The organism is Pantoea sp. K16, assembly GCF_048452805.1.
Classification (GTDB): domain Bacteria; phylum Pseudomonadota; class Gammaproteobacteria; order Enterobacterales; family Enterobacteriaceae; genus Pantoea; species Pantoea agglomerans.
This window is the reverse complement of record NZ_JBLWNV010000011.1, coordinates 114,694-171,258: the sequence shown is the minus strand read 5'-3', so window position 1 is coordinate 171,258 and position 56,565 is coordinate 114,694. Positions and strand designations below refer to the sequence as shown.

Sequence of the window (56,565 nt, the reverse complement as noted above, 5' to 3'; positions counted from 1 at the left end):
TGTGGGCTGGTTCTTTATTCGTCGTCAGTTAAACATGGCGGTGCCGCTGCTGCCGGTTGATCTGCTGCGTATCCCGATTTTCAGCCTGTCGATGGGAACGTCGGTCTGTTCGTTCTGCGCGCAGATGCTGGCGATGGTGTCGCTGCCCTTCTTTCTGCAAAACGTCCTGCAGCGTGATGAGGTGGCAACCGGTTTACTGCTGACGCCCTGGCCGCTGGCAACCATGGTGTTTGCGCCGATTGCCGGCCGGCTGATTGAACGGGTGCATGCCGGGCTGCTGGGCGGCATCGGGCTGGCTATGTTCGCCCTGGGGCTGTTTCTGCTCGCCTGGCTTCCGGCCAACCCGGGTGATGGCGATATTATCTGGCGCATGATGCTGTGCGGTGCCGGTTTTGGGCTGTTTCAGTCACCCAACAACCACACTATTGTCACTTCCGCTCCGCGTCATCGCAGCGGCGGCGCCAGCGGCATGCTGGGCACCGCGCGCCTGCTGGGCCAGAGTATGGGTGCTGCACTGGTCGCGCTGATGTTTAATCTGTTTGATGATCGCGGGACGCACGCTTCGCTGCTGCTGGCGGGCAGCTTTGCCGCCGTGGCCGCGCTGGTCAGTGTGTCGCGGATGACGCAGACCCGCGCCTGATGGCAGAAACAGAAAAGGCGACCACCTGACAGAGTGTGACCCGATTCGCTGTAAGGCCGAGCCTTCACAGGGAACCCGGTCAGATCGGAAAGACTTCTGTCATCCATGACGGTCGGCCCGCACCATCCATGGCGCGGGACGCTTTCCTCCTCTGCCCGGGTTCCCTGCATGTTGGGCTAAGATATTGCTGTCAGATTCAGTCTGATTATGGTTTCTAAACAGAAAAGGCGACCCAGGGTCGCCTTTTTTGCTCTGCTTAACGCTACTTCAGATACTGACCGCTGCGCAGTGCTTCAATACGCTTATCTAACGGCGGATGCGACATAAACAGCTCGCTGAACGATTTGCCCTTACCGTTGATACAGAACGCCATCATGCTGCTCGGCTCCTGCGGTTCATAGCTGGTTTTCAGGCGCTGTAACGCCGCAATCATCTTCTCACGACCTACCAGCTTCGCTGAACCGGCATCGGCATGGAACTCACGGTGACGCGAGAACCACATGGTGATGATGCTGGCGAGAATACCAAACACCAGTTCCAGCACCATCGACACCGCAAAGTAGACCAGCGGGTTGCCGTTGCTGCTCTCCTCACCATCGCGGTTGCCGGACATAAAGCCCGCCGCGATCTGCGCCAGAATACGTGAAACGAAAATCACAAAGGTGTTCACCACACCCTGGATCAGCGTCATGGTGATCATGTCGCCGTTGGCGATGTGTGACACTTCGTGTGCCAGCACCGCTTCCGCTTCATCACGGCTCATGTTCTGCAGCAGACCGGTTGAGACGGCAACCAGTGAGGCGTTACGCCGTGCGCCAGTTGCGAAGGCGTTGATGTCAGGTGCGTGATAGATCGCCACCTGCGGCATCGCAATACCCGCCTGCTGTGCCTGACGGCCAATTGTATCCACCAGCCAGCGCTCGGTTTCGTTGCGTGGCTGTTCAATCACTTCACCGCCAACCGATCGCAGTGCCATCCACTTCGACATCAGCAGTGAAACAAACGCACCGCCGAAGCCAAACAGGCCTGCCATGATCATCAGGCCCTGAACACTGCTTGACTGGATCCCTGTCAGGCTGAGAATCAGCCCGAATACCAACATCACAGCCAGGTTGGTCATCAGGAAAAGAGCAATACGCATCATTTTTGTTAATCTTCCTCAGTAGTTCACGCGCCTATACGCGGATCCATATCCTATGGGCATTGGGCTGCTTTTCAAGCAACCTTAACGTTTAAGTGCCTAAAAAGACATAACTTTACATTCTGACACGCCTGATGAGGAGCCCAGCCTTCAGGCACCTTCACCAGCGCTAATCATTGCTTACTGGAAACTTTTCTGAGTACAAAAAAAAGCACCGCTGAGCGGTGCTTTTTCTGGCAACAGCGGATTATTTAGCCGCTGGCGCCTCTGGCTGGGATTTCTCCAGCTGCGCAAGATCGTTAGCGATCTTCACCGTCTCATCAAGATACGGATCCGGCTCTTTATAATCTTTCGGCAACTCATCCAGATTTTTCAGCGGTTTTTTGCCTTCGGCCTGATAGCGCGCGTTGATCCGCTCCAGACGAGACGCATCATCTTCGTGATTCTCTTTCTCGCGCTGGGCAAGATTAAGCGACACGATGTTGCGCTTATCTTTCAGGGCATTGTAACGGGCAATGTCCTTCATGATGTACTGGAACTCGCGATCCTGAGCGATGCGGTCAGCATGCTGCTTAGTCAGTTGCACTACCAGCGGTTTCACATCACCGGTTTTGACATAGGTCGCCGCTTTGATGCTGTCCCACGGCAGTGCGTTATCTTCAAATTTCTCACCGGTTTCAGCCGCTTCAACGCCGGTTGGCATCAGCAGATCCGGCGTGACGCCTTTACGCTGTGTACTGCCGCCGTTAATGCGATAGAACTTCTGAATGGTGTAAGAAACGGAGCCTAACGCAGGCCACTCCGGACGCAGCATCTGATCGTAGATGCGGTTCAGAGAGCGATACTGCTGAACGGTGCCTTTACCAAAGGTTGGCTCGCCGACAATCACCGCACGACCGTAATCCTGCATCGCGGCAGCGAAGATCTCAGAGGCTGAGGCGCTGAAACGATCGACCAGCACCACCAGCGGTCCTTTGTAGTAGACAACGCCGTCGTTATCGCTGTCTTCACGAACCCGACCATTGTTGTCGCGTACCTGAACTACCGGACCACTCGGAATAAACAGACCAGAAAGCGAGACTGCTTCGGTCAGCGCGCCGCCGCCGTTGGTACGCAGATCGATCACCACACTGTCGACGTTCTGTTTCTGCAGTTTCTGCAGCTGTACTTTTACGTCGTCGGTGAGGCCGACATAGAAACCAGGAATATCGAGCACGCCCACTTTCTGCTTGCCGACATTTTTGATGGTCAATTTAACCGCGCGATCTTCCAGACGGATTTTCTCACGCGTCAGCGTCACAGTACGGGTTTTAGTACCCTTACCGGCTGGCAGAACTTCCAGGCGCACTTTGCTGCCCTTAGGTCCTTTAATTTTTGCCACGACATCATCCAGACGCCAGCCGATCACATCTTCCATCGGCTTGCCTGGCTGACCCACACCGACGATGCGATCGCCAACGGTAATGGCTTTGCTCTTCGCGGCCGGGCCGCCTGCGACCATCGAGTTGATCACCGTATAGTCGTCATCCATCTGCAGAACCGCACCGATGCCTTCCAGTGACAGGCTCATTTCGGTGTTGAACTGCTCGGTGTTACGCGGCGACAGATAGCTGGTGTGCGGATCGATTTCGCGGGCAAAAGCGTTCATCACCAGCTGGAAAACATCTTCACCGTTGCTCTGGGCCAGACGACGGATAGCGAAGTTATAACGCTTGGTCAGAACGTCGCGGATCTCGTTATCATCTTTGCCCGCCAGCTTCAGACTCAGCTGATCATATTTGACCTTGGCATCCCACAGCGCATTCAGTTCAGACTGATCTTTCGGCCAGGGTGCTTTCGCGCGGTCAATGTCGATAGTGTCATTGCCGCTGAAATTCATCGGACGAGCCAGCACCGTCAGCGCATATTGATAGCGCTCAAAACGGCGTTTCTGCGCCAGATTATAAATATCGTAAAAGAGATCCAGCTTGCCACTGCGCAGCTCATCGCCGACGGTGGTTTTTTTGCTGGCAAACTGCGCCACATCTGACGCCAGCAGCACATTGTGGCTGTAGTCGAGCATGTTCAGATAGCGATCAAAAATTTTCGCTGAAAAGTTCTGATCCAGGTCGAACTGGCGATAGTGGGAACGGGTAAAGCGCGAGGTTACGCGCTCACTGACCGTCGGATCCTGCGGATCTTCGTGAAGCTGGGGAATCTGATCGGCGCGGGTAATGTTCTCCGCGCCGAAGGTTGGGCCTGCTAATAGCAGGCCCGCAATAAGTCCAACTTTAAAAAGGGTGTTCATGCCGGGGTTAGCCTCCGTTTCAGAACTGCAAGTGTTCTGCGCGCACAATCATTGCCATGCCGGAAGCGAGCTGGACCCGAACGCCGTCTTTTGATACTTCAAGAACGGTAGCGTCCATCGCACTTTTGCCTGCTTTAACTTTAATACTCTGGCCGGGTTGCAAAGTTGAGGTATCAGTGATGGGTCGGGCTTCATGCTCCGGACGTGGGGCTGGCTTGCGATGCTGTGAGGCGGTCGCACGCGGTGCAGTGGTCTGCGGACGCGGTTTACGCGCGGCTTCGCCTTCTGCAGGCTTACGTGCCGCGGGCTTGCGTGGACGACGCGGTGCCGCGCCCTCTTCGCTTTCGCCTGCTTCACGACGCGCGGCGCGCTGCTGGTCACGCTGCGCCTGGACGCGTGCTTTCGCTTCTTCCAGCTGCTTGCGTGCATGCTCAACGTGTTGCTCATCCAGCACGCCACAGGCGTTACCGTCGAGATCGACACGGATAGCACCAGCTTTGATGCCGTACAGATAACGCCAGCTTGACGTATAGAGACGCAGCGCGGAACGCAGCTGTGTTTTGCTCAGACCCATTTCGCCCTGAACACGCTCGACCAGATCCTGAAAGATACCGATTTTGAGCGGACGCGCTTCACCTTCAGCGCTAAAGCAGTGCGGAAAGCGCTCCGCCAGAAAAGTGATGACTTCTTTACTGCTATTCAACTTAGGTTGATTTTCCATGAAATTTCCTGATTACAACGGGTTTGCCGACCAGCGCAGGCATGAACAGGCGACATTATAATGACAACATCGCTAAATGCCATGTGATCCAGTCGATTAGCTGCGCGTCAGCTGCAGATATTTTTCTAAGTCGCTGTTCGCAAGCACTTCACAAAGCCCATCAGTCAGTGTGACCAGCCCCGATTCGTCGTCGCTGTCAAAGCGATTGTACGCCACGCTGTCGATGTCCAGCACCCCAACCACAGTGCCATTCACTTTCAGAGGAATCACAATCTCAGCATTGCTGGCAGCGTCACAGGCGATGTGGCCCGGGAAGGCATGCACATCATCTACGCGTTGCACTTTTTCTTCTGCCAGCGCCGTGCCACACACACCTTTACCGACCGGAATGCGCACACAGGCGATTTTTCCCTGGAACGGGCCCAGCACCAGCGTATCCGCTTCCGTCAGCAGGTAGAAACCAGCCCAGTTCACGCCATCGAGACGTTCGTACAGCAGCGCGCTAAAGTTTCCCATCGCGGCGAGGAACGCCGTTTCTCCCGCCAGTAAGGCGCGCATATCGCGATTCAAATCGGCGTAAAAGGCAGTTTTGTTCATTATTTAACCGTTACCAATGACATCTGAACGGGGCATTAAAGACCGTTCGTTAAAAATAAGTTTTAAATATCCAGAGCCACAAGGTGAATCATAGCGTTAGTTGCTATACCCTTAGCATTCTGTGGATCGAAGCGTGATGCCCGAGACAGGCACACAGACAATGTCTTTATGACCGATATCTGTTACTTCTGAAGAGCGAAGATTGCATCACCCTATGAAAATTCACGCTATCAGCCAGACATTGCCTCACGCACGTTATCAGCGTTGCCCGCAATGCGATACCCTTTTTTCCTTACCGGATGTGAAATCGCATCAGTCGGCACATTGCCCACGCTGTAACGCCGAAATTCTCAGTGGTCGTGACTGGCCGATGACCCGTCTTATGGCGATGGCCGCCACCATGATTGTGTTAATGCCCTTTGCTTTCTCCCTGCCGCTGGTAGATATCCGGCTGCTTGGCATGCGCATCAATGCCAGCGTACTGGAAGGCATCATCCAGATGACCCAGCAGGGTGATGTACTGACGGCCTCAATGGTGGCGTTCTGCACCATCGGCGCGCCGGTGACGCTGGTGGCGGGTATCTGTTATCTCGGTATCGGCCACCGGCTGGGCATGAACCTGCGTCCCGTGCTGCTGATGCTGGAGAAGCTGAAAGAGTGGGTGATGCTCGATATCTATCTGATCGGCATCGCCGTGGCGTCAATTAAAGTGCAGGACTATGCTTCGCTGGAGATTGGCTACGGGCTGGCGGCTTACATCGCCCTGACGGTGCTGAGCGTGCTGACACTGATCCATCTGAATATGGAGCAGCTGTGGGAGCATTTCTACCCGCAGACGCCTGGCAATATGGCCCGTGACGATATGCAGGTCTGCCTGAACTGTCACAACACCAGCATACCCGATGAACGGGGCCGCTGCCCGCGCTGCCACACGCCGCTCGACTTCCGACGCCGCCACAGCCTGCAGAAATCCTGGGCCGCGCTCATCGCATCGATTGTGCTGTTAATCCCCGCGAATCTGATGCCGATCTCCGTGGTCTACCTTAATGGCTCACGGCGTGAGGACACCATCTTCTCCGGCATCCTGGGGCTGGGCGAAGGCAATATTCCGGTGGCGGCGATTGTTTTTATCGCCAGTATTCTGGTGCCGTTTATCAAGGTGCTGGTGATGCTGACGCTGCTGCTCAGCATTCATTTTCGCTGTGAACAGGGGCTGAGAACCCGCATCCGCTTGCTGCGGTTTGTCACCTGGGTTGGCCGCTGGTCAATGCTCGATCTGTTTGTCATTTCGTTAACCATGTCGCTGGTCAACCGTGATCAGCTGCTGGCTTTTACCATGGGACCGGCGGCGCTGTTTTTTGGCGCGGCCGTCATCCTGACCATTATGTCTGTTGAGTGGCTGGACAGCCGCCTGCTCTGGGATGCACATGCAACAGGAAACGCCGACTACACCGACTAACGCAACGCTGCGCAATAAGCGCAAAATTTCGCCCTTCTGGCTGCTGCCGATTATTGCGATGCTGATCGCCTGCTGGCTGCTCTGGACCAATTATCAGGAGCGCGGCACCACCATCACCATCAATTTCCAGACGGCGGATGGTATCGTGCCGGGTCGCACCCCGATCCGCTATCAGGGCGTGGAAGTGGGCACCGTGCAGGGCATTAATCTCAGTGATGATTATCGCAGCATTCAGATTAAAGCCAGCATCAAAAGCGACATGCGCGATGCGCTGCGTGAAGATACGCAGTTCTGGCTGGTGACGCCTAAAGCCTCGCTGGCGGGTGTGTCGGGGCTGGATGCGCTGGTCGGCGGCAACTACATCGGGATGATGCCGGGTAAAGGTAAACCCAGCGAGTCGTTCACCGCGCTGGATACGCAGCCCAAGTATCGGGTGAATACCGGCGAATTGATGATCCATCTGCATGCGCCCGATCTCGGCTCGCTCAACACCGGCTCGCTGGTCTATTACCGCAAAATTCCGGTTGGCCGGGTCTATGACTACAGCATTAACAGCAAATCCGATGGCGTGTCGATTGATGTGCTGATTGACCGTCGCTTTATCAATCTGGTGAAAACCAACAGCCGTTTCTGGAATGTGTCAGGCATGAATGCTGACGTCAGCCTGAGCGGGGCTAAAGTGCAGCTGGAGAGTCTGGCGGCGCTGGTCAATGGCGCGATCGCGTTTGACTCGCCACAGGGTGCGGAAACGGCCAAAGCTGAGCAGAATTACCGGCTCTACCCCGATCTGGCACATAGTCAGCGCGGCGTGCAGATCACACTGGATCTGCCTAACGGCAACAATCTCAAGGCGGGCAGCACCCCGCTGATGTATCAGGGACTGGAAGTCGGCACGCTGACCAAACTGAACCTGCAGGATGGCGGCAAGGTCACCGGCGAGCTGACGATTGATCCCTCTGTTGTCGGTCTGATGCGCAGCGGCACCCGCATTGAGATGCACAGTCCGAAAATCAGCCTGACGGATACCAGCCTCAGCGCGCTACTGACCGGCAACACGCTGGAACTGGTGCCGGGTGAAGGCGAGCCGCAGCAGCACTACACCGTGCTGGCGTCCAATGAGACTCTGCTGCAGAAGCCCAATGTACTGACGGTAAAACTCAGCGCGCCAGAGAGCTATGGTATCGATCAGGGCCAGCCGCTGATGCTGCACGGCATGCAGATTGGTCAGGTGATGTCGCGTACGCTGGATGAAAATGGCGTGAATTTCGTGGTGGCGGTCAATCCTGAAAATCGCAATCTGGTGCATGGCGACAGCAAATTTATCGTCAACAGTCGGCTGGATGTGAAGTTCGGTCTTGATGGCATGCAGGTATTAGGTGCCAGCGCCCGTGAATGGGTGGATGGCGGTATCCGGCTGGATCCGGGCAAAAAGGGTGAGCCAAAAAGTGCTTACCCGCTGTTTGCGGATGCTGAAAAAGCGGAAGAAGGCATTACCGGCGATGGCCCTTCTACCACGCTGATGCTGACCGCCAACAGTCTGCCTGACGTGCAGGCCGGCTCTGTCGTGCTTTACCGCAAATTTCAGGTGGGTGAGATTGTCAAAGTCACGCCACGCGCTGACGCGTTTGATATTGCGGTACATATTCAGCCGGAGTATCGCAAGCTGCTGACCAGCGAAAGCGTGTTCTGGGCTGAGGGTGGCGCACGCGTCAGCCTTAACGGCAGCGGCCTGACGGTGCAGGCATCGCCGCTTAACCGCGCGCTGAAAGGCGCGATCAGTTTCGACAATATGAGTGGTGCGCAGTCGGCCAAAGGGGCCAAACGCGTCCTCTATCCGTCTGAAACCGCCGCCCGCGCGGTGGGTAGCCAGATTACGCTGCACACCTATGACGCCAGCAAGCTCTCTGCCGGGATGCCGATTCGTTACCTGGGTATTAATGTCGGCCAGGTGGAGTCACTGTCGTTAAGCAAAGATAACAATCAGGTGGTGGCGAAAGCGGTACTCTATCCGGAGTATGTCAACGATTTCGCCCGTCTCGGCAGCCGTTTCTCGGTGGTCTCACCGGAGATTTCCGCTACCGGCGTGAATCATCTGGAAACCCTGTTGCAGCCTTACGTCAACGTGGATCCCGGTAAAGGTGGCGCCGCGCGCACGTTTGAGCTGCAGGAGAGCACCATTACCGATTCCCGCTACCTTAATGGCCTGAACATTTATGTTGATGCCACTGAGGCCGGCTCACTGTCGCTGGGTACGCCGGTGCTGTTCCGTGGTGTGGAAGTGGGTACCGTGACCGGCACCTCACTGGGTAATATGGCGGATCGTGTGCAGATCGCCCTGCGCATCAGTAAGAAGTACCAGCATCTGGTGCGTAATAACTCGGTGTTCTGGCTGGCATCTGGCTATAACCTGGACTTCGGTCTGGTGGGTGGCGTAGTGAAAACCGGGACCTTCCAGCAGTTTATTCGCGGTGGCATTCAGTTTGCGACGCCGCCGACGGTGCCGCTGGCGCCGCAGGCCAACCCGGATAAACACTTCCTGCTGCAGGATGAAGCGCCGAAAGATTGGCGTAACTGGGGAACGGCGATCCCGTCTCCGCGCTAAAGGCTATCTCAAACGGGCAGACTGTTCTGCCCTTTTAGGCGTTTAAAGTCAGCACCGGCTCAGGGAGCATACGCCTTATTCACTCCCTCAAACGGGCAGCCTGGCTGCCCGTTTCCTTTCCTCATGATACACTGCCGCCTTTGCCTTAACTGGAATGTGCCCGTGTCAGATGCTTCTTCGCTTTTCCCCGCCGATTTTCTCTCGTTAATGCGCCAGAGCCTGCCCGATGAGGCGAGCCTCGCGCAATTTATTGCCTACAGTCAGCAACCCCTGCGCCGCAGTATTCGCGTCAATACCCTGAAGATCAGCGTGGCTGACTTTCTGAGTCAGACCGCGGGTTATGACTGGCAGCTGACGCCGGTGCCGTGGTGCGAAGAGGGATTCTGGATCAGCCGGGAAGATGAGAGCCTGCCGCTGGGCAGCGTAGCTGAGCATCTCAGCGGCCTGTTCTACATTCAGGAGGCCAGCTCCATGCTGCCGGTCACTGCCCTGTTTGATGCTCAGCCAGAGGTCAGCGCCGTGATGGATATGGCGGCGGCACCGGGTTCTAAAACGACCCAGATTGCTGCGCGGATGGGCAATCAGGGCGCTATCCTGGCTAACGAATTCTCCTCCAGCCGGGTAAAAGTATTGCACGCCAATATCAGCCGCTGTGGCGTCAGCAACAGTGCCTTAACGCACTTTGACGCGCGGGTCTTCGGGCCAGCCCTGCCGGAACAGTTCGACGCCATCCTGCTCGACGCTCCCTGCTCCGGCGAAGGGGTGATTCGCAAAGATGCTGATGCGCTGAAAAACTGGTCGCTGGCAAGTACGCACGAGATCGCCGCGACCCAGCGCGATCTGCTCGACAGTGCCTTTCATGCACTCAAACCCGGCGGCACGCTGGTCTACTCCACTTGCACCCTGAATCAGATTGAGAATCAGCAGGTCATTGCCTGGCTGCTGGCGCGCTATCCCGACGCTGTTGAGGTTGTAGCGCTCGATGGGCTGTTTGAGGGTGCCGGACAGGCCGCGACGCCCGAGGGCTATCTGCATGTCTTCCCGCAGATGTTCGACAGCGAAGGCTTTTTCGTTGCCCGGCTGCGTAAAACCGCGTCGGTCGAACCCTTACCGCTGCCGGGCTACAAAGTGGGTAAACTGCCCTTCTCCCACCTCAGCCGCAAGCTGGAAAGTGAGATAGCCCAGGCCGCCGCCGCAGTCTCTCTTAAATGGGATGCGTCGCTGGAACTGTGGCAGCGTGATAAAGAGATCTGGCTGTTCCCGAAGGCCGTTACTCCGCTGCTGGGCAAAGTGCGGTTCTCGCGCATCGGCCTGAAGCTGGCAGAAACCTTTGCTAAAGGCTATCGCTGGCAGCATGAAGCGGTGATTGCGCTGGCAAAACCGGATGCGGCGCAGACTTTTGAGCTCACCGCAGCAGAGGCGGAAGAGTGGTATCGCGGGCGGGATATCTACCCGGAAACGGAACCCACCCGTAATGAGATGATTGTCACTTATCAGCAGCAGCCGCTGGGGCTGGCTAAAAAAGTCGGCAGCCGTATCAAGAACAGCTATCCGCGGGAGCTGGTGCGCGACGGACGCCTGTTCCGCTAAGTCACTTTATTTGCACCATCGTCAGATGATTGCCAAACACTGCGCCGGTATCGATGTAATGCAGATTGGCAATCGTCAGCGGCTGTTTCAGCGGCGTGTGTCCGAAGTAAAAGGCGTCTGCGCCACGGATACCCGCCCGTTCGCCTGACTCCATCGCCTCCAGCCGATGACGGCTCCAGACCACCTGCTGCCAGTCGAGTGGCTTATTCAACGCATATTCCCGGGCCGGATAATCAGCATGAGCAATCACAATAATTCGCTCATCAAGCTGCAGATGGAGAATCAGCGGCAGCTCACGGCAACGCTGCAACGCGTGACGCGCCGCAATCAACGCTGCACCTCGCAGCTTAAAGAACCAGTCGCCACCGTTCATCTGCCAGAGCGCCATTTCCTGCCCCTGTAATGCTGAAAGCGCCATCTCCTCATGATTCCCCCGTACGCAGCGAAACCAGGGCTCCTCCAGCAGCGCCAGACAACCCAGGCTGTCGGGACCGCGATCGATGATGTCACCCACCGAAATCAGTAAGTCCTGCTGGGGGTCAAACTGATGCTGCTGCAACAGCGCATCCAGTTCGCGGCGGCAACCATGCAGATCGCCGACCACCCAGATCCGTCGCCACGCTGCGCCATTCAGGGATTGGTAATACATCGCTGCACCCGGCCTTTGTCTGCTGAAACCATCTTCAGAGTATAGTCAGGGTCGACACTGTACTGGCGTGACGCGCTGGAAAGCAGAATGCAAAGGAGGCTGGGTGAAAGGGTGCAAGGGAACAAGGGAACAAGGGAGCAAGGGAGCAATGAGGTCGGGCCAGGCGATTAAAGAGAGGTGAAAGGTGCGTCCCTCCCGGCGCTTATCTCCGCCACTCAGTTAAGGTGGTAGCTCTGTCAGGGACGAAATACATCATAAAGCGATCAGGCGCGCCAGGCTATTCTGCCCCCATCATATCTGTAGTCATTTGGGATCAGCTACGCATTTTAGCCGGATATTTCTGCAGTTTCTCTGCCGGACGCACCGGGCGGCGCACCAGCTCACCGCCGCAGTTAGGGCAAAGATGAGTGAGATGCTCAGCACAGTCAGCGCAGAACGTGCATTCAAACGAGCAGATGCGTGCCGCCAGCGAAGATGGCGGCAGATCAACGTCGCAGCGTTCACAATTGGGGCGAAGTTCCAGCATGGTGTGACTCCTTAAAAAAGCGGTATGCGCCAGCTTCGCGGTTGCTGACCCGAATGTCGAGCCAGCAACCGGACAAGAGTGTGTCAGATCCGGACATCCTGCTTTAACGGTGCAGTCAGCGGCGAACGGCATCCTGCTTTGCCGCTGCTATTTGTGCCGCTGATCCTCAGGAAGGTCATCGGGCAAATCCTCTTCGTCAGCTGTGCCATCGAATTCAGCACTCTCCTCTTCCGGCTCCTGACCGCCCATCGACGCATGAATCACCTCCTCTTCCAGCGTCGGGATCAGCGCGGCACCCAGTGGCGAGGTCGCCAGACTGTCAGGCATCACCACATGCGGTAACGGCACTTCGGTCGTCGGAAGCGGACCCGGCGCACGCACATAACTCAGTCCGCCAATCACCAGCGCACAGAGCATAAAGAAGAGATAGAGCATATTGCTACCCAGCGGCTGCATCAGCGCACCGACCACCAGCGGGCCGATACTGGCGCCAATACCAAACGCCATCAGCAGACAGGCGGTTAACGAGACACGGCGATCGGCGGCGACCTGATCGTTGGCCAGCGCCACCTGCAACGGATAGAGCGCAAACTGCATCATGCTGGCGGCAAAGGCGATACCAATCATCCAGTGGAAGGTGAGATGCGGCAGCACCACCAGCGGCACGCAGGCCACGGCAAAGAGCATGGCAATGATGAATAACAGCCGCTGGCGGTCATAGCGATCAGAGAGCCAGCTCAGCGGAAACTGCGACACCAGCCCGGCAAAAATCGTGAGACTCATAAAATAACCGGTCTGGCTGGTGGTGAAGCCTTTGCTGCTGCCATAAACCGGTGCCAGGCCATAGAACGCGCCAATCGCCATGCCGGTCACCAGGGTGGTGCCGAGCAGTTTGGGAATAGTGCGGATAAAATAGCCCAGCTCCATCGGCGCCGGTGTCATGGGCCGGACGTGAGTGCGAGTGGTCAGTGCAATCGGCACCAGACAGAGCGCGAAACAGAGCGCCACAATCAGCAGCGTGCTCACCCCAAACCCCGATTGCAGGCTCAGTATCACCTGTCCGCCACTGAGTCCAAGGTAGGTGGCGACCATATAGAGGCCGAAAATCATGCCGCGCTGGGAAGATTCCGCCTGATCGTTGAGCCAGCTCTCCAGCACCATGTACTGGCACATCATGCAGAGCCCGATAATCAGACGCAGAAAGACCCACAGCGGAATAAAGTCCGTCAGCCCGTGACCTACCACCGAGGCGGTAATGATCCCGGCACAGGCCACGTAGGCACGGATATGGCCGACGCGGGCAATCAGGTTGTGCCCCACCTTGCCGCCAATCACCAGCCCGATATAGTTGGCCGCAATAATCGCGCCGATCAGCGCACCATTAACCTGCTCACTGGCCAGCCGTAACGAGACGTAGGTAGTCAGTAAACCGGAACCCAGCAGCATCAGAAGCGTAGTGGTATAGAGCGGCAGAAACGTACTGAATATTTTTCCCATATGACTCCCTGTCTACGCTTTTCAGGCATCAGGCCAGCAAAGCCCTAAAGATAGTCGATTTCGGCAGGTGAAGCGGTATTGTTCATGACGACGGTAGCGAAAAAAAAGCCCGCCAGCAATTGCTCACTGACGGGCCCTGATTTAAGCGCTTGGGAAGCTGATGTTGCTGCCCGGCGCTTCACGGTTGAGATGGATGAAGTTCAGGTGTCGCTCATACTGATCCAGTATGTCGATGATCACCTGCTCTTTGCTGTAATCCATTAAGTCGTTACCCTGGCTGCCTTCCATCAGGAAGGTTTCCAGCCGGTAGTAGGTCGACTTACCGCTGCGGGCGCGATAGGTAAAGCCCGGAATCGAATATTGCTGCGGCCAGACCTGATAGATAAAGTCCTGCTCCTCGCCCAGATGGACGCGCAGATCCAGATAGCCAATCGGGTTGCTTTCATCCGCCTCAACACTCTCCAGCGTGACCCGGCCATCCCGCAGCTCCAGCTCTTTCGCCACTTCCTGCATCGCCGGATAGATGGTTTTTTCCATCATCTGCTGGGTATAACGCGAGCCTGGGTAGTTCATCAGGCGCGACAGACGCTTCTTCCAGGTCAGGCGATCGGTCGCATGAGCCAGATAGGGCGCGGTGTCGCGCGTGGCGCTGGCCCGACGGTGATCTTCAATCTTCAGGGATTTAAACAGCCCCGCCATGACAAAGAAGATAACAAAGCTGAACGGCAGCCCCATGATCACCGTGGTGTTCTGCAAGGCAGTGATACCGTTGGTCATCAGCATGCTCAGGGTCAGTACCCCAATCGCCACAGACCAGAAGATACGCAGCCAGTTCGGTGCATCACTGTTGATATCTTTCAGTCGCGAGGTGAAGTTACCCAGCACCAGCGAGCCGGAATCCGCCGAGGTGACGTAGAACAGCATACCGGTGATCGTCGCGACCGAGGCGCTGAGTTTAAACGCCGGATACTGCGCCAGCAGGCTGTAGAAGCCGCGCTCCGCATGGTTCATCACTTCCTGCGCAAACTCCGTATTACCGTGGATGATCTGATACAGCGCGGCATTACCGAACACTGACAGCCACAACAGCGTAAAAGTGAACGGAATAATCAGCGTGCCCAGCACGAACTCACGGATGGTACGACCGCGTGAGATACGCGCCAGGAACAGGCCGACGAATGGCGACCAGGCCACCCACCACGCCCAGAAGAAGAGCGTCCAGCTGTTCATCCACTGGGTCGGACGATCAAAGGCAAAGGTATTGAGCGTCATGCCCATGAAGCGGTTGATGTAATCCCCGACGTTCAGCACCAGCGCATTCAGCAGGAACTCGGTGTTGCCGAAGAACAGCACAAACAGAATCAGTCCCAGCGCCATCACCACGTTCAGCTCAGAGAGAATACGGATCCCTTTATCGACGCCCGACGTGACAGAAATGGTGGCGATCACCACGGAGAGGACAATCAGCGCGGCCTGCGCGGTCAGGCCTTCCGGGATATCAAACAGCACTTTGAGGCCATAGTTAAGCTGCACGACCCCGATGCCGAGCGTGGTGGCGATACCAAAGATGGTGCCGACCACGGCGGCGATATCTACGGTGTGGCCAATCGGGCCATAGATGCGTTTACCAAAGATGGGATAGAGCGCGGAACGGATGGTCAGCGGCAGGTTATAGCGATAGCTGAAGTAGCCCAGCGCGATGCCCATCAACGCATACATTGACCAGCCGGTCAGTCCGTAGTGGAACAGCGTCCAGACCATCGCCTGGCGAGCCGCTTCCAACGTCTGCCCTGCCCCCTCCGGCGGCTGCATATATTGCGTCACGGGTTCGGCGACCGAGAAGAACATCAGGTCGATGCCGATCCCGGCGGCGAACAGCATGGCGGACCAGCTAAGGACGCTGAACTCGGGTTTGGAGTGCTCTGGCCCGAGCTTAATCGAACCAAAGCGCGAGCAGGCCATATAGAGCACAAAAACAATATAGAGCGTGGCAGCCAGCATGTAGTACCAGCCGAAGGTGGCGGAAACCCAGTTTACCGCCTTGAGGATCCAGCTCGCGGCCAGTTCACTATAGAGAATCGTCACGAGTGAAAACGTCAGAATCAATCCGGCAGAGGTATAAAATACAACGGGATTGAGTCTGTCTTTTTCACCGGCAGGTGGATTATTCATCGGTTACCTCTGGTTAATGTCCTGAAAATACGCAATGGATAAGTCTTGCCGTCCACGGCTTTCCGGCCGTGCGGCCCTGTTTCGTTCTGTCACTTCCTGTTAATCGCTCAGGCAAACCAGCCTATTTTAGCACTCATTGCCGTTTCGCTTTCGCTACATTTAAAGAACAGCATCCTAACAAATTTTCTTTTTATATTGAACGTGCAATCAAAAAAAGTTTAAATAGGGGCTCGATTTGAGGGTGGAGCTGGAGCTATGCCAAAGGTAGGGATGCAGCCGATACGTCGTCGGCAACTGATTGATGCGACCCTGAGCACGATTAATGAAGTGGGGATTAATGATGCCACTATCGCCCAGATCGCCCGTCGGGCGGGGGTATCCACCGGCATCATCAGTCACTATTTCAAGGACAAGAATGGCTTACTGGAAGCCACGATGCGTGATGTGACGCGTCAACTGCGGGAGGCGGTACTGTCGCGGTTAGAACCGCTGGCCGGTGCCTCTGCAGAACAGCGGTTGTGTGCCATCGTTGAGGGTAATTTTGATGATACCCAGGTGCACACGGCAGTGATGAAAGCCTGGCTCGACTTCTGGTCGAGCAGCATGCATCAGCCCCAGCTTAATCGCCTGGAGCGGGTCAGCAGCCGGCGGCTCTACTCAACGCTGGTGGTCGAATTCCGGCGTGAACTGCCGCTCGAGAAGGCACGTCTGGCCGCACACGGGCTGGCTGCGCTGATAGATGGTCTGTGGCTGCGCGCCGCGCTGAGCGGTAAGCCATTTAACCCGGTCATCGCCCTCACACTGACCACCCAATTCATCCGTCAGCAACTGGCTGGCGAGCACGAATAACGGAAGGAGAAAACATGTCCCGATTCACCGAGCAGAAACTCTACATCGATGGCGCTTATGTTGCCGCAACGTCTGGCGAAACGTTCCAGACGATTAACCCGGTCAACGGCGAAGTGCTGGCAGAGGTTCATGCCGCCGGCCAGGAAGATGTCAATCGCGCCGTTGCTGCCGCCAGAAAAGGCCAGAAAGTCTGGGCCGCGATGACCGCCATGGAGCGCTCGCGCATCCTGCGTCGCGCCGTCGATATTCTGCGTGAGCGTAATGATGAGCTGGCAGAGCTGGAAATGCTCGATACCGGTAAGCCTTACAGCGAAACCTCAGCGGTCGATATCGTCACCGGCGCAGACGTACTGGAGTATTACGCCGGTCTGGTTCCGGCGCTGGAAGGTCAGCAGATCCCACTGCGTGAAACCTCCTTTGTTTACACCCGTCGCGAACCGCTGGGCGTGGTAGCTGGTATCGGTGCCTGGAACTACCCGATTCAGATCGCCCTGTGGAAATCCGCGCCCGCGCTGGCAGCGGGTAACGCGATGATTTTCAAACCGAGTGAAATGACCCCGCTTACTGCCCTGAAGCTGGCGGAAATTTACACCGAAGCGGGCCTGCCGGATGGCGTGTTCAACGTGCTGCCGGGCATCGGTTCAGTCACCGGTCAGTTGCTCACTGAGCATCCTGGCATCGACAAAGTCTCCTTCACTGGTGGCGTCGTCAGCGGCAAAAAAGTGATGGCCAATGCAGCAGGTTCAACGCTGAAAGAGGTCACCATGGAACTGGGCGGTAAATCACCGCTGATCATCTTTGACGATGCCGATCTCGATCTGGCCGCCGACATCGCCATGATGGCGAACTTCTACAGCTCCGGTCAGGTCTGCACCAACGGCACCCGCGTCTTTATTCCTGCAAAACTGCAGGCCGCATTCGAGGCGAAAATCAGCGAACGCGTTGCCCGCATTCAGGCAGGCGATCTGCGTGACCCGGCGACCAACTTTGGTCCGCTGGTCAGCTTCAGCCATCGCGACAATGTGATGCGTTATATCGAATCCGGCATCGCTGAAGGCGCACGCGTACTGTGCGGCGGCAAACGTCTGACCGGTGGCGATTTCGACCAGGGTGCCTGGGTTGCACCAACCGTGTTCACCGACTGCCGTGATGAGATGAAGATTGTGCGTGAAGAGATCTTCGGACCGGTCATGTCGATCCTGAGCTACGAAAGTGAAGAAGAAGTGATCCGCCGCGCCAACGACACCGAATTTGGTCTGGCCGCCGGGCTGGTGACGCAGGATCTCAATAAGGCGCACCGCGTGATTCATCAGATCGAAGCAGGAATCTGCTGGATTAATACCTGGGGCGAATCAGCCGCAGAGATGCCAGTGGGGGGTTACAAGCACTCCGGCATTGGCCGTGAGAATGGCCTGATGACGCTGCAGAGCTACACCCAGGTGAAGTCAGTGCAGGTTGAGCTGACGCGTTTTCAGTCAGTCTTTTAATCACTTAACCTGAGGAACGATGAATGGAATTTGATTACATTATTATTGGAGCCGGATCCGCAGGAAACGTTCTGGCTACCCGTCTGACCGAAGAGAGCAACGTGAGCGTCCTGTTGCTGGAAGCGGGCGGCCCGGATTACCGCTTTGATTTTCGCACCCAGATGCCTGCGGCCCTCGCCTTCCCGTTACAGGGCAAACGCTATAACTGGGCTTATGAAACCGAGCCAGAGCCTTACATGAACAATCGCCGCATGGAGTGTGGTCGCGGTAAAGGTCTGGGCGGTTCATCACTGATTAACGGCATGTGTTATATCCGCGGCAATGCGATGGATCTCGATAACTGGGCCAGCGAACCTGGGCTGGAGAACTGGAGCTATCTGGACTGCCTGCCCTACTACCGTAAAGCGGAAACCCGCGATATCGGCCCGAACGATTTCCACGGCGGCGACGGCCCGGTGTGTGTTGCGACGCCTAAAGCGGGCAATAACGTGCTGTTTGAAGCGATGATTGAGGCGGGCGTGCAGGCAGGTTATCCGCGCACTGACGACCTTAATGGCTATCAGCAGGAAGGTTTCGGTCCGATGGATCGTACCGTCACACCAAATGGTCGTCGCTCCAGCACCGCGCGTGGCTATCTCGATATGGCCAAAGGCCGGGCTAACCTGAAGATCATCACGCATGCCACCACCGATCGCATCATCTTCGATGGCAAGCGTGCGGTCGGCGTGGAGTACCTGCAGGGCGACAGCAACACCATCAACAAAGTGACCGCGCGCCGTGAAGTGCTGCTGTGTGCCGGCGCTATCGCTTCGCCGCAGATCCTGCAGCGTTCTGGCGTGGGTTCTCCTGAGCTGCTTAAGCAGTTCGACATCCCGCTGGTTCACGACCTGCCGGGCGTGGGTGAAAACCTGCAGGACCATCTGGAGATGTATCTTCAGTATGAGTGTAAAGAACCGGTCTCAATCTATCCGGCTCTGAAGTGGTGGAATCAGCCGAAAATCGGTGCAGAGTGGATGTTTAACGGCACCGGTATTGGTGCCAGCAACCAGTTTGAAGCGGGTGGCTTTATCCGCAGCCGCGAAGAGTTCAGCTGGCCGAACATTCAGTATCACTTCCTGCCGGTGGCGATTAACTACAACGGTTCCAACGCGGTTGATGCCCACGGCTTCCAGTGTCACGTTGGCTCGATGCGTTCTCCAAGCCGCGGTCATGTACGCCTGAAGTCACGCGATCCGCGTCGTCATCCGGCCATTCTGTTTAACTACATGTCGCATGAGCAGGACTGGCATGAGTTCCGCGATGCGATTCGCATCACGCGCCAGATCATTAATCAGCCGGCGCTGGACAAGTACCGTGGCCGTGAAATCAGTCCGGGACTGGATTGCCAGACAGATGAGCAACTGGATGAGTTCGTGCGTAACCACGGCGAAACCGCTTATCACCCGTGCGGCACCTGTAAGATGGGTAACGACCCGATGTCCGTCGTTGATGGCGAAGGTCGTGTGCATGGACTGGAAGGCTTACGCGTAGTGGATGCGTCGATTATGCCGCTGATCATCACCGGTAACCTGAACGCCACCACTATCATGATTGGCGAGAAGATTGCCGATAAAATTCGTGGTCGCGATCCATTGCCGCGCAGCACCGCCGCTTACTATGTCGCGGGTGATGCACCCGTTCGCACGGTTCCGCAGCGCGCTGAATAATACGTGACAGCGTCACTTAATAATAGCCGGGCACTTTTGTTGCCCGGCTATTTTTTTCATTACGGCTTACCACACATCCTTTTCCACATGTCACCCTTTTCAAATCATCAAACCTTAACAGACATCAAACAAAGCAGCATCTGCTGTTGATTTGGTGATGTGCAGAATGCTATAAATCCAGCGTCTATTTAACCGGAGGCACTATCCGTCCACTGATGAGAAGCAACAATGTGGATGTGTTGTAAATTTTATGAGCAGAATGTTCATGTCAAACCCCCTGTATTCCCCCTCTTGCCTTTCTGGCTGGAACGCCGCCGATCAGCACTGGCGTAACGCCCTGTAGTCCCCTCACCACTTCGAACTGTTCTGAGTCTGCCCGCACGTTGTGCGTTGTTGCAGGTCGTCATTTATCGTTGCTGGAGAGCACCCATGCGCGCCTGGGTTTTATTATCACTCGCTATTGTTACTGAAATTATTGGTACCCTTTTTATGAAATGGTCCAGCCTCAATGGCAGCCATTCCGGCTACCTGATGATGCTGGGCATGATTGCCTGTTCTTATATTCTGCTGAGTTTCGCCATTAAACGTATCGCCCTGGGCGTGGCTTATGCGCTGTGGGAAGGTATCGGCATCATGCTGATTACGTTATTCAGCGTGCAGCTGTTTGGTGAAACGCTGTCAGCGCTGAAAATCTGTGGGCTGGTGACGCTGATCGTCGGAATTGTGTTGATCAAAACCGGCACCCAATCATCAGCGGAGGTTAATCATGCTCATCGCTGATCTTGTTCATGCGTCCTGGCTGGCGCTGGCTATCGTGCTGGAGATTGCCGCCAACATATTCCTTAAATATTCTGATGGGTTTAAGAAACCGCTGTACGGTCTGCTTTCACTTTGCTGTGTCCTGCTCGCGTTCAGCGCACTCGCTCAGGCGGTTAAAGGTATCGATCTCTCGATCGCCTATGCGGTCTGGGGCGGTTTTGGGATTATCGCCACTGTCGCGGCCGGATGGGTGTTGTTTGGCCAGCGGCTGAACCGCAAAGGCTGGGCCGGTCTGACCCTGTTGCTGGCCGGTATGATCCTGTTAAAACTGGCCTGATCGGCCCTCTCAATCAGTGATATTGATTAAGGGTGTGCCGCTGCACGCCCTTAACTTCCTGTGCTTTCCCGCCCTGTTTCGGTTGATTTTTCACTCCTACCTGTGCTCGGAATCTTCTTACTTTTGTAAAGGCCCGTTTACATATCTGTTGCCTTGAGGCTTAGTGAGCGCCGAAGGTCGGATAAAAACGAGGAATAGTTATGTCTGCAACACGAGGTTGGTCTACGGAGCTGGAGGGATTACGCGGCATCGCTTCTCTCTGGGTATTAGTTGGCCATATCAGCTTACTGGTTCATTGCCATATCACGCTTATTTCATCCCCTGGCATCGGGGTCGATCTGTTTATTCTGTTATCGGGTTATCTGATGGCGAAAAACTACGTCGAGCGTCAGCAGAAAGAGCCGTGGCAGAGCACAGAGACCATCAAGAAGTTCTGGATCCGGCGCTTCTTCCGCATCGCCCCGCTCTACTATCTGCTGTTAATCATCGCCCTGATTTATGGCCCGTGGTTTGGCGAGATGCGTGACACCATTGCTCATTTCTATTCCGGCACCGCCACAGAGTCGTCGCGTTACAACGACCAGTCGCTGGCAAACATCCTGACCCACTTCAGTTTCCTGTTCGGCCTGCTGCCCGAATATGGTTTTAATACTGTGCTGCCTGACTGGAGCATCGGGCTGGAGATGCAGTTCTATCTGCTGTTCCCGTTCATCATGTTGGTGACGCTGCGCTTTGGTTATGCCGCATCGCTGATTGGCATCATGGCGCTCTGCTGCGCTGGCCGATATGTGCTGGCAGATTATTATGAGGCGTTTGAGATGCCTTCAATGATCCTGATAAAGCTTAATATGTTCCTGTCGGGCATGCTGCTGGCCGAGGCGATTCGCCGTAAATCCCTGCTCTACGTCGCTTTTGCGCTGCTCGGCCCGGTTGCCAGCGTGGCGATGGGCCTGGGCGCGATTAAGCTGCAGGTGATTATGGAGGCGCTGATGATCGTCGGTATGACGGCGATTCTGTGGCAATACCCGCAGGGCAGCCTGATGGCAACGCTGATTGCTCTGCCGCGTAAGCTGCTGAACAACCGTCTCAGCACCTGGCTGGGCGACGTGTCGTTTTCTGTCTACCTGCTGCATCTGCTGATTGTAATCCCGCTGATTGCACTGCTGCTCAATCACACCGACATCGAGTTTAAGAGCGACATGATGCGTTTCCTGATTGTCTGCGTCTCTGCTATCCCGGTGACCTATGCGCTGGCCTCTTTACTCTATAAGTATGTTGAGAAGCCCGGCATTCAGATTGGTAAGCGCGTGCTGAAGCCGAAGCTGGCCGATCAGACCAGCTGAGTTTTTAAGGCAGGCCCTTCTGTTTTTAAAAGCCCCCGACTTCGGGGCTTTTTTTTGCCAGGAAAAGCGCAATTGGCTGTGATAACGAGCCTGCTCAGGCATTGATTAAGCCCGTCGCCAGCACACCCGCTGAGGTGAACTACACTTTGCCGGTTAGCAATCTGACTCAGAGGAGAGAACATGAGCATTCAGCATCTGCTGCTATCCACCGACGGTGGCGCAGTGATCATTGAAGCAGAACAACTCGAAAGTGAGCTGGTTATCCCGCCCCACCTGCAGACCCTGACCGGCGGTGAAGCTGACAGCGATACCGGCCATCGGGTGGCGGTAACAAAGCACTACTGCAAGGGACGCTACTATGCGGTTGCCCTTGATCGCCATGCGGCCAGCAATGAAATTGATGACGTGATCGACCTGCTGCATCCGGCCCCGCTCGATTAGTCTTTGTCGAACAGAACCCGTACATGTTCCGCTGAACTGCTGGCGGAAAAGCTCAGTATTGCCGGTGCGCGGCATTTACCTATTCAGAAGAGGATAAGCATTATGCAAAAGAAGAAGTGGTTTGTTTCTTACGTGATTAAGCCCAAAGGTGAAAATCATGTCACGACTCACGCCTTTATCGAGGGCGACGATGTCGAGGAGGCGCTGGAAGCCTTTATGTTCGAAACCAAAAAAAGCCTGTCGCTGGAAACCGAAGAGCTGACTCTGCTTTCGGTGAGCCTGGTGTAGACTCTGATTAACCTCGCGATTGCGGGGTTTTTTATGTCCTGTATCAGGATCGGTTATCTATTTATATTATTTATAATTTCCCTGGTGCGGCACTCAATTACTTACTGGGATACGGCCAGGCGTGATCAACGCCAGTTGATGAAAGCAGACCGGTAACCGCCAGATACGCCAGTATTAGGACAAACAGCACAATCGCTGCAATTTCAATGGATTTGAGTAAGTGATGCTTAGCCATAAATAACCCTCCTTCAGATGTGTGTAATCAGACTTCACCCCATAAACTATAATGTTACCGGTAAAGTTCAAGTGAAAATCACATCATGAAACATAAAGCCGCGCTTATTAATGCTTTAACGGAATGTGCTCTTACGCATTCAGAGGGAGGGAACCGGCCTTACAGGCATAAAAAAGCCCGCACGGCGCGGGCTTCTGCGATTATCAGCACGGATTATTCAGCAGACTGACCGCTAAAGTCGATTACCATCCTGCCGCGGATCTTGCCCTGAATCATCTCATCGAAGATGGCATTGACCTCACCAATCTTCCTTTTGGTCACCTTCGGCACCACCTTCCCTTCTGCCGCAAACTGGAAAGCTTCCGCCAGATCGTTACGCGTCCCGACCAGCGATCCCACCACCTGGATGCCATCGAGCACCAGACGCGGAATATTCAGGCTCATCGCTTCCGGCGGCAGTCCGACAGCCACCACCCGACCACCGGCCCTGACCGCATCGACAGCAGAGTTAAATGCTGCTTTGGCAACCGCCGTTACCACAGCCGCATGCGCGCCACCGGTTTGTTCCTGAATAAAGCGAGCCGCATCTTCGCTGGCAGAGTTTACGACCAGGTCGGCACCCATCTCTTTCGCCAGTGCCAGTTGCCCATCGCTCACATCAACCGCGATCACTTTGGCGTTAAAAACATTTTTCGCATACTGCAGGGCGAGATTTCCCAGCCCGCCAAGACCGTAAATCGCCAGCCACTGACCCGGTTTTACCTCGGACACTTTCACCGCTTTATAGGTGGTGACACCAGCGCAGGTGACACTACTGGCGGCGTAAGGATCAAGCCCGTCGGGGACTTTGACCGAATAGTCTGCAACGACGATACACTCTTCAGCCATACCGCCATCGACGGTATAACCGGCATTAACGACCTCTCTGCAGAGCGTTTCGTTACCGGAGTTGCAGTATTGGCAGTGACCGCAGCCCTTAAAGAACCATGCCACGCTGGCACGATCGCCAGGCTTAAGTGAGGTCACATCTGGCGCGACTTCCTCAACAATACCGATACCTTCATGACCCAGCGTCACGCCGGTTTTATCACCGAAATCCCCGTTCTTCACATGCAGATCGGTATGGCATACGCCACAGCATTCCATCCTGAGCCGTGCTTCGCCCGTTTTGAGAGGACGCAGCGTCTTCTCAACCACTTCAACCTTGTGTTCACTGTTAGCAATTGCCGCTTTCATAAACGATGCTCCTTTTGATTGAAGCTTTAAGGATAAGCCAAACCGCGGTGATGACAAGATGACAGGTAAGCTTTGGGTGCGAGGCTGGCAGGGTTGTTTCTGTTGTTGCAGAGTGGAGTGGGTTTTTGGGATGGAGACCGGGCACCTTAAGCTAATAGGGTTATTTTGCGTTCGCTTTTCAACCCAAATTTTAAGCTCACTAATATGTCAGGATTTTATCAATACCATCGGTTAAATTTAATATACACATAAGAAACTACGATAACCCAGGCAAAACTAAGAAGTGCTGCATACTGCGGAACAAAGCAGATGAAGATATACACTCCAGCCACAATAACTGCAGCAGGAACTAAATAGAAAAATGACTGAATCAGCCATAAAATAGCACGCTTCATTTATTCAGAATCTCATATAGAGCATCAGCAATTTTCCCTTCGCTGTTAGACATAGCCTGCACCCAATATTTTTTGATGTTTACCTTCAATTTCAAGAACCTATATGAATTAAAGATTTCATAAGTAAACATCCTGTAATGCAGCCATAGAGCACCCCATAACTTATATTTACTTTTTTCACAAATCAACCTATTGGTTTCACAATAACTAAATATCTGTTATGAGGCGCGTTGACCTTTATATATTGACAGACTCTTTGCTTTTTCTTCTCGCTGGCAAAACCTGCCATAGTAGCAATGATGAGATGAACGTTAGTAAAACTGCATTCAAAGCATGCATCAAGTGATCCGCCATTGCGATGCTAGCTACTGTGGGCTGAGGAATAAGATGCATAGATCATGCTGCGTCAACGACCCGAGCGTGCGCATCGTGATCGTTTGATACCAGCGGAGCGACAACTATGGCTTTGAGAGTCGCAAAATGCATCAGATAGCGCCAGCCAGCATCTGGCAGTGACCGGAATTGATGTGATACAGTTTTGACCATTACAGTACCCATTTAAGGGAATGGTATGGATACAACGGAGCAGTTAAACGGAACTTACTTCTATGGCGGACTTACTAACCTTTCTGCAGGAGAGCTTTATTTCTGGATAATGATTGATGTGACTGCAGAGCACTTCAGCGGTAAAAAGGATATCATCGCTCTGGTTGCGATTTACTCGGGGCAAAATACGATTGACGTATCCGGTAAGCTAAACGGAGCATGGAAAGGCACCTCTTATGCTTCGGTCTATTCTCGAAAGCTGTTACGGGATTACCGTCTTCCATTCAGATTACCTACGTGGATACAGAACCCTAAAAACCCTCTTCAAATTAAAATGTTAATGACTCACAAGCTGGGGACGTTCGTCGGTCGTACAATCCCGGTTTTAGGCTGGGTAATTATGGCCGCTGATGTGGCAGAAATTGGCTGGAAAACTACGGCAAAATATAACCTTCTTGCTCATAAGGAAGACAAGATATGGTAAACGAGGATATAGAGAAAGCTGTATTTGCGCTGGTTGAAGATTATAACGGCAGAAGTTTGTTTACGTTAAGACGTTATAAGCTTGAGCGGGATACCGATCTGAACAATGACTTTCGCATGGATCCTCTTGACGCGTATGAATTGCTAGAGCGGTATGCTGAAACATTTGGCATTAATCCTAGTACTATCACGTTTGCCGAATATTTCCCGGAAGATTTCACCGCGCCGCACGATCCGCTGACTATTCGTCTGTTAATTGAGTCTGCACAGGCCGGACGCTGGTTGGGTAAATAATTAACGCCTGCTAATGCAGGCGCCTATCTCTTCTGTTTGTTGCGGCCTCTTCCAGAGGACAAGAGTGGATCGCGATAATCTCTTACCCTCTCCAGTAATTCATCTTCTTCAGGCGTTCTGGAGTAGTTTCTGAACTTTACACACAAAAAAAGACCGAATACGATTCCTATATTCGGTCCAGGGAAATGGCTCTCAAGGAGCCGTGCGCTAAAAGTTGGCATTTATGAAGGCGATGTCGCCTTGCCATTTAACATTAGAACAGCGCGGTGGAATTGCCAGCAAACGGGAGCCGCAGGGGCATAAACCGGATCAGTTTGTGATCGCAACGGCAAAAAAGAGGGGTTGGGCGCAGCGCGATGCTGCACCCGACAGGTTTATTTACCGCACAGCGCCTGGGTGCGCTCAACAATCGGCTGCAGACTCATCATCTGGCCCGGATGCGCTTTGTCTTCGGCCTGGATCACGCTGATCGGCTGCGCTTTCACCTGTTTGTTTTTGAACAGTGTGTCGGCGATATCGTTCAGGGGGTATGTCATCAGCGTGCTCGGATTGATGGCAAACATCGCACCATCTTTCTCACAGGTCAGCATCACCTCTTCACGGTTAAACGGCCACTTCTCTTTACCGATCTCAAAGCGGCTGACGGTAATGATTTGTGCCGCCAGCGCCTGGCCGCATACGGATAACAACAGGATTGCGGGGATCACTTTCTTCAGCAACATAACTACCCTTTTCTCTCTTAAACCACATTTAGGCTGGCGACAGCGTGGCAAATACGCTGACCAGCCCAACCACTCCGCACGCCAGCAGCAGTTCAAGCTGCGTCATGCGAATAAATTTTTGCTGCGTCCCGCTGCCCGCCAGGCGGAATCGCGGCACCAGCCAGTATCGGTTAATCAGCGCTAACAGCACCATCAGGGCAACCAGCAGCACTTTACACAGCAACAATACAATGTAGCGTGAATCGTGCCACGTCAGCGGCCAGCCCGCGATCATCACGCTGTTTATCAGGCCACTCAGCAGCGTTAACGTCACCGCCAGATGACCATAGCGCGAAAAGCGCATCATGGTACGGATAGCGTCGGTGCGGCGATCGATCTGGCGCGCCTCCCGCATCAACAGCAACAGAGGCAGTAATCCGCCCGTCCAGAACGCCGCGGCAATCAGATGCAGTGCATGATTGAGCTGCTGAAACAATCCCGGCCAGCCATCGCGCATCGCGGCATGACCTATCAGAGCCATGCAGGCCAATTGCAGAACGCCCGCCAGCAGTAACACCTGCTGACGCAGCCGCCCGGTCAGTAACAAACCGGCAACGGCCAGCAGGCTAAACAGGATTTCCCACAGCCACACGCCACCGAAGTGCGTGCCAATCACCGCCAGCCAGATATCGACAGCGGCCAGATTGGCGCTGTCGCCGCTCATCAACACATTCTGGCAGGCCAGCATCGCCAGTGCACTCAGCAGCGCCAGCCAGGCGCTCCCTTTCACCAGCGGGTTTAATCGTCGCGCCAGCAGGGGTCGATAGCGTCCGGGTGCCAACAGTGCACTGTAACAGGCGCTGCCGGTCAGCAGCATCACGGCGGCAAAATGCAGCGCACGCAACAGGATCCAGAGGGTTGTCACCGGGGTTACTTCACGCTAAAGCGATAGCTTCCTGCGGTTTTATGTCCATCCACCGACAGCACATGCCAGTTAACCTGATAGCTGCCCGCTTGCAGCGGCTGAGACAGGCCCACAATCAACCGGTTTTTCTGGCCAGATTCAACGCGGGCTTTAGCAGTGGCGACAGGCTTCTGTTCACTATCCAGCAGCGTAACGCCGCTGAATGCCGCTTCAATATCTTCACTGAAGTTCAGCGTCAGCGCATCGGTGGATGTCGTTACCTGCGCTTTGGCCGCCGGGATAGAAGACTGGAGATGCGCATGCGCCGCTGCCAGCGAACTGAATGTCATCAGTCCGGCTGTCGCCAGCGCAATAACCATGCGGGAAATCAGTTTTTTATGCATAAGATCATCCTTTTAACCGCCGCCAGGGCGATAAACGTGGCAAAAGGATACGCTGCTGTATTTGCACTGTCGAGGCCAGCGATGCGATCCTTTATCCTTGATTCAGACCGCCGAAAACATTACTTTTGCCCGCTATCGTCAGGAGAATATTATGAGCCATAACCTTGCCCTGCTGTCCCAGGAAGAGAAAGACAAAATTAATGTCGATTTGGCGGCAGCGGGTGTGGCGTTTAAAGAGCGCTATAACATGCCGATCGTCGCCGAAATGGTGGCGCAGGAGCAGCCCGAAGCGCTGCGTGACTGGTTTCGTCAGCGTCTGATGCACTACCGCCAGGCGTCGCTCAGCCTGTCGCGCCTTCCTTATGAACCGAAGATGAAGCAATGATATTTCGCGTTATTGATACCGAAACCTGCGGTCTGCAGGGTGGCGTGGTCGAAGTGGCGTCCGTGGATGTGGTCAACGGCCAGATTGTGAATCCGATGAGCGATCTCACCCTGCCCGACCGCCCTATCAGCCGTCAGGCGATGGCCGTGCATCGCATCACCGAAGCGATGGTCGCCGGTAAGCCGACCATTGAAGAGGCGATCCCACGCTATCACGGCAGTGCTTTTTACGTGGCGCATAACGCCAGTTTTGATCGCCGGATGCTGCCGGAAATGTACGGAGAGTGGATCTGCACCATGCAGCTGGCGCGTCAGCTCTGGCCGGGCATTAAATATGGCAACCAGGCACTGCGTCATTCGCTGAAACTGGATGTCACGCCGCCCGCCGACCTGCATGCCCACCGCGCGCTCTATGACTGCTATGTTACGGCAGCACTGCTGATTCGAATTATGGAGACCTCCGGCTGGAGTGCCTCCGAGATGATTGTGCGGTCACAACCGGCAGCCCAGCGCGACGACGTTCTGCCCTTTGGCAAATACCGCGGCCAGGCGATCGCGGTGGTCGCGCGCAAGGATCCGGGCTATCTGAAGTGGATGCTGGATAACGTCAGCGATCTGCGCCCGCCATTGCGGCAGGCGCTGCGTAAGTACCTGACCGAATCTCAGTAATCCTGAGCTGGCGGTAAGGTGCCCTGCGCCAGTCCCAGCAGGAAGGTGTATTCCATCGCGATCCCTTCATAGGCTTTGTAGCGCCCCGACTTGCCGCCGTGACCCGCATCCATGTCGGTGCAGAGCAGCAGCAGGTTATTGTCGGTTTTCATCGATCTCAGCTTCGCCACCCACTTGGCTGGTTCCCAGTACTGCACCTGCGAATCATGCAGGCCGGTGGTGACCAGTAGATGAGGATAGGCTTTCGCCTCGATGTTGTCATAAGGGCTGTACTGGCGGATATAACGGTAGTACTCAGGATCATTAGGGTTGCCCCACTCGTCATACTCGCCAGTGGTCAGCGGAATCGACTCATCCAGCATCGTGGTCACCACATCCACAAACGGCACCTGGGCAACCACGCCGTGGAACCGCTGCGGTGCCAGGTTAATTACTCCGCCCATGAGCAAGCCACCCGCGCTGCCACCCATGGCATAGAGTCGTTCCGGGTGTCCGATGCCACGCGCCACCAGCGCGTTAGTGACATCGATAAAATCGGTGAAGCTGTTCATTTTGTTCAGCAGGCGACCGCCGTCATACCATTGCTGCCCCAGCTCACCGCCGCCGCGCACCTGTATCAGCGCATAGACAAATCCACGATCCAGCAGGCTCAGGCGGCTGACGCTGAAATCGGCATCCATACTACTGCCGTAGGCACCGTAGCCATACACCAGCATCGGATTCTGCCCGGGCTGATAGTGTTTGCGGTGATAGACCAGCGATACCGGCACTTCGGTGCCATCGCTGACTTTGATCCAGTGGTGCTCGCTTTTGTAATCTTCCGCGTTAAAGCCTTTCACCGCGCTCTGCTTGAGGATGCGCCGTTCGCCGGTATCCATATCCAGTTCAAACAGCGTGGTCGGCGTGGTCATCGATGAATAGCCGTAGCGCAGTTTGCTGGTGCGCGGCGTCGGATTGTAGGCCAGCCAGGTCACATAGGTCGGATCGTCAAAGGCGATGCCGCTGGTTTCGCCGCTGGCCCAGTTGATCTGCCGCAGGCTGGTCAAGCCGCGCTGGCGCTCCTCGACCACCAGCCAGTCCCGAAACAGCTGAAAATCTTCCATCACTACCTGTTCACGTGCCGGGATCAGGGTTTCCCAGCGTGACTCGTCCAGATAGCGGCTGCGGTAAAGCCCGAAGTTTTCGCCTTCCCGGTTGGATCGAATGAAGAACTGATGATCGTAGTGGTCGATGCTGTACTCATGATCGCGGCGGCGCGGCAGAAAAACATGCGGCTGCGCGTCGGGGAAGTTCGCATCAATCAGCTGAATTTCGCTGGTGTTGGTGCTGTAGAGGGCAATCATGATGAACTGCTTGGAGGTGGTCTTATGTACGCTGAGATGATAAGTGTCATCCTGCTCTTCATAGACCAGCTGGTCGTCGAACTGCGGCGTGCCCAGTTCGTGTCGCCACACCTGATAAGAAAGCAGCGTCTGCGGGTGTTTTCGCACATAGTAGAGGGTGCGCGAGTCATTACCCCACGCGAAGCTGGAAGAGGCGTTGCTCAGCACTTCAGGGTACCAGCTGCCACTCTCCAGGTTACGGAAGCGGATGCCATATTGCCGGCGAGACAGGAAATCTTCAGCCAGCGCCATGACCCGGTTATCCGGACTGATATGCAGCGCGCCCATGGTATAGAAATCACTGTGCGAGGCGCGCTGGTTAGCATCCAGCAGCAGGCTCCACTCGCCAGACTCATCTCTCGCGGCGGGCTGGCGGTAATAGGCCGGGTATTCGTTACCGCTCTGATAACGACTCTGATAACGGTAGCCATTTTTCACATAGGGCACTGAGTGATCTTCAGGCGGCAGCCGATCGATAATCTCTTTTAATACCCGGTCCTGCAGTAGCTGCTGTGACGACATGATTTTTTTGCCGTAGTTGTTTTCGGCACGCAGGTAATCAAGGACCTCGCTGTTTTCGCGCTTGTCGTCGCGCAGCCAGTAGTAGTCGTCAACGCGCGTCTCGCCGTGCAGCGTCATCTCATGGGGTATTTTTTTTGCGATGGGTGCTTTCATCCATCCGTCTCCGTGAACGTAATGATCTGTAAGCGTAACACTTCAGCAGCGGGAAGCCAGGTATAGGTTGAGAAGCAGCCGCTGGCGGATCACATCCTGTGACCCGCCAGCGGAATATCAGAGGGATTAACTGGCGGGTAAACGGGCTTTCTCAGCCTCAAGATCCTGCTGGATGCCGTCGCGAACATCCTGGGGGATTTTCAGCGCGTCGCCCAGCGCGGAGAGATAGCTGCGCTCCATGAAGTGATCAACGTCGATGGCGGCACAGCTCAGGAAGTAGAGCTCCAGCGCCTCCTCCTCGTTTTTCACATCGGCGGCCAGCCACTGCGGATCCAGCGGGCGGTTCATCGCTTTCTGGATCAGCTGTTCCGCTTCCTGACCGTAGCCGGACTGATGAATATTCTGCTCAATCGCTGCCCGTTCCTGATCGTCAATGTGCCCGTCGCTTTTGGCGGCAAACACCAGCGCCGTCACCAGACGTTCGGCCCGCAGGTTAACCGGCGTTTGCGCCACGCCAAAGTCAGGTTCATTCTGGTGTGCTTCGCTGACCCGCTGCTTGTATTTGTTCCATAGCACCGCGCCCGCAGCCGCACCACCGCCGATAATCAGCGCCTTGCCGCCATACTTAGTCAGCAGTTTGCGCGACGATTTACTGGCAATCAGCATACCGGCCAGGCCGCCCAGCGCACCCGGCGCCAGCATGTCGCTTAAGCCGCCACCCGATTTGCCCTCACCGCCCTTCTTCGTCAGTACCGACTGAATTTGTTGCAACCAGTTATTCATCATCCACTCCTTTTAAGATGTCAGTCCGCTATCCTGACGAAAAGGATGTCAGGAAACGTCAGAGCGGGAAAAGTAAGGCAAAAGGTCGTGTCAGATGGACGAAAGATGAGAACGCAAACGTTTTCGTTTATACTTGCGCGCGAATTTTGACTGCTTAGGTGAATGTATGACGACTCTCGGAACAGCGCTGCGTCCGGCAGCAACGCGTGTGATGCTATTGGGTTCAGGTGAATTGGGTAAAGAGGTGGCGCTGGAGTGTCAGCGTCTGGGTGTGGAAGTGATCGCGGTTGATCGTTACGCCGATGCCCCGGCGATGCACGTCGCCCATCGCAGCCATGTGATTAACATGCTGGATGGCGCGGCACTGGCTGCGCTGATTGCTGAAGAGAAGCCTGATTTTGTCGTACCGGAAATCGAAGCCATCGCCACGGAGACCCTGGTTGAGCTGGAGCAGCAAGGCCAGCGCGTGGTGCCGACTGCCCGTGCCGCGCGGCTGACCATGAACCGCGAAGGCATTCGTCGACTGGCGGCTGAAGAGCTCTCTCTGCCGACCTCCCGCTATCGCTTTGCCGACAGCAAGGCGCGCTTTGATGAAGCGGCTACCGAAATCGGCTTTCCCTGCATTGCGAAGCCGGTAATGAGTTCATCCGGCAAAGGCCAGAGCTTTATCCGCGATGCCAGCCAGCTCGATAACGCCTGGGACTATGCGCAACAGGGGGGCCGCGCGGGTGCCGGACGCGTCATTGTAGAAGGCGTTGTCGACTTCGATTTCGAGATCACCCTGCTCACCATCAGTGCAGTCGATGGCATTCATTTCTGTGCGCCAATTGGTCACCGTCAGGAGGATGGCGATTACCGTGAATCCTGGCAGCCGCAGCAGATGAGTGATGTGGCGCTTCAGCGGGCGCAGGATGTTGCCGCGCAGGTGGTTAAGGCGCTGGGTGGCTATGGCTTGTTTGGCGTTGAGCTGTTTGTCTGCGGTGATGAGGTGGTGTTCAGCGAAGTTTCTCCGCGTCCTCACGACACCGGCATGGTGACGCTGATTTCGCAGGATCTGTCAGAGTTTGCGCTGCACGTGCGGGCGTTTCTCGGTCTGCCGATTGGCGCGATTCGCCAGTATGGTCCGTCAGCGTCCGCCGTTATTCTGCCGCAACTGACCAGCCAGAATGTGCAGTTTGTGAATGTCGAAGCGGCGCTGGGTGCCGGTCTGCAACTGCGCCTGTTCGGCAAGCCGGAAATCAGCGGCCAGCGTCGGCTGGGCGTGGCGCTCGCCAGCGGTGACAGCACCGATCAGGCGATTGCGCGTGCCGTTGCCAGCGCAGCAGCGGTCACGGTTCAGGGATAAACGTGTGCGGTGAGCAGACGCTCACCGCCATAATTTACTTCGCGCCTTCAACAGCTTCGCGTGCCAGGCGGGTGATGCGATCCCAGTCGCCCGCTTCCAGCGCGTCGTTGGGCACCAGCCAGGAACCGCCGATGCACAGCACGCTTTTCAGCGCCAGATAGTCACGGTAGTTCGCCGGAGAGATGCCGCCGGTCGGGCAGAATCGCACCTGCGGGAAGGGTCCGCCAATTGCCTGCAGCGCTTTAACGCCGCCGTTCGCTTCTGCCGGGAAAAACTTGAACTCGCGCAGACCGTAGTCCATACCGGTCATTAGCTCAGAAACGGTGCTGATGCCGGGAATTAATGGCACCGGCCCTTCAACCGCCGCTTTCAGCAGCGACTCGGTGACGCCAGGGCTGATCACAAACTGCGCACCGGCATCGGTCACTTCCTGTAACTGCTGCGGATTAATCACCGTTCCCGCACCAACGATCGCATCCGGCACTTCTTTGATCATCGCACGTAAGGCATCCATCGCCACTGGCGTGCGCAGCGTCACTTCCAGCACTCTGACACCGCCTGCCACCAGCGCTTTTGCCATCGGCACGGCGTGTTCCAGTTTGTTCACAACGATGACCGGCACCACAGGTCCGGTGGTCAGAATCTGTTCTGCACTCGTTTTCCAGTTTTTCATCAGTTCCCCTTGCTTGATAACACCGGGATTGCGACCCGGTCATGGAGCATCGGCTCCTGCCCTGTAAATTGCGTCACTACCATACATGATCAGCTTCCTGAGCGTCTATCATCCTGCGACCATTTTGAAACGGCAGTTCAATTTTATTCGTATCGGCTGGCCCGGATTAAGGGCGAAAAAAAAGCCCGCGTCGCGGGCTTCAGCATCACTTCCGTTATTCGAACTCGTTCCACGAGCGGCCATCGCGGGTAATCATCGCCACTGAGGCCACCGGGCCCCAGGTGCCCGCCTGATACGGCTTGGAAGAGTCGCCGTCCGCAGCCCAGGCATCGATAATGGAATCGACATAGGTCCACGCGGCTTCCACTTCATCGCGGCGCACAAACAGCGCCTGGATACCGCGCATGCTCTCCAGCAGCAGACGCTCGTAAGCATCGGCAAGGTGCGACTGGTTAAAGGTCTCGGAGTAGCTCAGATCCAGCTTGGTGGTCTGCAGCTTGTGCTTGTGATCGAGGCCTGGCACTTTGTTCAGGATCTCGATATCCACCCCTTCGTCCGGCTGCAGACGAATCGTCAGCTTGTTCTGCGGCAGCTCGGAGTAGGAGTCTTTAAACAGGTTCATTTCCGGGTTTTTGAAGTAGACCACGACTTCTGAACACTTGGTCGGCAAACGCTTACCGGTGCGCAGGTAGAACGGCACACCCGCCCAGCGCCAGTTGTCGATATCGACACGAATTGCCACGAAGGTCTCTGTGGCGCTCGACTTATTGGCACCCTCTTCTTCCAGGTAGCCCGGCACTTTTTTGCCCTGCACAAAGCCAGCGGTGTACTGGCCGCGAACGGTTTTCTCACGCACGTTGGTCTGATCGATGCGGCGCAGCGAGCGCAGCACTTTAACTTTTTCGTCACGGATGCTGTCGGCGCTGAGGTCGGACGGCGGTGACATGGCGATCATGGTCAGAATCTGCAGCAGGTGGTTCTGGATCATGTCGCGCATCTGGCCCGCTTTATCGAAGTAACCCCAGCGGCCTTCGATACCCACTTCTTCGGCCACGGTAATCTGGACGTGGTCGATGGTGCGGTTATCCCAGTTATTCACGAAGATAGAGTTAGCAAAGCGCAGCGCCAGCAGGTTAAGCACGGTCTCTTTGCCGAGATAGTGGTCAATACGGAACACCTGGCTCTCATCAAAGTACTCACCAACGCTGTCGTTGATCTCCTGCGAGGTTTCCAGTGAGGTACCCAGCGGCTTCTCCATCACTACGCGCGCCGGTTTAGCATTCAGCTTCGCGGTGCCCAGACCCTGACAGATGGCGCCAAAGGTGCTGGGTGGCATGGCGAAGTAGTTGATGGTGGTGCGATTTTTCTGGTCCAGCATCTTGCCCAGTTTCGGAAAGTGCGTGGTGTCGTTGACATCGAGGTTGCAGAAGTCGAGACGATTGCTGAGTTTGTCCCACAGCGCTTCGTCAATCTTCTCCTTCATGAAGGTTTCCAGCGCTTCACGTACCACTTTGGTGTATTCCGCTTTATCCCACTCGGCACGGCCGACACCAATAATGCGGGTTTCCTCGTGGATCTGCCCCGCTTTCTCTAACTGGTACAGTGAAGGCAACAGTTTACGGCGTGCAAGATCGCCTTTGGCACCGAAAATCACCAGATCGCATGCCTGGGCTGTTTGTGTTACCGCCATTTTCCTCTCCTCGTTGCAGGATAGTCCGGTGGTGATGCATCCTCTGCCACCGGGTCCAGGTTATTATTTTCTTTGAGCACAATGTACTTTTTTCCCCGCGCCAGGTAAACCGACTCGCCGGGTCAACCGCATTAACTCTGTACCGGATGTGCTAAGCGCGTGTGATGACACGTGCGGATTGCCGGTTTTTTCTGTGTCTGTTGGTGTCAGGAAAATCAGGCACCGGTCAAAGTATCCCAAAAAAAAGGGCAATCGACTTGTCCGCCGTTGCGCCTGGCAGGTGATGACACGATATAGTCTCTGTTAATCGACCCTGACGACAGGGATAATTGAAATTGCTAAAAGTGATTATGGTCATCGGCTTATGAATATGCTGGAAAAAATTGAGGCGCAGTTCGCCGCGCTCAGCAATGCGGAACAGAAAGTCGCCCGGCAGATTCTGGCTGCGCCGCAGGCGGCGATGCACTCCAGCATCGCCACCCTGGCGCGTGAAGCCTGCGTCAGTGAACCCACGGTGAATCGCTTCTGTCATCGACTGGGCGCGCGCGGCTTTCCCGACTTTAAGCTGCAACTGGCGCAGAGCCTGGTGAAAAGCAGCAACTGGGTCAGCCGGGGCGTGGAGGACGATGACAGTGTGGAGAACTACAGCCACAAAATCTTTGACTCGGCGCTGGCAGGGCTGCAGCGGGTGCGGGATCAACTGGATAGCACCCAACTGCAGCAGGCCGTCACCCTGCTCACTCAGGCTGACAAACTCGCCTTTTTCGGGCTGGGTGCTTCCGCTGTGGTGGCGCATGACGCCTTTACCAAATTTCTGCGCTTTAATCTGCCGGTCATCTGGTCAGACGATATTGTGATCCAGCGCATGAGTTGCATAAATAGTCGAGCCGGTGACGTTTTTGTTCTCATTTCGCATACTGGACGCACAAAAAATATGGTAGAACTGGCTCGCCTGGCCCGTGTAAACGGTTCCACCGTTATAGCCATCACCTCTGCCGATTCTCCCCTTGCCCATGAAGCAGCGATAGCTTTAGTGCTTGATGTACCGGAAGATACGGATATCTATTTGCCGATGGTATCGCGCCTGGCGCAGTTGACCGTGATCGATGTGTTGGCGACCGGTTTCACCCTGGAACGGGGTGCGCCCTTCCGGGAAAACCTGAAACGCGTGAAAGAGGCGTTGAAAGCGTCGCGTTACGAAAAGCACACCATTCGGGAAAAGGATGATCAGTAAAAAATTAACATCACATTTACAATGTGAGTCGTATCACAACCCGTCGATCATATAGAATAGATAACCATGCTGTGTCCACAGACCAGGACACGCTTAAATGTTTACGGAGTCCTCGATGTCAAGACGTCTCAGAAGAACCAAAATCGTTACAACTCTCGGCCCGGCCACCGATCGTGATAATAATTTAGAAAAAATCATCGCTGCCGGCGCGAACGTTGTACGACTCAACTTCTCTCACGGCACGCCAGAAGATCACCAGCTACGTGCCGACAAAGTGCGCGAGATTGCCGCAAAACTGGGTCGCCACGTGGCCATCCTCGGTGACCTCCAGGGTCCAAAAATTCGTGTTTCAACCTTCAAAGAAGGCAAAGTTTTCCTGAATATCGGCGACCGTTTCCTGCTGGATGCCAATCTGGGTAAAGGCGAAGGCGATAAAGAGCGCGTCGGTATCGACTACAAAGGCCTGCCTGCAGATGTGGTGCCGGGCGATATCCTGCTGCTGGATGATGGCCGCGTGCAGCTGAAAGTGCTGGAAGTTCAGGACATGAAGGTGTTCACCGAAGTCACCGTGGGTGGCCCGCTGTCGAACAACAAAGGCATTAACAAACTGGGCGGCGGACTTTCAGCTGAAGCGCTGACCGAAAAAGATAAAGCGGATATCATCACTGCCGCCAAAATCCGCGTCGACTATCTGGCCGTCTCTTTCCCACGCTGTGGTGAAGATATGAATCTGGCACGTCGTCTGGCGCGCGAAGCGGGTTGTGACGCCAAACTGGTCGCAAAAGTGGAACGTGCCGAAGCGGTCGCCAGCCAGGAAGCGATGGATGACATCATTCTGGCCTCTGATGTAGTGATGGTGGCGCGTGGCGATCTGGGCGTTGAGATTGGCGATCCGGAACTGGTTGGCATCCAGAAAGCATTGATTCGTCGTGCCCGCCAGCTTAACCGCACCATCATTACCGCGACGCAGATGATGGAGTCGATGATCACTAACCCGATGCCGACCCGCGCAGAAGTGATGGACGTGGCAAACGCCGTACTTGATGGTACCGATGCCGTGATGCTCTCTGCGGAAACCGCAGCGGGCCAGTATCCGGCTGAAACTGTCTCAGCGATGGCGAAGGTCTGCCTGGGCGCGGAGAAGATCCCGAGCGTCAACGTTTCCAAGCACCGTCTGGATGTACAGTTCGACAACGTTGAAGAAGCGATTGCTATGTCGTCCATGTACGCCGCGAACCACCTGCAGGGCGTCACCGCGATCATCACCATGACCGAGTCGGGCCGTACCCCGCTGATGACCTCACGTATCACCTCAGGACTGCCGATTTTTGCCATGTCACGCCATGAACGCACACTGAATCTCACCGCGCTCTATCGCGGCGTGACGCCGGTGTTCTTCGACAGCAATAACGACGGTGTGGCTGCTGCACACGATGCGGTTAACCTGCTGCGCGACAAAGGCTTCCTGGTCTCTGGCGATCTGGTCATTGTGACGCAGGGCGATGTGATGGGCGCCACCGGCACCACCAATACCACACGTGTGCTGCGCGTGGATTAATTGAGCCCGGGTTTACATTGTCGGTGTAGAATAAACGACGCGACTGCCTGGCAGTCGCGTTTTCTTTTCTGACAAGGAGGCCAGATGGCCCGTTTCCACCCCATCAGCCAGCTTACCGCCCGAATTTTACTCTTTCCTCTGGCGTTAGTGCTGTTCGAGTTTGCCACCTATATTGCTCATGACATGATCCAGCCTGGCATGCTGATCGTCACCAGCGAATTTTCCGTCGGCCCTGAATGGGTCTCTACCTCCCTGACCGCTTACCTGATTGGCGGCGTGGTGCTGCAATGGCTGCTGGGTCCTCTCTCTGATAAGTTTGGCCGGCGACCGGTGATGCTCTTCGGCATCCTGTTTTTTGCCGTCGCCTGCATGCTGATGCACTGGGTCAGCTCGATTGAGGAATTTGTCAGCCTGCGCTTTATTCAGGGCATCAGCCTCTGCTTTATCGGCGCGGTCGGCTATGCCGCAATTCAGGAAGCCTTCGATGAGGCGCTGGCGGTGCGCATGATGGCGCTGATGGCCAACGTGGCGCTGCTGGCTCCGCTGGCGGGTCCGCTTGCCGGTGCAGCCTGGCTCACCATTGGCAGCTGGCGCAGCATGTTCTGGCTGTTTGCCGCCTGCAGCCTGGTCGCCTTTGTGGTGCTGTGGCGTGTGATGCCCGAAACCGCAGGTGACCGCAGTCACTCCATCGCCCTGCCCAATCTGGCACGCAACTATGGCCGGCTGATGAAAGACCGGCTGGTGATGTTTGGTTCCTTCGCTATCGGGCTGGTGTTTATCCCGATCCTCACCTGGGTTGCTCTTTCGCCGGTGATCCTGATGCACGACGAAGGTCTGTCACGCATGCAGTACGCCCTGTTGCAACTGCCGGTATTTCTGGCGATGATCGCCGGTAACCTGACGCTGAGTAAGCTGGCGGGACGCGTGCCGATTGAGCAGCCGGTGAAGTTCGCCGCCTGGCCGATTCTGATTGGTCTGAGCATGGCGCTGGTGGCGAGCCTGATGAACAGCCACGGTTATCTGCTGATAACCGCTGGCCTGAGTCTCTACGCCTTTGGCGCTGGCATGGTCAATGCCGGACTGTATCGCCTGACGCTCTACGCCAGCAACGAAGGCAAAGGCAGTGTGGCTGCGATGCTGGGAATGATCAGTATTATGACGCTGGCGGTGGGAATTGAGCTGGCGAAAAGCGGCTACTTCAGCGGCGGCACGCTGTGGTTCTGCCTGGTCAATTTTATCAGCGGCATGCTCTGGTTTGGTCTGGTGATCCTGTTTATGCGCGAGCGTAAACGTCGCAGCAGGCTGGAGGCGTTATAAACAGGCAGCCCAGCCACAGGTGTGTCCTGAGCAGGCAGCTCAGAAGCTCAAAGCAAGGGAGCACACACCTGTAGCCAGTGATTAGGAGATAAGAAAAGGCCGCTTTCGCGGCCTTTTTGCTATTTGCGCGGATAGAGATCTTTGCGCGAATAGGGCTCGATGTCACCCTCTTTGCGGGTCTTCAGCAGCTTGAGGATCCAGGTGTACTGCTCGGGATGCGGGCGGACAAACACTTCCACTTCTTCATTCATCCGGCGAGCCAGCTGGTGATCGTCAGCTTCCAGCAGATCGTCCATCGGCGGACGCACATAAATCTCAAGCTTGTGCGTTTCGCTGTTATAAACCGGAAACAGCGGCACCACGCGCGCGCGGCACACTTTCATCAGTCGCCCTACCGCAGGCAGCGTCGCTTTATAGGTGGCAAAGAAATCGACGAACTCGCTGTGCTCCGGGCCATGATCCTGATCGGGCAGGTAGTAGCCCCAGTAGCCCTGACGGATCGAACTGATAAAGGGTTTAATGCCGTCGTTGCGGGCATGAAGCCGTCCGCCATAACCGCGGCGTGCGGTGTTCCACGCATAGTCCATCAGCGGATCGCTCTGGTTATGGAACATTGCCGCCATCTTTTGCCCTTCTGACGCCAGCAGCATGGCAGGAATATCCACCGCCCAGCCGTGCGGCACCAGGAAAATCACATTTTGCTGGTCCGCTTTCATCTGGTCGATAATGTCACGACCATGCCACTCTACACGTTCACGGATACGTGCCGGATCGCGCAGCACCAGCTCGGTCATCATTGCCATCGCCTGCGGTGCCGTCGCAAACATCTCATCGACCAGCGTTGCACGCTGCGCCTCGCTGAGTTCCGGCAGACAGTAATAGAGGTTAATCAGCGCACGGCGACGTGCGCCCTTTGCCAGCTTACCGGCGAATTTGCCTAACCGACCCAGCAGCGGATCGCGCACTTTCGGCGGTAAATACGCCAGACCCGCCAACGCACCAATTGCCAGCCAGCTGCCCCAGTATTTAGGTTTGAGAAAAGAACGTTCAAAAACGGGAATAAATTCAGTGTTATTTTTTTTACGGGTTTCCATGCACTCGCCTCAAGCAATGACCGGCTAATGATAGTGACGACCTGAAAATTTGCAATCATCCTGCGCCAGATAGCAAAAAACCGACGGGGAACCCGTCGGTTTTTGCGCGATTTAACGAGATTCGCTTACTTCAGACCCAGCTGAGGCAACCAGGATTTAACCTGTGCCATGTAATCGCTGCGATCTTTACCGGTCAGGCCTTCCATACGCGGCAGTTTCGCCGTTAATGGATTGACCGCCTGATTATTGATCCAGATTTCGAAATGCAGATGCGGCCCGGTGGAACGTCCGGTGTTGCCTGACAGTCCAATACGGTCACCACGCTTCACTTTCTGGCCTGGCTTCACCAGCACTTTCTTCATGTGCATATAGCGCGTCATATACTGGCGGCCATGACGAATGGCGACGTAGTTACCCGCGGCACCGCCGTTCTTCGCCACCACTATTTCACCATCACCCACTGCCAGCACCGGCGTACCGATCGGCAGCGCAAAGTCGACGCCTTTATGAGGCGCAATGCGGCCGGTAACCGGGTTGAGACGACGCGGATTAAAGTTAGAGGAGACACGATACTGCTTAACCGTCGGGAAGCGCATAAAGCCGCGCGCCAGACCGGAGCCGCTGCGATCGTAGAACTTGCCATCTTCGGCGCGGAAAGCGTAATAGTCTTTACCCCCGCTGCGCAGGCGCACACCCAGCAACTGACTTTGCGCACTCTTGCCATCCAGCATTTCGCGTGACATCAGTACACTGAACTGGTCACCTGCACGCAGCTTACGGAAGTCCATCTGCCACTGCAGCGCTTTGATTACGGCGCTGGCTTCGGCACTGCTCAGCCCGGCACGCTGGGCGCTGGCGGCAAAACTGCCGCGCACTTCGCCCTGCATCACGCTGTTGCGCCATTCGCCCTTCTGCATCTCCGCATCCATCTTAAAGCCACCTTTAGGGGTGCGCTCATAGGTGCGGGTTTCACGGCGGGAAATTTCCCAGCTCAGGGTTTTCAGGCCGCCATCATCATCCAGCGTCCAGCTCAGCTGCTGACCAACCTGCAGATTACGCAGATCGCGGTCGCTCATCACCAGCGCATTAATGTCACTGATGTCGATGCCATACTGATTCAGGGCACTGCTCAGAGTATCGCCGGATGAAACGGTGTAGTCGTGAACACCGGCCGTTTCGGGCACGTCGGTGTCCACATCGTCCGCAGGCAATTCTTCTTCCGGTTCCGGTGTGCTCTGATCGATAGGCTCACTGGCTTCCGGCAACAGCGTGCGGAACGTGTTCTTATCCAGTTCGATGTTTTTGACGATGGGCGTCACATCATCCGAAGGATGATAAACGTAAGGCCGCCAGACAGCGACGGCCAGAGTGACTACAGTTAAAGAACCCAGCATTACGCGGTGGGGGCGCGGCAAATTATTAAATGCGAGGGCGACAGAGCGGGCTATCTGCTGCACTTTTACCTATTCCTCATGCTCCATTCAGGCAGCTTTCATACTGGCTCGACAGTTGTGAGAGGAATTTCACATAGCTGTCTTTGGCTAAGCTGATGTCTGTTCCCAGGGGATCGAGCGTGCCTTTACGCACCTGCGTTCCGCGGGCGACAGCATCGATGACTGCTGGCCTGAATTGTGGCTCAGCAAAGACGCAGACCGCCTTTTGCTCAACCAACTGTGTTCGTATCTGATGTAAACGCTGAGCGCCCGGTTGAATTTCAGGATTGACGGTAAAGTGCCCGGTGGGCGAGAGACCGTATTGTTTTTCAAAGTACGTGTAAGCGTCGTGAAAAACGAAATATCCTTTATTTCTGACCGGAGCGAGTTGTGCGCTAACGCGTTTGTCCGTGTCCGCCAAAGCTACCTCAAACTGCTGGAGGTTGGCGTCAAGTTTGGCTTTATCTTGCGGCATAAGTTCCAATAATTTTCCATGGATTGCAACCGCGGTCTTACGCGCAATCTCTGGCGACAACCACAGGTGCATATTAAACTCGCCGTGATGATGGTGATGGGCATCGGCGTCCTGTTCTTCGGATTTTTCCGCTGTGTGTTCATCTTCATCTTCACCACCGCTAATCAATAACGGTTTTACCCCGTCGATGTTCACCATCGCGAGGTTTTTTTGGGCCGGAAGTTCAGCCGCAGACTTCGCCATAAAGGCTTCCATTTCAGGCCCGACCCATACAACTAAGTCCGCGTTTTTTAAGCGTTTTGCATCTGAGGGCCGCAGGGAATAGTCGTGTTCAGAGGCACCGTCCGGTAGCAGAACATCAACCGGTGTGACACCATCGGCAATGGCCGCAGCGATAAACCCTACCGGTTTGAGTGAAGCCACGACATTCGCCTGAGCTGGAAGGGTTAACGAAGCTGTAACGGAGAAAGCAGTTAAGGCGAAAATTGCGCCCTTTTTATTATGTAACATATTGCGTCATTCCATCGTGACCATGAGGTGGAATGTGATATTATAACATTCGAAATTCTGTGCAACCTGTAAATACTATGACCTCACTTGTCACACTCGATAATGTTTCGATAAAGTTTAACCAGCGCAATGTGTTATCCGGTGTCAGCCTGGCACTGCAGCCTGGCCGCATCCTCACCCTGCTGGGTCCTAACGGTGCCGGAAAATCAACGCTGGTGCGTGTGGTGCTGGGACTGCTCGCTCCCACCACCGGTAGCGTTAAGCGTGATCCCGGCCTGCGAATTGGCTATGTGCCACAGAAGCTGCACATCGACCCGACCCTGCCGGTGACGGTTGAACGCTTTATGCGTCTGACCCGTGGCAGCAAAAACGCCGAGATCCTGCCGGCACTGAAACGCGTGCAGGCGGGTCACCTGCTCAACGCCCCGCTGCAAAAGCTTTCCGGTGGTGAAACCCAGCGTGTGCTGCTGGCGCGCGCCCTGCTGAATCAGCCTCAGTTGCTGGTACTCGATGAGCCTACCCAGGGTGTGGATGTGAATGGTCAGGTGTCACTCTATGACCTTATCAATCAGTTACGCGTTGAACTGAACTGCGGCGTACTGATGGTCTCCCACGATCTGCATCTGGTGATGGCCAAAACCGACGAAGTGCTCTGCCTTAACCATCACATCTGTTGTTCCGGCACCCCGGAAGCGGTATCGCAGCATCCGGAATTTATCGCCATGTTTGGTCCGCGCGGCGCGGAGGAGCTGGCGATTTATCGTCATCATCATAATCACCGTCACGACCTTCAGGGACGTATCGTTTTACGCAAAGGACAGGGTCCATCATGATTGAGTTGTTATTACCGGGCTGGATAGGCGGTGTGATGTTAGCGCTGGCTGCCGGTCCGCTGGGATCGTTTGTTGTCTGGCGCAAGATGTCCTATTTCGGCGATACCCTGGCGCATGCCTCTCTGCTTGGCGTGGCATTTGGCCTGCTGTTTAACGTGAATCCTTACTACGCGGTGATTCTGGTTACGGTCTGCCTGGCGCTGGGACTGGTCTGGCTGGAGCGTCGTCCACATCTGGCTATCGATACCCTGCTGGGGATTATGGCGCACAGCGCGCTGTCGCTGGGCCTGGTGGTGGTCAGCCTGATGAAGAACGTTCGCGTCGATCTGATGGCTTATCTGTTTGGCGATCTGCTGGCGGTGACGCCAGACGACCTCTGGATGATGGGTGGCGGCGTGGTGATCGTGCTGCTGGTGATGGCGTGGCAGTGGCGGTCGCTGCTGTCGATGACCATCAGCCCGGAACTGGCACAGGTGGACGGCGTCAATATCCAGCGTACCCGTCTGATCCTGATGCTGGTCACGGCACTGACTATCGGAGTGGCAATGAAGTTCGTGGGTGCGCTGATTATCACCTCACTGCTGATTATCCCCGCTGCGACCGCTCGTCGCTTTGTGCGTTCACCGGAAGGCATGGCGGCCGTCGCCGTAGTCATCGGGGTGATTGCCGTCACCGGCGGCCTGACCTTCTCCGCCTTCTACGACACCCCTGCCGGGCCGTCAGTGGTGCTCTGCGCCGCCATCCTGTTTATTTTCAGTATGGTCCGGAAACCAGCAGTCTAATTACTCTTCGCGCGTAATGCCGAAGTGACGATAAGCGTGCTGCGTGGCCATCCGGCCACGCGGTGTGCGCTGAATGAAGCCCTGCTGAATCAGGAAGGGTTCAATCACATCTTCGATGGTTTCGCGCTCTTCACCAATGGCAGCAGCCAGGTTATCCAGCCCCACCGGCCCACCCATAAATTTGTCGATGATCGCCAGCAGCAGTTTACGGTCCATATAATCGAACCCTTCGCTGTCTACGTTAAGCATATCCAGCGCGCTGCAGGAGACTTCACCGCTCAGGTCACCATTTGCCCGCACTTCGGCGAAGTCACGAACGCGGCGCAGCAGGCGGTTGGCGATACGCGGTGTGCCGCGGGCGCGACGGGCGATCTCTAACGCCCCTTCGTCACTCAGCGCCAGACCCAGACAGGCGGCGCTGCGGCCCACGATGTGCTGCAAATCTTTAACCTGGTAGAACTCAAGCCGCTGCACAATGCCGAAACGATCGCGCAGCGGCGAGGTCAGCGAGCCAGCACGCGTGGTGGCACCAATCAGGGTAAACGGCGGCAGATCGAGCTTGATTGAGCGCGCAGCCGGGCCTTCGCCAATCATGATATCCAGCTGATAATCTTCCATCGCCGGGTAGAGTATCTCTTCCACCACCGGTGAGAGACGATGGATTTCATCGATAAACAGGACGTCATGCGGTTCAAGGTTGGTCAGCATCGCCGCCAGGTCGCCCGCCTTTTCCAGCACCGGACCTGAAGTAGTGCGAAGATTGACACCCATCTCGTTGGCCACGATGTTCGCCAGGGTGGTTTTACCCAGTCCCGGCGGACCGAAGATCAGCAGATGATCGAGCGCATCGCCGCGCAGTTGCGCTGCCTTGATGAAAATCTCCATCTGCTCACGCACCTGCGGCTGACCGACATACTCGGTCAGCATCTTCGGGCGAATAGCGCGGTCAATAACCTCTTCTTCGCTGATACTGGCAGCGGAGATCAGGCGGTCGGCTTCTATCATGACTTACCTCAAATGGCGGCGCGTAGCGCTTCGCGGATCAGGGTTTCGCAATCCGCATCCGGTCGACCGACTTTACTGATCATACGGCTCGCTTCCTGCGGTTTATAACCCAGTGATACCAGCGCTGCAACCGCTTCGGCTTCCGCATCATTGGTTTCCGGCTCGGCGCTCGGCGTGGTCAGCGTAAAGGCAGAATCGCCGCCAAACAGGTCGCCGTGCATTCCTTTGAAGCGGTCCTTCATTTCGACCACCAGACGCTCAGCCGTCTTTTTGCCCACGCCTGGCAGTTTCACCAGTGACGCGATCTCCTCTTTCTCGACAGCGGTCACAAACTGCTGCGCCGACATGCCGGAGAGGATCGCCAGCGCCAGCTTGGGTCCGACGCCATTCACTTTAATCAGTTCGCGAAACAGCGCGCGCTCCTGCTTGCTGTTAAAACCAAACAGCAGCTGCGCATCTTCACGCACCACGAAGTGGGTAAAAATCACCGCTTCGTGCTGAAGTTCAGGCAACTCATAAAAACAGGTCATGGGCATATAAATTTCATAGCCGACGCCGTGTGCCTCAAGCAGCACCAGTGGCGGCTGCTTTTCCAGAATATTGCCCCGTAAACGACCTATCACCTGAACGCTTCCTTAACTAACGAATGTGGCGGATTTTATAACATAAAAAAGGCTGGATGAATATCCAGCCTGAGAGTGAGACCTGAGCGATGACGGCTAACCTGAGCGTAACCGTCCGCGCGTCAGCACCAGCTTGCTGTCACTCATGCGAGCTGCATTCTGAGCCACATGACAGTGCGTAATGGCAATCGCCAGCGCATCGGCGGCATCCGCCTGCGGGTTCGCCGGCAGCTTCAGCAGGGTTCGCACCATGTGCTGCACCTGACTTTTCTCGGCGCTGCCGATGCCAACCACGGTCTGTTTTACCTGACGGGCGGCATACTCAAACACCGGCAGATCGTGGTTTACTGCGGCAACAATCGCGGCACCGCGCGCCTGGCCCAGCTTCAGTGCGGAGTCTGCATTCTTCGCCATGAACACCTGTTCAATGGCGAAGAAGTCGGGTGAAAACTGCGTAATGATTTCACAGACGCCCGCATAAATCAGCTTAAGTCGGGCGGGCAACTCGGTGGTATTAGTGCGGATACAGCCGCTGCCCAGATAAGTGAGCTGGCGGCCAGTCTGACGAATAACACCATAACCGGTGATGCGTGAGCCGGGATCAATACCCAGGATAATCGACATTACGCCTCTTTGGTTAAAGTGATTACGGTAGACGCCATTACAGCGTTTCCGCTACCTCGTCGGAGATTTCACCGTTGTGATAGACCTCCTGCACATCGTCGCAATCTTCCAGCATGTCGATCAGACGCAGCAGTTTAGGTGCGGTTTCCGCATCCATTTCGGCTTTGGTGGTCGGGATCATCGCCACTTCTGCAGTGTCCGCTTTCAGGCCGAGCGCTTCCAGTGCATCACGCACCGTGCCCATCTCTTCCCATGCGGTGAAGACATCAATTGCGCCGTCGTCATAGCTGACCACATCTTCTGCGCCTGCTTCCAGAGCCGCTTCCATCACCGCATCTTCATCCTGACCCGGCGCATAGGAGATCACGCCTTTTTTGTTGAACAGGTAAGCCACGGAGCCGTCGGTGCCCAGATTCCCGCCGGTTTTGGTGAAGGCGTGACGCACTTCGCCCACGGTACGGTTACGGTTGTCACTCAGGCATTCAATCATGATGGCCGAGCCGCCAGGACCGTAGCCTTCATAGATGATGGTTTCCATGTTGGCATTGTCATCGCCGCCTACACCGCGCGCAATAGCGCGATCCATGGTGTCACGCGTCATATTGTTCGCCAGCGCTTTATCCATCGCTGCACGCAGGCGCGGGTTTGAGCCCGGATCGCCGCCGCCCAGCTTGGCCGCTGTCACCAGTTCACGAATGATTTTGGTGAAGATTTTGCCGCGCTTGGCATCCTGCGCCGCCTTACGGTGTTTGGTGTTTGCCCACTTACTGTGTCCTGCCATTTTAAATTTTCTCCGATCTTTTACAGGGTGCAGGCTATCCTGCTTGCGAGCCTGTTTACCGTCCGTACGCATACAGGTGACTGACAACCTGAATGCCCCGAGGGCGAGCGTCGCGAAGCATCCTCACGTACAAGCGTACGCTGACGACGTCGCGCGGGCGGTGAACAACCTCACGGTGCCGATTACGCCTGACTGTTCAATATGTTGGTGAAGTCCTGTTAAAACTCACCAGATTCATAAAATTTAATCTATCCGCCGCCGGAATACCGGGCGATGGCGAGCATTCAGATAAATTCTTCAATTGCCTGGCGGTTACTCCATGATCGGGTTAATGCTGCAGCGTCAGCGGGTGCCATCCAGCGAAACGCCAGATGCTCGGTGAGCATCACATCGCGCTCCGTCGGCAGTTGCAGGCGAAACCAGTGCTCGTGATTATGGGTGACATCAGGGGCATAGCGATGGCGGAAATGGGGAAAGATTTCAAAGTCGATCTGACGCTGACAATCCTCCACCTCCAGCCGCTCGGCCAGCACGTCGATGCCGATTTCCTCATTCACTTCACGACACGCGGTCGCCAGCGGTGACTCTCCCGCCTCCAGGCTGCCGGTGACCGACTGCCAGAACGTGGGATCGTCACGCCGCTGCAGCATCAACACCCGGCCAGTATCGCGCGCCGAAATGACGACCAGCACTGAAACCGGGTGTTTATAGCCCATTATTTATGCTCAGGCTTTTCTTTTTTAACGACCTGAATGCCGAGCTCCAGCAGGGAAGCCGGATTAGCTTCGCTTGGCGCTTCGGTCATCATGCAGGCGGCCGCCGTGGTTTTCGGGAACGCAATGACGTCACGAATATTATCGGTGCCGGTCAGCAGCATGGTCAGACGATCCAGACCAAAGGCCAGGCCCGCATGCGGTGGCGTACCGAACTTCAGCGCATCCAGCAGGAAGCCAAACTTCTCACGCTGCTCATGCTCTTCGATACCCAGAATGCTGAACACCGTCTGCTGCATTTTGCCGTTGTGGATACGCACTGAACCGCCGCCCACTTCATAACCGTTGATCACCATGTCGTAGGCATTCGCCACGGCACGGGTTGGATCGGCAGCCAGCTCTTCTGCGCTCATCTCTTTTGGCGCCGTGAAAGGATGGTGCATCGCAGCCAGACCGCCCTCTTCGTCCTCTTCGAACATCGGGAAGTCGATTACCCACAGCGGTGCCCAGGCTTTCTCATCAGTGATGTTCAGCTCGCGGCCCACTTTCAGACGCAGCGCACCCAGTGCATCCGCGACCACTTTGGCGCGATCGGCACCAAAGAAGATAATGTCGCCATCCTGAGCGCCGGTGCGGCTCAGAATGCCTTCTACGATCTCTGCATTCAGGAATTTGGCAACCGGGCTCTGCACGCCTTCCAGGCCGTCAGCACGGACGTTAACCTTCATCCACGCCAGACCTTTGGCGCCGTAAATCTCCACGAACTTGCCATATTCATCAATCTGCTTACGGCTCAGCTGTGCGCCGGTCGGCACGCGCAGCGCGGCAACACGGCCCTTTTCATCGTTAGCCGGGCCAGAGAAGACCTGGAACTCCACGTTTTTCAGCAGGTCGCCGACGTCCACCAGCTCCATCGGGTTACGCAGATCCGGTTTATCAGAACCGTAGCGATGCATCGCTTCCGCAAAGGTCATCTGCGGGAACTCACCGAGATCAACGCCCTGCACGTCCTGCCATAGATTGCGGATTAAACGCTCCATGATTTCACGCACCTGTGGCGCGGTCATAAAGGAGGTTTCCACGTCGATCTGGGTAAATTCTGGCTGACGATCAGCGCGTAAATCTTCGTCGCGGAAGCATTTAACGATCTGATAGTAGCGGTCAAAACCGGACATCATCAGTAGCTGTTTGAACAGCTGAGGTGACTGCGGCAGCGCATAGAATTTGCCTTTATGTACCCGGCTTGGCACCAGATAGTCACGCGCGCCTTCCGGCGTCGCTTTGGTCAGCATCGGGGTTTCGATATCCAGGAAACCTGCGTCATCCATAAAGCGACGAACGAAGCTGGTGATTTTTGCGCGGGTTTTCAGACGCGTCACCATCTCAGGGCGGCGCAGATCCAGATAGCGGTACTTCAGGCGCGCTTCTTCGCTGTTGGTCTGATTCGAGTCCAGCGGCAGTGGCTCAGAGCGGTTAATGATGGTCAGTGTCTGGGCAAACACTTCCACTTCACCGGTCGCCATGTCGCTGTTTTTGTTCTTCTCATCACGCGCACGTACGGTACCGGTGATCTGGATACAGAATTCGTTACGCAGTTCAGAAGCCAGCTTAAATGCGTCCTGGCGATCGGGATCAAAAAACACCTGCACGATGCCTTCACGGTCGCGCATATCGATAAAAATCAAACTGCCCAGATCGCGACGGCGGTTTACCCAGCCGCAAAGCGTGACTTGCTGACCCACATGAGACAGATTGAGCTGTCCGCAATATTCTGTACGCATAACACTATCCTTTTAACTTCGCCGCTGCATCTGACAGCATCCGGCCGCGTTACCTGTTGCGATGCTGTCGCAAAAATGGCGGTCATTATAATGGAAAAAGCCAGACAGGATAAGCAGATCCGCGCCAAAGCGCCGATTTCCTGTGTGCATTTGCCCCCCAGCCTGACCATAGCGGATAATGGGGTATCTTAATCTGCAGCCAGGAGCGCGCGTGACACTTCGTATTGGCCTGCCCCAGTGGCAGCATTCACACTGGAAACGCTGGGGGATCGAAAGCCTGGCGGACTATGCCCGCTATTTCCATTGTGTAGAGGGAAATACCACGCTCTATGCGCTGCCGAATCCGGAAACGGTGATGCGCTGGCGCGATATGACGCACGATGCGTTTCGCTTCTGCTTTAAGTTTCCCAATACCATCAGCCATCAGGCGGCGCTGCAGCACAGCGACGACCTGCTGACCGATTTCCTGCGCCTGATGGAGCCGCTGGCCGATCGCATCGGTCAGTACTGGCTGCAACTGCCTGCCAGCTTCTCTCCGACGCAGCTCGACGACCTGTGGCGCTTTCTCGACAGCCTGCCGCGCCGTTTTCACTATGGCGTCGAAGTCCGCCATCCCGCTTTCTTCGCTAAAGGGGATGCCGAACGGGCGCTGAATCGCGGCCTGCTGGCGCGCGGCATCAATCGCGTGATGCTCGACAGCCGTCCGGTTCACGCCTCTACCTCGCAAAGTCCGGCCGCGCTGGTGGCCCGCGCGCAAAAACCCCGGGTGCCGCCTCATGCGCTGCGAACCGGCTCACAGCCGATGGTGCGGTTTATCGGCAGCGACAGTGTGGAAGAGAGCGTGCCGCTGTTTCAGATCTGGCGTAACAAGCTGACAGAATGGCAGCAACAGGGCGACGCCATGCTGTTTCTGCACACGCCCGATATGGGCCAGGTCTTTCCGCTGGTGCAGGCACTCTGGCCGCAGCTGCAACAGATCGACCCCGGCATAGGTAGCGGACCGGACTGGCCGCAGCAGACGTCACTGTTTTGATTCCTGCCCAGGACAGCGGGCTGCACGCCCGTTAGAATAGAAGCATTATGGACAGTCGCAGGGGTGGCAATGGTTAGCGCGTTATATGTGGTGATGGGTGCATTACTGGTGATGAAATTCACGCTGGACGTGGTCCGCTATCGCCGTTTCTATCGCGTGGCGTATGGTGATGGCGGCTACCACGACCTGAAAATGGCGATTCGCATTCACGGCAACGCCATCGAAACCATTCCGCTGGCGCTGTTTCTGCTGGTGATGATGGAGATGAACGGTGCCGATATCTGGATGGTGCATCTCACGGGTCTGCTGTTCTTTATCAGTCGCCTGCTGCACGCCTGGGGTTTGCGCAGCAGCGCAATGGCAGGCCGCAAATATGGCATGCTGCTGACGCTGTTTTCCCTGTGCGGCATGGTGATTTTTAACCTGATCTATATGCCGTGGGAACTGGTGCTGACGCTGCATTAAGCTGGCCTGGGTTAAGGGGTGCAGCCCGCCCCACTTTCTGCGAGAATAGCGCCCTTTCCGTCGTCTCTTCGGATTTTCGATATGTCTGACCGCGATCAACTCTTCTCAGCGCCCATTGCAAAACTGGGCGACTGGACTTTTGACGAGCGTGTAGCTGAAGTCTTTCCTGACATGATTCAGCGCTCGGTGCCGGGCTACTCCAACATCATTTCGATGATTGGCATGCTGGCAGAACGTTTTGTTACCCCGGACAGCAAGGTTTATGACCTGGGCTGCTCGCTGGGCGCGGCCACCCTGTCGGTGCGCCGCAATATTCAGGTGCCGGGTTGCCAGATCATTGCAGTGGATAACTCCCCGGCGATGGTGGAGCGCTGTCGTCGACATCTTGATGCGTTTCGCGCGGACACACCGGTAACGGTGCTGGAAGCGGATATCCGCGACATTGAGATTGAGAACGCCTCTCTGGTGGTGCTCAACTTTACGCTGCAGTTTCTGGAACCGCCTGCGCGTCTGGCGCTGCTGGAAAAGATCTGGCAGGGACTGAAACCGGGCGGCGCGCTGGTGCTGTCAGAAAAATTCAGTTTTGAAGATGCCGAAGTCGGTGAGCTGCTGTTTAACATGCATCACGACTTCAAGCGCGCCAACGGCTACAGCGAACTGGAAATCAGCCAGAAACGCAGCATGCTGGAAAATGTGATGCTGACTGACAGCGTTGAAGCTCATAAAGCCCGTCTGAAACAGGCCGGTTTCTCGCACGCCGAACTCTGGTTCCAGTGCTTTAATTTTGGATCTCTGGTGGCGTTGAAATGATCGACTTTGGCCGTTTTTATCAGCAAATTGCGGTGGGACCGCTGGCGAAGTGGCTGGAAGTGTTACCGGCGCAAATCAGCGAGTGGCAGCGTGAAAACCTGCATGGGCACTTCCGCGACTGGTACAAGTCGCTGGAGTATCTCCCGCTGCTGGAGCCTCAAAAGCTTGACCTGCTGCACAGTGTTACTGCCGACCGCGATGACATCAGCGATCGCCATCGTCAGGGTATTGAGAAATTACTGCGTAACCTGATGCCGTGGCGTAAGGGGCCCTATTTCCTTTATGGCACCCACATCAACACCGAATGGCGATCTGACTGGAAGTGGGAGCGCGTGCTACCGCACATCTCTCCGCTGGCCGGCCGCACAGTGCTCGATGTGGGCTGCGGCAGTGGCTATCACATGTGGCGGATGATTGGCGCGGGTGCCCATCTGGTGGTCGGCATCGATCCAATGCAGCTGTTCCTGGTGCAGTTCGAAGCGGTGCGCAAGCTGCTGAACGACGATCGCCGGGCGCATATGCTGCCGCTGGGCATTGAGCAGTTACCGGTGTTGCAGGCGTTCGATACCGTGTTCTCGATGGGCGTGCTCTATCATCGCCGTTCGCCGCTGGATCACCTGTTACAGCTTAAGAATCAGCTGGTCAGCGGTGGCGAACTGGTGCTGGAGACGCTGGTGATTGAGGGCGATGTGAATCAGGTGCTGGTGCCCGGTGAGCGATATGCGCAGATGCGCAATGTCTTCTTCATTCCCTCAGCTGAAGCGCTGAAAAGCTGGCTGGAAAAAAGCGGCTTTGTGGATGTCCGGATTGTCGATTTCGCCCTCACTACCACTGAAGAGCAACGCCGTACTGACTGGATGACCAGCGAGTCTCTGGCTGAATTCCTCGATCCCGATGACCCCAGCAAAACGGTCGAGGGCTATCCGGCGCCTCTGCGCGCCGTGCTGGTCGCCACCAAACCGTAATGCCCTAGCGGCGAGACAATGCCAGTTTCGCCGCAAATCCTATAAACACGCAGCCAGTCAGACGATCCATCACCTTCAGCACCCGCGGTTTGCGCAAATGACCGGCGAAATAGTGGCTGCCGCCAATCAGTACCGCATTCCAGATCAGCCCCAGCAGCATGTGTGCCAGCGCCATCAGACTACACCAGAGCGCCACCGACGCCCCCGCCGGGATAAACTGTGGCAAAAAACTCACATAGAAGATGCCCACTTTGGGGTTTAGCAGATTGCCCAGCAGCCCGCGGCTGAAACAGGCAAGATAGCCCTGTTGCAGCGCCGGTTGTTGCGAGTCGATTGCTGCCTGGCGGGGTTTCAGCAACAATTTCAGCCCCAGATAAAGTAACCAGGCGGCACCCAGCCACTTAAGCAGGTTATAGGCCATTTCGGAGGCCAGCAGCAGCGCGCCTAATCCGAATCCCACCGCAACACCCCAGACCAGACAGCCGAGCGTGATACCCAGTGCCGTCACGCTGGCGCGCTTTGCGCCCTGAGCGACTGCAGAGCGCAGCACCAGCGCGGTATCAAAGCCCGGTGTCAGCGTCAGTATGGTGATGGCAAACAGAAATGAAAACAGCGTGGTGGTCATGGCGTTCTCCCTGGAGGTAACAGCCGGTCAGCAGCGTATGGGTGTCCTGCTAGCGTAACAGGCCCGTCGAATTATCTCACCCTGGACACTCTCCCTGTTCGTCAGCGTGTGCCAGGCTAAGGGCGGTTTAACTTCATATTAAGGAGCTGTGATTATGAGTAAATTTATCTTCTCTTCACCCCGTAAATATGTGCAGGGCGCGGGCGTGCTGGACGAGCTGGGCCCCTACGTGGCCGAACTGGGTGATAACGCTTTCCTGGTCGCGGATGATGTCGTCTGGAAATTGATCGGCGAACGCGCCCAACAGGCGCTGCAAAAGGCGGGCGTTACCTTCAACTGGCACCAGTTCAACGGCGAGGCGTCGAGCAATGAGATCACCCGTCTGAGCCAGCTGGCGAAAAACCAGGGCTGTAACGTGGTTGTCGGGCTGGGCGGCGGCAAAACGCTGGATACGGTTAAAGCGGTGGCGGATGAGCTGAAGCAGCCGGTAGCCATCGTGCCTACTATCGCCTCCACTGATGCCCCCTGTAGCGCGCTGTCGGTCATCTATTCTGACAGCGGCGTATTTGAGAGCTATCGCTTCTACAGCAAAAATCCTGATTTGGTGCTGGTGGACACCGCAGTCTGCGCCAGTGCACCAGCACGACTCTTTGCCTCCGGCATTGCCGATGGACTGGCGACCTGGGTTGAAGCGCAGGCGGTGGCGCGTTCGCATTCAAAATCGATGGTCAATGGTGATCCGACAATTGCCGGACTGGCGATTGCCCGTGCCTGTGAAGAAACGCTGCTTACATGGGGTTACAGCGCCTATGTTGCCGTCACCCAAAAACGAGTGACGCCCGCCGTGGAAGCGGTGGTTGAGGCGAATACGCTGCTATCAGGGCTGGGTTTTGAAAACGGAGGGCTGGCAGCTGCGCACGCTATTCATAATGGGTTCACCGCGATTGATGGTGATATCCACCATCTGACCCATGGCGAGAAAGTCGCCTACGGCACACTGACGCAGATGGTCCTTGAGAAGCGTCCGGATGAGGAAATTGCGCGCTATATCCGCTTCTATCGCTCTATCAACATGCCGACCACGCTCCGGGAGCTGCATCTGGAAAATGAGAGCTGGGAGAATCTGGTCAAAGTGGGTGCACTGGCAAACAGTGAGGGCGACACGCTGAAAAACCTTAATCCAAACCTTTCACCGGAAGATATTGCAAACGCCCTGCTGGCGCTGGATGCCTTTAGTCAGACGGTTAAATAACCACCCGACAGGCGATCATCCGATCGCCTTTTACTCCGCCGCCGCTGGCTGGTCCCAGTACTCATATTTATAGGCGGAACTGAGATGGCGCTCAATAGTGCCGCGCGTGAAGATTTCGGTCTCATGCAGATAACTCAGGGTACAGTTACCCACCTGATCCCAGGACTGACACTCATCTACTGACCGGATGGTGCTCAGCGGTGTGGTCGCCGTGCCGTTGAGCCGCACTTCACGCCATTGGGGATCGTAGGTATAACTGTCGGTGCTGCGGGCAGATGTGGTGCGGGTCACCAGACCCTGCGGATTCCAGTGGTAATGATTTTCACCGTTGGTCAGGGGATCGCTGCCGCGCGCCACGCTCTTCTCCAGCCTGAACTGCCGATCATAACGGTAAGTCGTGTCGGTAAAGCCGCTTTTACCCATGCTGGTAAACCTGTCGGAGGCGCTGGTAATGTTGCCATGCTGACCTTTCTGCCAGTTAATCGTCCCCTGTCGGTTATCGACCACCACCTCTTTGCCCTCTTTCAGCACTTTTACCAGATACGCATATTCCGCCACCCAGCCGCCCTGAACCCGGGCAATGTGTTGCTCCATACTGAGAATCACGTTGCGCTCACTTTTGTCATAGCTGACGTCGGCAACCGTCAGATCGCCACAGGCGTCAAACTGCCCCAGTACGCGCTTTTGCGAGTTCACATCTTTGCCAAACTCACCCGCAACCACCTGCTTCACCGCGCCTTTCGCATTCCCGCCCAGCAAAAT

55 protein-coding genes (2 of these 55 cut by a window edge) are annotated in these 56,565 nt (G+C 55.7%); 27 read left to right on the top strand and 28 right to left on the bottom strand.

All coding sequences use genetic code 11. The annotated features are described in order from the left end of the window. On the top strand, window positions 1-640 hold the final stretch of the coding sequence (locus tag ACK13D_RS15800) for an MFS transporter (protein WP_052270530.1). The gene continues 731 nt to the left of window position 1, outside the view; only the last 640 of its 1,371 coding nucleotides appear in the window; the start codon falls outside the window, past its left edge; it ends in the stop codon at window positions 638-640. 262 nt (window positions 641-902) lie between these two features. On the opposite strand, the gene htpX is transcribed toward ACK13D_RS15800, so the two are convergent. The 4 genes from htpX to ACK13D_RS15780 all read right to left on the bottom strand — a co-directional run bounded on the left by htpX (window position 903) and on the right by ACK13D_RS15780 (window position 5,386). Beyond that, on the bottom strand, window positions 903-1,784 hold the full coding sequence (gene htpX / locus ACK13D_RS15795) for a protease HtpX (protein WP_003852678.1): 882 nt from the start codon (window positions 1,782-1,784) through the stop codon (window positions 903-905). Between the two features lie 244 nt (window positions 1,785-2,028). After that, on the bottom strand, window positions 2,029-4,068 hold the full coding sequence (gene prc, locus ACK13D_RS15790) for a carboxy terminal-processing peptidase (protein ID WP_010670770.1): 2,040 nt from the start codon (window positions 4,066-4,068) through the stop codon (window positions 2,029-2,031). A gap of 19 nt (window positions 4,069-4,087) precedes the next feature. After that, window positions 4,088-4,789 (bottom strand): RNA chaperone ProQ, encoded by a 702-nt coding sequence (gene proQ / locus ACK13D_RS15785; RefSeq protein ID WP_418796819.1) that lies wholly within the window; start codon window positions 4,787-4,789, stop codon window positions 4,088-4,090. Window positions 4,790-4,885: 96 nt separating this feature from the next. Then, a complete protein-coding gene (locus ACK13D_RS15780) occupies window positions 4,886-5,386 on the bottom strand; it encodes a GAF domain-containing protein (RefSeq protein WP_010258773.1) in 501 nt (166 codons plus the stop codon). Window positions 5,387-5,600: 214 nt separating this feature from the next. Between ACK13D_RS15780 and yebS the strand changes: the two genes are divergently transcribed. The 3 genes from yebS to rsmF all read left to right on the top strand — a co-directional run bounded on the left by yebS (window position 5,601) and on the right by rsmF (window position 11,037). Beyond that, window positions 5,601-6,845, top strand: a complete 1,245-nt coding sequence (gene yebS / locus ACK13D_RS15775; RefSeq protein WP_022625536.1) for a membrane integrity lipid transport subunit YebS — start codon at window positions 5,601-5,603, stop codon at window positions 6,843-6,845. Further along, window positions 6,814-9,447 (top strand): PqiB family protein, encoded by a 2,634-nt coding sequence (locus ACK13D_RS15770; protein WP_010258767.1) that lies wholly within the window; start codon window positions 6,814-6,816, stop codon window positions 9,445-9,447. Before yebS ends, ACK13D_RS15770 begins: the two co-directional genes overlap by 32 nt. A gap of 162 nt (window positions 9,448-9,609) precedes the next feature. Continuing rightward, on the top strand, window positions 9,610-11,037 hold the full coding sequence (rsmF, locus tag ACK13D_RS15765) for a 16S rRNA (cytosine(1407)-C(5))-methyltransferase RsmF (RefSeq protein ID WP_346438951.1): 1,428 nt from the start codon (window positions 9,610-9,612) through the stop codon (window positions 11,035-11,037). Window position 11,038: 1 nt separating this feature from the next. On the opposite strand, the gene ACK13D_RS15760 is transcribed toward rsmF, so the two are convergent. The 4 genes from ACK13D_RS15760 to ACK13D_RS15745 form a co-directional block, all read right to left on the bottom strand. Beyond that, entirely contained in the window at window positions 11,039-11,686 is a 648-nt protein-coding gene (locus ACK13D_RS15760; RefSeq protein ID WP_346438949.1) for a metallophosphoesterase, read from the bottom strand. Window positions 11,687-11,999: 313 nt separating this feature from the next. Further along, window positions 12,000-12,212, bottom strand: a complete 213-nt coding sequence (locus ACK13D_RS15755; RefSeq protein WP_010258758.1) for a DUF1272 domain-containing protein — start codon at window positions 12,210-12,212, stop codon at window positions 12,000-12,002. Window positions 12,213-12,359: 147 nt separating this feature from the next. Continuing rightward, window positions 12,360-13,709, bottom strand: a complete 1,350-nt coding sequence (locus tag ACK13D_RS15750; protein ID WP_033757897.1) for an MFS transporter — start codon at window positions 13,707-13,709, stop codon at window positions 12,360-12,362. A gap of 141 nt (window positions 13,710-13,850) precedes the next feature. After that, window positions 13,851-15,881, bottom strand: coding sequence for a choline transporter (locus ACK13D_RS15745; RefSeq protein ID WP_418796816.1), 2,031 nt, complete (start codon window positions 15,879-15,881; stop codon window positions 13,851-13,853). Between the two features lie 255 nt (window positions 15,882-16,136). Between ACK13D_RS15745 and betI the strand changes: the two genes are divergently transcribed. The 8 genes from betI (at window position 16,137) to ACK13D_RS15705 (ending at window position 23,091) form a co-directional block, all read left to right on the top strand. Beyond that, window positions 16,137-16,730, top strand: a complete 594-nt coding sequence (gene betI, locus ACK13D_RS15740) for a transcriptional regulator BetI (protein WP_010258750.1) — start codon at window positions 16,137-16,139, stop codon at window positions 16,728-16,730. Window positions 16,731-16,744: 14 nt separating this feature from the next. Further along, on the top strand, window positions 16,745-18,217 hold the full coding sequence (gene betB, locus ACK13D_RS15735; protein ID WP_010258746.1) for a betaine-aldehyde dehydrogenase: 1,473 nt from the start codon (window positions 16,745-16,747) through the stop codon (window positions 18,215-18,217). Window positions 18,218-18,240: 23 nt separating this feature from the next. Beyond that, window positions 18,241-19,923 carry a choline dehydrogenase gene (betA, locus tag ACK13D_RS15730; RefSeq protein WP_010258743.1) on the top strand — a complete coding sequence of 561 codons (1,683 nt, stop codon included), beginning with the start codon at window positions 18,241-18,243 and terminating at the stop codon, window positions 19,921-19,923. Window positions 19,924-20,352: 429 nt separating this feature from the next. Next, a complete protein-coding gene (gene mdtJ, locus ACK13D_RS15725) occupies window positions 20,353-20,703 on the top strand; it encodes a multidrug/spermidine efflux SMR transporter subunit MdtJ (RefSeq protein ID WP_010258741.1) in 351 nt (116 codons plus the stop codon). Continuing rightward, the gene (gene mdtI / locus ACK13D_RS15720) at window positions 20,690-21,019 is read left to right on the top strand and encodes a multidrug/spermidine efflux SMR transporter subunit MdtI (RefSeq protein WP_010258739.1); all 330 of its coding nucleotides are present in this window, start codon (window positions 20,690-20,692) and stop codon (window positions 21,017-21,019) included. The genes mdtJ and mdtI overlap by 14 nt, the downstream gene beginning before the upstream one ends. A gap of 200 nt (window positions 21,020-21,219) precedes the next feature. After that, window positions 21,220-22,362, top strand: a complete 1,143-nt coding sequence (locus ACK13D_RS15715; RefSeq protein WP_010258734.1) for an acyltransferase family protein — start codon at window positions 21,220-21,222, stop codon at window positions 22,360-22,362. A gap of 180 nt (window positions 22,363-22,542) precedes the next feature. Beyond that, window positions 22,543-22,803: a hypothetical protein gene (locus ACK13D_RS15710; RefSeq protein ID WP_010258727.1), complete on the top strand. Its 261-nt coding sequence runs from the start codon at window positions 22,543-22,545 to the stop codon at window positions 22,801-22,803. A 102-nt stretch (window positions 22,804-22,905) separates the two neighbouring features. Beyond that, on the top strand, window positions 22,906-23,091 hold the full coding sequence (locus ACK13D_RS15705) for a hypothetical protein (protein ID WP_010258724.1): 186 nt from the start codon (window positions 22,906-22,908) through the stop codon (window positions 23,089-23,091). A gap of 97 nt (window positions 23,092-23,188) precedes the next feature. Here the strand turns inward: ACK13D_RS15705 and ACK13D_RS15700 are convergent, their stop codons facing one another. Next, the gene (locus ACK13D_RS15700) at window positions 23,189-23,326 is read right to left on the bottom strand and encodes a hypothetical protein (protein WP_010258717.1); all 138 of its coding nucleotides are present in this window, start codon (window positions 23,324-23,326) and stop codon (window positions 23,189-23,191) included. 213 nt (window positions 23,327-23,539) lie between these two features. Beyond that, window positions 23,540-24,562 (bottom strand): alcohol dehydrogenase AdhP, encoded by a 1,023-nt coding sequence (adhP, locus tag ACK13D_RS15695; RefSeq protein WP_010258714.1) that lies wholly within the window; start codon window positions 24,560-24,562, stop codon window positions 23,540-23,542. 966 nt (window positions 24,563-25,528) lie between these two features. On the opposite strand from adhP, the gene ACK13D_RS15690 reads away from it, so the two are divergent. Both ACK13D_RS15690 and ACK13D_RS15685 read left to right on the top strand, forming a co-directional pair. Continuing rightward, complete coding sequence (locus ACK13D_RS15690) at window positions 25,529-25,987, top strand: STM2901 family protein (protein ID WP_033771981.1); 459 nt, start codon at window positions 25,529-25,531, stop codon at window positions 25,985-25,987. Next, window positions 25,981-26,280 (top strand): DUF1493 family protein, encoded by a 300-nt coding sequence (locus ACK13D_RS15685; RefSeq protein WP_045139896.1) that lies wholly within the window; start codon window positions 25,981-25,983, stop codon window positions 26,278-26,280. The genes ACK13D_RS15690 and ACK13D_RS15685 overlap by 7 nt, the downstream gene beginning before the upstream one ends. 374 nt (window positions 26,281-26,654) lie before the next feature. Here ACK13D_RS15685 and ACK13D_RS15680 read toward each other — a convergent pair whose 3' ends face one another. The 3 genes from ACK13D_RS15680 to copC are packed head-to-tail and all read right to left on the bottom strand — an operon-like array spanning window position 26,655 to window position 28,289. Next, on the bottom strand, window positions 26,655-27,002 hold the full coding sequence (locus ACK13D_RS15680) for a YebY family protein (protein WP_010670792.1): 348 nt from the start codon (window positions 27,000-27,002) through the stop codon (window positions 26,655-26,657). Window positions 27,003-27,030: 28 nt separating this feature from the next. Beyond that, complete coding sequence (gene copD, locus ACK13D_RS15675) at window positions 27,031-27,906, bottom strand: copper homeostasis membrane protein CopD (RefSeq protein WP_418796810.1); 876 nt, start codon at window positions 27,904-27,906, stop codon at window positions 27,031-27,033. A 5-nt stretch (window positions 27,907-27,911) separates the two neighbouring features. Continuing rightward, on the bottom strand, window positions 27,912-28,289 hold the full coding sequence (copC, locus tag ACK13D_RS15670) for a copper homeostasis periplasmic binding protein CopC (RefSeq protein WP_010258695.1): 378 nt from the start codon (window positions 28,287-28,289) through the stop codon (window positions 27,912-27,914). Window positions 28,290-28,440: 151 nt separating this feature from the next. Here copC and ACK13D_RS15665 point away from each other — a divergent pair, with 151 nt between their 5' ends. Continuing rightward, window positions 28,441-28,674 (top strand): DNA polymerase III subunit theta, encoded by a 234-nt coding sequence (locus tag ACK13D_RS15665; RefSeq protein ID WP_010258692.1) that lies wholly within the window; start codon window positions 28,441-28,443, stop codon window positions 28,672-28,674. Then, a complete protein-coding gene (gene exoX, locus ACK13D_RS15660) occupies window positions 28,671-29,342 on the top strand; it encodes an exodeoxyribonuclease X (RefSeq protein ID WP_022625523.1) in 672 nt (223 codons plus the stop codon). Before ACK13D_RS15665 ends, exoX begins: the two co-directional genes overlap by 4 nt. Here the strand turns inward: exoX and ACK13D_RS15655 are convergent. After that, window positions 29,336-31,399 carry a prolyl oligopeptidase family serine peptidase gene (locus ACK13D_RS15655; RefSeq protein ID WP_418796807.1) on the bottom strand — a complete coding sequence of 688 codons (2,064 nt, stop codon included), beginning with the start codon at window positions 31,397-31,399 and terminating at the stop codon, window positions 29,336-29,338. The two genes, exoX and ACK13D_RS15655, sit on opposite strands and share 7 nt — an antisense overlap. A gap of 126 nt (window positions 31,400-31,525) precedes the next feature. Beyond that, a complete protein-coding gene (locus ACK13D_RS15650; RefSeq protein WP_010258682.1) occupies window positions 31,526-32,182 on the bottom strand; it encodes a tellurite resistance TerB family protein in 657 nt (218 codons plus the stop codon). A gap of 166 nt (window positions 32,183-32,348) precedes the next feature. On the opposite strand from ACK13D_RS15650, the gene purT reads away from it, so the two are divergent. Beyond that, entirely contained in the window at window positions 32,349-33,527 is a 1,179-nt protein-coding gene (gene purT / locus ACK13D_RS15645) for a formate-dependent phosphoribosylglycinamide formyltransferase (protein ID WP_187493153.1), read from the top strand. A 34-nt stretch (window positions 33,528-33,561) separates the two neighbouring features. Here the strand turns inward: purT and ACK13D_RS15640 are convergent, their stop codons facing one another. Then, a complete protein-coding gene (locus ACK13D_RS15640) occupies window positions 33,562-34,200 on the bottom strand; it encodes a bifunctional 4-hydroxy-2-oxoglutarate aldolase/2-dehydro-3-deoxy-phosphogluconate aldolase (RefSeq protein WP_010258674.1) in 639 nt (212 codons plus the stop codon). Between the two features lie 214 nt (window positions 34,201-34,414). Further along, window positions 34,415-35,890 carry a glucose-6-phosphate dehydrogenase gene (zwf, locus tag ACK13D_RS15635; RefSeq protein WP_010258671.1) on the bottom strand — a complete coding sequence of 492 codons (1,476 nt, stop codon included), beginning with the start codon at window positions 35,888-35,890 and terminating at the stop codon, window positions 34,415-34,417. Window positions 35,891-36,254: 364 nt separating this feature from the next. Here zwf and ACK13D_RS15630 point away from each other — a divergent pair, with 364 nt between their 5' ends. The 3 genes from ACK13D_RS15630 to ACK13D_RS15620 all read left to right on the top strand — a co-directional run bounded on the left by ACK13D_RS15630 (window position 36,255) and on the right by ACK13D_RS15620 (window position 39,999). Continuing rightward, a complete protein-coding gene (locus tag ACK13D_RS15630) occupies window positions 36,255-37,124 on the top strand; it encodes a MurR/RpiR family transcriptional regulator (protein WP_191913954.1) in 870 nt (289 codons plus the stop codon). 115 nt (window positions 37,125-37,239) lie between these two features. Then, window positions 37,240-38,682, top strand: coding sequence for a pyruvate kinase (pyk, locus tag ACK13D_RS15625; RefSeq protein WP_010258665.1), 1,443 nt, complete (start codon window positions 37,240-37,242; stop codon window positions 38,680-38,682). A gap of 84 nt (window positions 38,683-38,766) precedes the next feature. Next, window positions 38,767-39,999, top strand: coding sequence for an MFS transporter (locus ACK13D_RS15620; RefSeq protein ID WP_418796803.1), 1,233 nt, complete (start codon window positions 38,767-38,769; stop codon window positions 39,997-39,999). 119 nt (window positions 40,000-40,118) lie between these two features. Here the strand turns inward: ACK13D_RS15620 and lpxM are convergent, their stop codons facing one another. The 3 genes from lpxM to znuA all read right to left on the bottom strand — a co-directional run bounded on the left by lpxM (window position 40,119) and on the right by znuA (window position 43,511). After that, on the bottom strand, window positions 40,119-41,093 hold the full coding sequence (lpxM, locus tag ACK13D_RS15615; protein WP_010670801.1) for a lauroyl-Kdo(2)-lipid IV(A) myristoyltransferase: 975 nt from the start codon (window positions 41,091-41,093) through the stop codon (window positions 40,119-40,121). Between the two features lie 125 nt (window positions 41,094-41,218). Further along, window positions 41,219-42,550: a murein DD-endopeptidase MepM gene (mepM, locus tag ACK13D_RS15610; protein ID WP_010258653.1), complete on the bottom strand. Its 1,332-nt coding sequence runs from the start codon at window positions 42,548-42,550 to the stop codon at window positions 41,219-41,221. A gap of 13 nt (window positions 42,551-42,563) precedes the next feature. Continuing rightward, window positions 42,564-43,511 (bottom strand): zinc ABC transporter substrate-binding protein ZnuA, encoded by a 948-nt coding sequence (gene znuA / locus ACK13D_RS15605; protein ID WP_010670802.1) that lies wholly within the window; start codon window positions 43,509-43,511, stop codon window positions 42,564-42,566. Window positions 43,512-43,588: 77 nt separating this feature from the next. Here znuA and znuC point away from each other — a divergent pair, with 77 nt between their 5' ends. Together znuC and znuB are read left to right on the top strand one after the other, a co-directional pair. After that, the gene (gene znuC / locus ACK13D_RS15600) at window positions 43,589-44,344 is read left to right on the top strand and encodes a zinc ABC transporter ATP-binding protein ZnuC (protein ID WP_022625516.1); all 756 of its coding nucleotides are present in this window, start codon (window positions 43,589-43,591) and stop codon (window positions 44,342-44,344) included. Continuing rightward, window positions 44,341-45,126 carry a zinc ABC transporter permease subunit ZnuB gene (znuB, locus tag ACK13D_RS15595; RefSeq protein ID WP_010258643.1) on the top strand — a complete coding sequence of 262 codons (786 nt, stop codon included), beginning with the start codon at window positions 44,341-44,343 and terminating at the stop codon, window positions 45,124-45,126. Before znuC ends, znuB begins: the two co-directional genes overlap by 4 nt. Here znuB and ruvB read toward each other — a convergent pair whose 3' ends face one another. From ruvB to aspS, 6 genes are all read right to left on the bottom strand, one after another. Beyond that, entirely contained in the window at window positions 45,127-46,131 is a 1,005-nt protein-coding gene (ruvB, locus tag ACK13D_RS15590) for a Holliday junction branch migration DNA helicase RuvB (protein WP_010258640.1), read from the bottom strand. Between the two features lie 8 nt (window positions 46,132-46,139). Next, entirely contained in the window at window positions 46,140-46,754 is a 615-nt protein-coding gene (gene ruvA / locus ACK13D_RS15585) for a Holliday junction branch migration protein RuvA (RefSeq protein WP_010670803.1), read from the bottom strand. Window positions 46,755-46,850: 96 nt separating this feature from the next. Then, window positions 46,851-47,378: a crossover junction endodeoxyribonuclease RuvC gene (ruvC, locus tag ACK13D_RS15580; RefSeq protein WP_003849205.1), complete on the bottom strand. Its 528-nt coding sequence runs from the start codon at window positions 47,376-47,378 to the stop codon at window positions 46,851-46,853. A 37-nt stretch (window positions 47,379-47,415) separates the two neighbouring features. After that, the gene (locus tag ACK13D_RS15575) at window positions 47,416-48,159 is read right to left on the bottom strand and encodes a YebC/PmpR family DNA-binding transcriptional regulator (protein WP_010258633.1); all 744 of its coding nucleotides are present in this window, start codon (window positions 48,157-48,159) and stop codon (window positions 47,416-47,418) included. Window positions 48,160-48,443: 284 nt separating this feature from the next. Beyond that, a complete protein-coding gene (gene nudB / locus ACK13D_RS15570; protein WP_033769243.1) occupies window positions 48,444-48,875 on the bottom strand; it encodes a dihydroneopterin triphosphate diphosphatase in 432 nt (143 codons plus the stop codon). Beyond that, complete coding sequence (gene aspS / locus ACK13D_RS15565) at window positions 48,875-50,653, bottom strand: aspartate--tRNA ligase (RefSeq protein WP_418796799.1); 1,779 nt, start codon at window positions 50,651-50,653, stop codon at window positions 48,875-48,877. Before aspS ends, nudB begins: the two co-directional genes overlap by 1 nt. Window positions 50,654-50,864: 211 nt before the next feature. Here aspS and ACK13D_RS15560 point away from each other — a divergent pair, with 211 nt between their 5' ends. From ACK13D_RS15560 to cmoB, 4 genes are all read left to right on the top strand, one after another. Beyond that, window positions 50,865-51,686 carry a DUF72 domain-containing protein gene (locus ACK13D_RS15560; protein ID WP_089414078.1) on the top strand — a complete coding sequence of 274 codons (822 nt, stop codon included), beginning with the start codon at window positions 50,865-50,867 and terminating at the stop codon, window positions 51,684-51,686. A 69-nt stretch (window positions 51,687-51,755) separates the two neighbouring features. Then, the gene (locus ACK13D_RS15555; RefSeq protein WP_010258617.1) at window positions 51,756-52,151 is read left to right on the top strand and encodes an MAPEG family protein; all 396 of its coding nucleotides are present in this window, start codon (window positions 51,756-51,758) and stop codon (window positions 52,149-52,151) included. 81 nt (window positions 52,152-52,232) lie between these two features. Continuing rightward, complete coding sequence (gene cmoA / locus ACK13D_RS15550) at window positions 52,233-52,961, top strand: carboxy-S-adenosyl-L-methionine synthase CmoA (protein ID WP_010258614.1); 729 nt, start codon at window positions 52,233-52,235, stop codon at window positions 52,959-52,961. Continuing rightward, on the top strand, window positions 52,958-53,926 hold the full coding sequence (cmoB, locus tag ACK13D_RS15545) for a tRNA 5-methoxyuridine(34)/uridine 5-oxyacetic acid(34) synthase CmoB (protein ID WP_010258611.1): 969 nt from the start codon (window positions 52,958-52,960) through the stop codon (window positions 53,924-53,926). The genes cmoA and cmoB overlap by 4 nt, the downstream gene beginning before the upstream one ends. Window positions 53,927-53,930: 4 nt before the next feature. On the opposite strand, the gene ACK13D_RS15540 is transcribed toward cmoB, so the two are convergent. Then, window positions 53,931-54,551 (bottom strand): LysE family translocator, encoded by a 621-nt coding sequence (locus ACK13D_RS15540; protein ID WP_033757930.1) that lies wholly within the window; start codon window positions 54,549-54,551, stop codon window positions 53,931-53,933. Between the two features lie 154 nt (window positions 54,552-54,705). Between ACK13D_RS15540 and ACK13D_RS15535 the strand changes: the two genes are divergently transcribed. Next, window positions 54,706-55,803 carry a glycerol dehydrogenase gene (locus ACK13D_RS15535; RefSeq protein ID WP_115387459.1) on the top strand — a complete coding sequence of 366 codons (1,098 nt, stop codon included), beginning with the start codon at window positions 54,706-54,708 and terminating at the stop codon, window positions 55,801-55,803. Between the two features lie 30 nt (window positions 55,804-55,833). Here the strand turns inward: ACK13D_RS15535 and ACK13D_RS15530 are convergent, their stop codons facing one another. After that, a protein-coding gene (locus ACK13D_RS15530; protein WP_010258604.1) for a hypothetical protein crosses the window boundary here: on the bottom strand, window positions 55,834-56,565 show its 3' portion. Its footprint extends 117 nt past the window's final position; 732 of the gene's 849 nt are visible here — the last part of the coding sequence; its start codon lies beyond the right edge, outside the window; it ends in the stop codon at window positions 55,834-55,836.

Excerpts from the sequence above, each read along its gene's own strand:
- ACK13D_RS15690 (WP_033771981.1), top strand. The coding sequence starts at position 25,529 with ATGGATACAACGGAGCAGTTAAACGGAACTTACTTCTATGGCGGACTT.
- ACK13D_RS15640 (WP_010258674.1), bottom strand. The coding sequence starts at position 34,200 with ATGAAAAACTGGAAAACGAGTGCAGAACAGATTCTGACCACCGGACCT.
- ACK13D_RS15630 (WP_191913954.1), top strand. The coding sequence starts at position 36,255 with ATGAATATGCTGGAAAAAATTGAGGCGCAGTTCGCCGCGCTCAGCAAT.
- ACK13D_RS15535 (WP_115387459.1), top strand. The coding sequence starts at position 54,706 with ATGAGTAAATTTATCTTCTCTTCACCCCGTAAATATGTGCAGGGCGCG.
- betA (WP_010258743.1), top strand. The coding sequence starts at position 18,241 with ATGGAATTTGATTACATTATTATTGGAGCCGGATCCGCAGGAAACGTT.
- ACK13D_RS15715 (WP_010258734.1), top strand. The coding sequence starts at position 21,220 with ATGTCTGCAACACGAGGTTGGTCTACGGAGCTGGAGGGATTACGCGGC.
- ACK13D_RS15760 (WP_346438949.1), bottom strand. The coding sequence starts at position 11,686 with ATGTATTACCAATCCCTGAATGGCGCAGCGTGGCGACGGATCTGGGTG.
- ACK13D_RS15575 (WP_010258633.1), bottom strand. The coding sequence starts at position 48,159 with ATGGCAGGACACAGTAAGTGGGCAAACACCAAACACCGTAAGGCGGCG.
- htpX (WP_003852678.1), bottom strand. The coding sequence starts at position 1,784 with ATGATGCGTATTGCTCTTTTCCTGATGACCAACCTGGCTGTGATGTTG.
- yebS (WP_022625536.1), top strand. The coding sequence starts at position 5,601 with ATGAAAATTCACGCTATCAGCCAGACATTGCCTCACGCACGTTATCAG.
- ACK13D_RS15780 (WP_010258773.1), bottom strand. The coding sequence starts at position 5,386 with ATGAACAAAACTGCCTTTTACGCCGATTTGAATCGCGATATGCGCGCC.
- lpxM (WP_010670801.1), bottom strand. The coding sequence starts at position 41,093 with ATGGAAACCCGTAAAAAAAATAACACTGAATTTATTCCCGTTTTTGAA.
- ACK13D_RS15665 (WP_010258692.1), top strand. The coding sequence starts at position 28,441 with ATGAGCCATAACCTTGCCCTGCTGTCCCAGGAAGAGAAAGACAAAATT.
- zwf (WP_010258671.1), bottom strand. The coding sequence starts at position 35,890 with ATGGCGGTAACACAAACAGCCCAGGCATGCGATCTGGTGATTTTCGGT.
- cmoA (WP_010258614.1), top strand. The coding sequence starts at position 52,233 with ATGTCTGACCGCGATCAACTCTTCTCAGCGCCCATTGCAAAACTGGGC.
- mdtI (WP_010258739.1), top strand. The coding sequence starts at position 20,690 with ATGCTCATCGCTGATCTTGTTCATGCGTCCTGGCTGGCGCTGGCTATC.
- ACK13D_RS15745 (WP_418796816.1), bottom strand. The coding sequence starts at position 15,881 with ATGAATAATCCACCTGCCGGTGAAAAAGACAGACTCAATCCCGTTGTA.
- ACK13D_RS15620 (WP_418796803.1), top strand. The coding sequence starts at position 38,767 with ATGGCCCGTTTCCACCCCATCAGCCAGCTTACCGCCCGAATTTTACTC.
- ruvB (WP_010258640.1), bottom strand. The coding sequence starts at position 46,131 with ATGATAGAAGCCGACCGCCTGATCTCCGCTGCCAGTATCAGCGAAGAA.
- ACK13D_RS15705 (WP_010258724.1), top strand. The coding sequence starts at position 22,906 with ATGCAAAAGAAGAAGTGGTTTGTTTCTTACGTGATTAAGCCCAAAGGT.
- prc (WP_010670770.1), bottom strand. The coding sequence starts at position 4,068 with ATGAACACCCTTTTTAAAGTTGGACTTATTGCGGGCCTGCTATTAGCA.
- cmoB (WP_010258611.1), top strand. The coding sequence starts at position 52,958 with ATGATCGACTTTGGCCGTTTTTATCAGCAAATTGCGGTGGGACCGCTG.
- znuB (WP_010258643.1), top strand. The coding sequence starts at position 44,341 with ATGATTGAGTTGTTATTACCGGGCTGGATAGGCGGTGTGATGTTAGCG.
- mdtJ (WP_010258741.1), top strand. The coding sequence starts at position 20,353 with ATGCGCGCCTGGGTTTTATTATCACTCGCTATTGTTACTGAAATTATT.
- adhP (WP_010258714.1), bottom strand. The coding sequence starts at position 24,562 with ATGAAAGCGGCAATTGCTAACAGTGAACACAAGGTTGAAGTGGTTGAG.
- ACK13D_RS15555 (WP_010258617.1), top strand. The coding sequence starts at position 51,756 with ATGGTTAGCGCGTTATATGTGGTGATGGGTGCATTACTGGTGATGAAA.
- ACK13D_RS15685 (WP_045139896.1), top strand. The coding sequence starts at position 25,981 with ATGGTAAACGAGGATATAGAGAAAGCTGTATTTGCGCTGGTTGAAGAT.
- betI (WP_010258750.1), top strand. The coding sequence starts at position 16,137 with ATGCCAAAGGTAGGGATGCAGCCGATACGTCGTCGGCAACTGATTGAT.
- ACK13D_RS15770 (WP_010258767.1), top strand. The coding sequence starts at position 6,814 with ATGCAACAGGAAACGCCGACTACACCGACTAACGCAACGCTGCGCAAT.
- ACK13D_RS15750 (WP_033757897.1), bottom strand. The coding sequence starts at position 13,709 with ATGGGAAAAATATTCAGTACGTTTCTGCCGCTCTATACCACTACGCTT.
- pyk (WP_010258665.1), top strand. The coding sequence starts at position 37,240 with ATGTCAAGACGTCTCAGAAGAACCAAAATCGTTACAACTCTCGGCCCG.
- nudB (WP_033769243.1), bottom strand. The coding sequence starts at position 48,875 with ATGGGCTATAAACACCCGGTTTCAGTGCTGGTCGTCATTTCGGCGCGC.
- exoX (WP_022625523.1), top strand. The coding sequence starts at position 28,671 with ATGATATTTCGCGTTATTGATACCGAAACCTGCGGTCTGCAGGGTGGC.
- ACK13D_RS15700 (WP_010258717.1), bottom strand. The coding sequence starts at position 23,326 with ATGGCTAAGCATCACTTACTCAAATCCATTGAAATTGCAGCGATTGTG.
- ACK13D_RS15540 (WP_033757930.1), bottom strand. The coding sequence starts at position 54,551 with ATGACCACCACGCTGTTTTCATTTCTGTTTGCCATCACCATACTGACG.
- purT (WP_187493153.1), top strand. The coding sequence starts at position 32,349 with ATGACGACTCTCGGAACAGCGCTGCGTCCGGCAGCAACGCGTGTGATG.
- ruvC (WP_003849205.1), bottom strand. The coding sequence starts at position 47,378 with ATGTCGATTATCCTGGGTATTGATCCCGGCTCACGCATCACCGGTTAT.
- betB (WP_010258746.1), top strand. The coding sequence starts at position 16,745 with ATGTCCCGATTCACCGAGCAGAAACTCTACATCGATGGCGCTTATGTT.
- znuC (WP_022625516.1), top strand. The coding sequence starts at position 43,589 with ATGACCTCACTTGTCACACTCGATAATGTTTCGATAAAGTTTAACCAG.
- proQ (WP_418796819.1), bottom strand. The coding sequence starts at position 4,789 with ATGGAAAATCAACCTAAGTTGAATAGCAGTAAAGAAGTCATCACTTTT.
- ACK13D_RS15655 (WP_418796807.1), bottom strand. The coding sequence starts at position 31,399 with ATGAAAGCACCCATCGCAAAAAAAATACCCCATGAGATGACGCTGCAC.
- ACK13D_RS15710 (WP_010258727.1), top strand. The coding sequence starts at position 22,543 with ATGAGCATTCAGCATCTGCTGCTATCCACCGACGGTGGCGCAGTGATC.
- ACK13D_RS15680 (WP_010670792.1), bottom strand. The coding sequence starts at position 27,002 with ATGTTGCTGAAGAAAGTGATCCCCGCAATCCTGTTGTTATCCGTATGC.
- ACK13D_RS15650 (WP_010258682.1), bottom strand. The coding sequence starts at position 32,182 with ATGAATAACTGGTTGCAACAAATTCAGTCGGTACTGACGAAGAAGGGC.
- ACK13D_RS15755 (WP_010258758.1), bottom strand. The coding sequence starts at position 12,212 with ATGCTGGAACTTCGCCCCAATTGTGAACGCTGCGACGTTGATCTGCCG.
- znuA (WP_010670802.1), bottom strand. The coding sequence starts at position 43,511 with ATGTTACATAATAAAAAGGGCGCAATTTTCGCCTTAACTGCTTTCTCC.
- copC (WP_010258695.1), bottom strand. The coding sequence starts at position 28,289 with ATGCATAAAAAACTGATTTCCCGCATGGTTATTGCGCTGGCGACAGCC.
- aspS (WP_418796799.1), bottom strand. The coding sequence starts at position 50,653 with ATGCGTACAGAATATTGCGGACAGCTCAATCTGTCTCATGTGGGTCAG.